This is a genomic window from Amycolatopsis speibonae, from assembly GCF_042647925.1.
Classification (GTDB): domain Bacteria; phylum Actinomycetota; class Actinomycetes; order Mycobacteriales; family Pseudonocardiaceae; genus Amycolatopsis; species Amycolatopsis speibonae.
On sequence record NZ_JBHRWK010000025.1, the window covers coordinates 108,033 to 160,682 of the forward strand.

The 52,650-nt window shown below is 69.1% G+C and carries 60 protein-coding genes, 1 tRNA gene and 1 pseudogene (2 of these 62 running past the window's edge); 30 read left to right on the forward strand and 32 right to left on the reverse strand.

The annotated features are described in order from the left end of the window. Window positions 1–226 carry the 5' end (the start) of an FAD-dependent monooxygenase gene (locus tag ACFOSH_RS19180; RefSeq protein WP_378240328.1) on the reverse strand. It extends 1,256 nt beyond the left edge of the window, so the window shows 226 of its 1,482 coding nt (coding positions 1–226); its start codon is at window positions 224–226; its stop codon lies beyond the left edge, outside the window. A gap of 76 nt (window positions 227–302) precedes the next feature. Here ACFOSH_RS19180 and ACFOSH_RS19185 point away from each other — a divergent pair, with 76 nt between their 5' ends. Then, window positions 303–926: a TetR family transcriptional regulator gene (locus ACFOSH_RS19185; RefSeq protein WP_378240329.1), complete on the forward strand. Its 624-nt coding sequence runs from the start codon at window positions 303–305 to the stop codon at window positions 924–926. Between the two features lie 62 nt (window positions 927–988). Here ACFOSH_RS19185 and ACFOSH_RS19190 read toward each other — a convergent pair whose 3' ends face one another. Next, complete coding sequence (locus tag ACFOSH_RS19190; protein ID WP_378240330.1) at window positions 989–2,071, reverse strand: epoxide hydrolase family protein; 1,083 nt, start codon at window positions 2,069–2,071, stop codon at window positions 989–991. Window positions 2,072–2,172: 101 nt separating this feature from the next. Between ACFOSH_RS19190 and ACFOSH_RS19195 the strand changes: the two genes are divergently transcribed. Together ACFOSH_RS19195 and ACFOSH_RS19200 are read left to right on the forward strand one after the other, a co-directional pair. Then, on the forward strand, window positions 2,173–2,640 hold the full coding sequence (locus ACFOSH_RS19195; RefSeq protein ID WP_378240331.1) for a MarR family winged helix-turn-helix transcriptional regulator: 468 nt from the start codon (window positions 2,173–2,175) through the stop codon (window positions 2,638–2,640). Window positions 2,641–3,024: 384 nt separating this feature from the next. Beyond that, on the forward strand, window positions 3,025–4,260 hold the full coding sequence (locus tag ACFOSH_RS19200) for a hypothetical protein (protein ID WP_378240332.1): 1,236 nt from the start codon (window positions 3,025–3,027) through the stop codon (window positions 4,258–4,260). Here ACFOSH_RS19200 and ACFOSH_RS19205 read toward each other — a convergent pair. After that, a complete protein-coding gene (locus tag ACFOSH_RS19205) occupies window positions 4,257–4,769 on the reverse strand; it encodes a CGNR zinc finger domain-containing protein (protein WP_378240333.1) in 513 nt (170 codons plus the stop codon). The two genes, ACFOSH_RS19200 and ACFOSH_RS19205, sit on opposite strands and share 4 nt — an antisense overlap. Before the next feature lie 26 nt (window positions 4,770–4,795). Between ACFOSH_RS19205 and ACFOSH_RS19210 the strand changes: the two genes are divergently transcribed. Next, window positions 4,796–4,984, forward strand: coding sequence for a hypothetical protein (locus ACFOSH_RS19210; protein ID WP_378240334.1), 189 nt, complete (start codon window positions 4,796–4,798; stop codon window positions 4,982–4,984). On the opposite strand, the gene ACFOSH_RS19215 is transcribed toward ACFOSH_RS19210, so the two are convergent. The 3 genes from ACFOSH_RS19215 to ACFOSH_RS19225 all read right to left on the reverse strand — a co-directional run bounded on the left by ACFOSH_RS19215 (window position 4,975) and on the right by ACFOSH_RS19225 (window position 7,500). Beyond that, window positions 4,975–6,102, reverse strand: a complete 1,128-nt coding sequence (locus tag ACFOSH_RS19215; protein WP_378240335.1) for a tyrosine-type recombinase/integrase — start codon at window positions 6,100–6,102, stop codon at window positions 4,975–4,977. The genes ACFOSH_RS19210 and ACFOSH_RS19215 overlap by 10 nt on opposite strands. A gap of 106 nt (window positions 6,103–6,208) precedes the next feature. Then, a complete protein-coding gene (locus tag ACFOSH_RS19220) occupies window positions 6,209–6,634 on the reverse strand; it encodes a nucleoside deaminase (protein WP_378240336.1) in 426 nt (141 codons plus the stop codon). 2 nt (window positions 6,635–6,636) lie between these two features. Continuing rightward, window positions 6,637–7,500: an LLM class flavin-dependent oxidoreductase gene (locus tag ACFOSH_RS19225; protein WP_378240337.1), complete on the reverse strand. Its 864-nt coding sequence runs from the start codon at window positions 7,498–7,500 to the stop codon at window positions 6,637–6,639. A 92-nt stretch (window positions 7,501–7,592) separates the two neighbouring features. Here ACFOSH_RS19225 and ACFOSH_RS19230 point away from each other — a divergent pair, with 92 nt between their 5' ends. Then, the gene (locus ACFOSH_RS19230; RefSeq protein WP_378240338.1) at window positions 7,593–8,039 is read left to right on the forward strand and encodes an Lrp/AsnC family transcriptional regulator; all 447 of its coding nucleotides are present in this window, start codon (window positions 7,593–7,595) and stop codon (window positions 8,037–8,039) included. Between the two features lie 26 nt (window positions 8,040–8,065). On the opposite strand, the gene ACFOSH_RS19235 is transcribed toward ACFOSH_RS19230, so the two are convergent. Both ACFOSH_RS19235 and rox read right to left on the reverse strand, forming a co-directional pair. Next, window positions 8,066–8,455, reverse strand: a complete 390-nt coding sequence (locus ACFOSH_RS19235) for a VOC family protein (protein WP_378240339.1) — start codon at window positions 8,453–8,455, stop codon at window positions 8,066–8,068. Window positions 8,456–8,523: 68 nt separating this feature from the next. Next, entirely contained in the window at window positions 8,524–9,951 is a 1,428-nt protein-coding gene (gene rox, locus ACFOSH_RS19240) for a rifampin monooxygenase (RefSeq protein WP_378240445.1), read from the reverse strand. Between the two features lie 250 nt (window positions 9,952–10,201). Between rox and ACFOSH_RS19245 the strand changes: the two genes are divergently transcribed. Then, a complete protein-coding gene (locus tag ACFOSH_RS19245; RefSeq protein WP_378240340.1) occupies window positions 10,202–10,876 on the forward strand; it encodes a TetR/AcrR family transcriptional regulator in 675 nt (224 codons plus the stop codon). Continuing rightward, window positions 10,873–12,006, forward strand: coding sequence for an FAD-dependent oxidoreductase (locus ACFOSH_RS19250; RefSeq protein ID WP_378240341.1), 1,134 nt, complete (start codon window positions 10,873–10,875; stop codon window positions 12,004–12,006). The genes ACFOSH_RS19245 and ACFOSH_RS19250 overlap by 4 nt, the downstream gene beginning before the upstream one ends. On the opposite strand, the gene ACFOSH_RS19255 is transcribed toward ACFOSH_RS19250, so the two are convergent. Further along, window positions 11,997–12,635, reverse strand: a complete 639-nt coding sequence (locus ACFOSH_RS19255; protein WP_378240342.1) for a CGNR zinc finger domain-containing protein — start codon at window positions 12,633–12,635, stop codon at window positions 11,997–11,999. The genes ACFOSH_RS19250 and ACFOSH_RS19255 overlap by 10 nt on opposite strands. 90 nt (window positions 12,636–12,725) lie before the next feature. Between ACFOSH_RS19255 and ACFOSH_RS19260 the strand changes: the two genes are divergently transcribed. Continuing rightward, on the forward strand, window positions 12,726–13,493 hold the full coding sequence (locus ACFOSH_RS19260) for an MBL fold metallo-hydrolase (RefSeq protein WP_378240344.1): 768 nt from the start codon (window positions 12,726–12,728) through the stop codon (window positions 13,491–13,493). On the opposite strand, the gene ACFOSH_RS19265 is transcribed toward ACFOSH_RS19260, so the two are convergent. Next, window positions 13,490–14,101, reverse strand: a complete 612-nt coding sequence (locus ACFOSH_RS19265) for a TetR/AcrR family transcriptional regulator (protein WP_378240345.1) — start codon at window positions 14,099–14,101, stop codon at window positions 13,490–13,492. The two genes, ACFOSH_RS19260 and ACFOSH_RS19265, sit on opposite strands and share 4 nt — an antisense overlap. Before the next feature lie 81 nt (window positions 14,102–14,182). Between ACFOSH_RS19265 and ACFOSH_RS19270 the strand changes: the two genes are divergently transcribed. Then, window positions 14,183–15,118: an alpha/beta hydrolase gene (locus ACFOSH_RS19270; protein ID WP_378240346.1), complete on the forward strand. Its 936-nt coding sequence runs from the start codon at window positions 14,183–14,185 to the stop codon at window positions 15,116–15,118. Here the strand turns inward: ACFOSH_RS19270 and ACFOSH_RS19275 are convergent, their stop codons facing one another. After that, window positions 15,119–15,439 (reverse strand): hypothetical protein, encoded by a 321-nt coding sequence (locus tag ACFOSH_RS19275; protein ID WP_378240347.1) that lies wholly within the window; start codon window positions 15,437–15,439, stop codon window positions 15,119–15,121. Window positions 15,440–15,531: 92 nt separating this feature from the next. Here ACFOSH_RS19275 and ACFOSH_RS19280 point away from each other — a divergent pair, with 92 nt between their 5' ends. Continuing rightward, a complete protein-coding gene (locus ACFOSH_RS19280; RefSeq protein WP_378240348.1) occupies window positions 15,532–15,819 on the forward strand; it encodes a hypothetical protein in 288 nt (95 codons plus the stop codon). Window positions 15,820–15,828: 9 nt separating this feature from the next. On the opposite strand, the gene ACFOSH_RS19285 is transcribed toward ACFOSH_RS19280, so the two are convergent. Continuing rightward, on the reverse strand, window positions 15,829–16,068 hold the full coding sequence (locus ACFOSH_RS19285) for a hypothetical protein (RefSeq protein WP_378240349.1): 240 nt from the start codon (window positions 16,066–16,068) through the stop codon (window positions 15,829–15,831). Between the two features lie 490 nt (window positions 16,069–16,558). Continuing rightward, on the reverse strand, window positions 16,559–16,801 hold the full coding sequence (locus tag ACFOSH_RS19290; RefSeq protein ID WP_378240350.1) for a hypothetical protein: 243 nt from the start codon (window positions 16,799–16,801) through the stop codon (window positions 16,559–16,561). Window positions 16,802–17,286: 485 nt separating this feature from the next. Here ACFOSH_RS19290 and ACFOSH_RS19295 point away from each other — a divergent pair, with 485 nt between their 5' ends. Beyond that, a complete protein-coding gene (locus tag ACFOSH_RS19295) occupies window positions 17,287–18,405 on the forward strand; it encodes a helix-turn-helix domain-containing protein (RefSeq protein WP_378240351.1) in 1,119 nt (372 codons plus the stop codon). A gap of 13 nt (window positions 18,406–18,418) precedes the next feature. Continuing rightward, complete coding sequence (locus tag ACFOSH_RS19300; protein WP_378240352.1) at window positions 18,419–18,982, forward strand: HD domain-containing protein; 564 nt, start codon at window positions 18,419–18,421, stop codon at window positions 18,980–18,982. A 77-nt stretch (window positions 18,983–19,059) separates the two neighbouring features. On the opposite strand, the gene ACFOSH_RS19305 is transcribed toward ACFOSH_RS19300, so the two are convergent. Further along, window positions 19,060–19,410, reverse strand: a complete 351-nt coding sequence (locus tag ACFOSH_RS19305) for a hypothetical protein (protein ID WP_378240353.1) — start codon at window positions 19,408–19,410, stop codon at window positions 19,060–19,062. Between the two features lie 272 nt (window positions 19,411–19,682). On the opposite strand from ACFOSH_RS19305, the gene ACFOSH_RS19310 reads away from it, so the two are divergent. After that, the gene (locus ACFOSH_RS19310) at window positions 19,683–20,426 is read left to right on the forward strand and encodes a dienelactone hydrolase family protein (protein WP_378240446.1); all 744 of its coding nucleotides are present in this window, start codon (window positions 19,683–19,685) and stop codon (window positions 20,424–20,426) included. On the opposite strand, the gene ACFOSH_RS19315 is transcribed toward ACFOSH_RS19310, so the two are convergent. Then, window positions 20,333–21,016, reverse strand: coding sequence for a 3-keto-disaccharide hydrolase (locus ACFOSH_RS19315; RefSeq protein ID WP_378240354.1), 684 nt, complete (start codon window positions 21,014–21,016; stop codon window positions 20,333–20,335). The two genes, ACFOSH_RS19310 and ACFOSH_RS19315, sit on opposite strands and share 94 nt — an antisense overlap. Window positions 21,017–21,123: 107 nt before the next feature. On the opposite strand from ACFOSH_RS19315, the gene ACFOSH_RS19320 reads away from it, so the two are divergent. From ACFOSH_RS19320 to ACFOSH_RS19330, 3 genes are all read left to right on the forward strand, one after another. Beyond that, window positions 21,124–21,191 (forward strand) — tRNA-Gln (locus tag ACFOSH_RS19320). Between the two features lie 113 nt (window positions 21,192–21,304). Continuing rightward, window positions 21,305–21,862 carry a dihydrofolate reductase family protein gene (locus ACFOSH_RS19325; RefSeq protein ID WP_378240355.1) on the forward strand — a complete coding sequence of 186 codons (558 nt, stop codon included), beginning with the start codon at window positions 21,305–21,307 and terminating at the stop codon, window positions 21,860–21,862. Window positions 21,863–21,903: 41 nt separating this feature from the next. Continuing rightward, window positions 21,904–22,617, forward strand: a complete 714-nt coding sequence (locus ACFOSH_RS19330) for a class I SAM-dependent methyltransferase (RefSeq protein WP_378240357.1) — start codon at window positions 21,904–21,906, stop codon at window positions 22,615–22,617. Between the two features lie 56 nt (window positions 22,618–22,673). Here ACFOSH_RS19330 and ACFOSH_RS19335 read toward each other — a convergent pair whose 3' ends face one another. Then, window positions 22,674–23,405 carry an alpha/beta hydrolase gene (locus ACFOSH_RS19335; RefSeq protein WP_378240358.1) on the reverse strand — a complete coding sequence of 244 codons (732 nt, stop codon included), beginning with the start codon at window positions 23,403–23,405 and terminating at the stop codon, window positions 22,674–22,676. A 380-nt stretch (window positions 23,406–23,785) separates the two neighbouring features. Between ACFOSH_RS19335 and ACFOSH_RS19340 the strand changes: the two genes are divergently transcribed. Next, window positions 23,786–24,223 carry a hypothetical protein gene (locus ACFOSH_RS19340; protein WP_378240359.1) on the forward strand — a complete coding sequence of 146 codons (438 nt, stop codon included), beginning with the start codon at window positions 23,786–23,788 and terminating at the stop codon, window positions 24,221–24,223. 533 nt (window positions 24,224–24,756) lie between these two features. On the opposite strand, the gene ACFOSH_RS19345 is transcribed toward ACFOSH_RS19340, so the two are convergent. Further along, window positions 24,757–25,539 carry an MBL fold metallo-hydrolase gene (locus tag ACFOSH_RS19345; protein ID WP_378240360.1) on the reverse strand — a complete coding sequence of 261 codons (783 nt, stop codon included), beginning with the start codon at window positions 25,537–25,539 and terminating at the stop codon, window positions 24,757–24,759. Between the two features lie 92 nt (window positions 25,540–25,631). Here ACFOSH_RS19345 and ACFOSH_RS19350 point away from each other — a divergent pair, with 92 nt between their 5' ends. Beyond that, entirely contained in the window at window positions 25,632–26,234 is a 603-nt protein-coding gene (locus tag ACFOSH_RS19350; RefSeq protein WP_378240361.1) for a TetR/AcrR family transcriptional regulator, read from the forward strand. A 71-nt stretch (window positions 26,235–26,305) separates the two neighbouring features. On the opposite strand, the gene ACFOSH_RS19355 is transcribed toward ACFOSH_RS19350, so the two are convergent. Then, window positions 26,306–27,085, reverse strand: a complete 780-nt coding sequence (locus ACFOSH_RS19355; protein WP_378240362.1) for an SDR family NAD(P)-dependent oxidoreductase — start codon at window positions 27,083–27,085, stop codon at window positions 26,306–26,308. An 85-nt stretch (window positions 27,086–27,170) separates the two neighbouring features. Between ACFOSH_RS19355 and ACFOSH_RS19360 the strand changes: the two genes are divergently transcribed. Continuing rightward, complete coding sequence (locus tag ACFOSH_RS19360) at window positions 27,171–28,022, forward strand: helix-turn-helix transcriptional regulator (protein ID WP_378240363.1); 852 nt, start codon at window positions 27,171–27,173, stop codon at window positions 28,020–28,022. On the opposite strand, the gene ACFOSH_RS19365 is transcribed toward ACFOSH_RS19360, so the two are convergent. Continuing rightward, window positions 27,981–29,204 carry a helix-turn-helix domain-containing protein gene (locus tag ACFOSH_RS19365; RefSeq protein WP_378240364.1) on the reverse strand — a complete coding sequence of 408 codons (1,224 nt, stop codon included), beginning with the start codon at window positions 29,202–29,204 and terminating at the stop codon, window positions 27,981–27,983. The two genes, ACFOSH_RS19360 and ACFOSH_RS19365, sit on opposite strands and share 42 nt — an antisense overlap. 153 nt (window positions 29,205–29,357) lie before the next feature. Here ACFOSH_RS19365 and ACFOSH_RS19370 point away from each other — a divergent pair, with 153 nt between their 5' ends. Further along, window positions 29,358–30,188 carry an SGNH/GDSL hydrolase family protein gene (locus ACFOSH_RS19370; protein ID WP_378240365.1) on the forward strand — a complete coding sequence of 277 codons (831 nt, stop codon included), beginning with the start codon at window positions 29,358–29,360 and terminating at the stop codon, window positions 30,186–30,188. Between the two features lie 77 nt (window positions 30,189–30,265). Here ACFOSH_RS19370 and ACFOSH_RS19375 read toward each other — a convergent pair whose 3' ends face one another. Further along, on the reverse strand, window positions 30,266–31,447 hold the full coding sequence (locus ACFOSH_RS19375; protein WP_378240366.1) for a S8 family peptidase: 1,182 nt from the start codon (window positions 31,445–31,447) through the stop codon (window positions 30,266–30,268). 269 nt (window positions 31,448–31,716) lie between these two features. Between ACFOSH_RS19375 and ACFOSH_RS19380 the strand changes: the two genes are divergently transcribed. After that, window positions 31,717–32,520, forward strand: a complete 804-nt coding sequence (locus tag ACFOSH_RS19380; RefSeq protein ID WP_378240367.1) for a pentapeptide repeat-containing protein — start codon at window positions 31,717–31,719, stop codon at window positions 32,518–32,520. Window positions 32,521–32,601: 81 nt separating this feature from the next. Further along, window positions 32,602–33,555 carry a helix-turn-helix transcriptional regulator gene (locus ACFOSH_RS19385; protein ID WP_378240368.1) on the forward strand — a complete coding sequence of 318 codons (954 nt, stop codon included), beginning with the start codon at window positions 32,602–32,604 and terminating at the stop codon, window positions 33,553–33,555. Here the strand turns inward: ACFOSH_RS19385 and ACFOSH_RS19390 are convergent. Beyond that, on the reverse strand, window positions 33,534–34,472 hold the full coding sequence (locus ACFOSH_RS19390; protein ID WP_378240369.1) for an AraC family transcriptional regulator: 939 nt from the start codon (window positions 34,470–34,472) through the stop codon (window positions 33,534–33,536). The two genes, ACFOSH_RS19385 and ACFOSH_RS19390, sit on opposite strands and share 22 nt — an antisense overlap. A gap of 81 nt (window positions 34,473–34,553) precedes the next feature. Between ACFOSH_RS19390 and ACFOSH_RS19395 the strand changes: the two genes are divergently transcribed. After that, window positions 34,554–35,381 carry an NmrA family transcriptional regulator gene (locus ACFOSH_RS19395; protein ID WP_378240371.1) on the forward strand — a complete coding sequence of 276 codons (828 nt, stop codon included), beginning with the start codon at window positions 34,554–34,556 and terminating at the stop codon, window positions 35,379–35,381. A gap of 32 nt (window positions 35,382–35,413) precedes the next feature. Next, a complete protein-coding gene (locus ACFOSH_RS19400) occupies window positions 35,414–35,905 on the forward strand; it encodes an anthrone oxygenase family protein (RefSeq protein WP_378240372.1) in 492 nt (163 codons plus the stop codon). Window positions 35,906–35,990: 85 nt separating this feature from the next. On the opposite strand, the gene ACFOSH_RS19405 is transcribed toward ACFOSH_RS19400, so the two are convergent. The 3 genes from ACFOSH_RS19405 to ACFOSH_RS19415 form a co-directional block, all read right to left on the reverse strand. Beyond that, window positions 35,991–36,764 (reverse strand): alpha/beta fold hydrolase, encoded by a 774-nt coding sequence (locus ACFOSH_RS19405; RefSeq protein WP_378240373.1) that lies wholly within the window; start codon window positions 36,762–36,764, stop codon window positions 35,991–35,993. Between the two features lie 75 nt (window positions 36,765–36,839). Further along, complete coding sequence (locus tag ACFOSH_RS19410; protein ID WP_378240374.1) at window positions 36,840–38,072, reverse strand: RNA polymerase sigma factor; 1,233 nt, start codon at window positions 38,070–38,072, stop codon at window positions 36,840–36,842. After that, the gene (locus ACFOSH_RS19415) at window positions 38,069–39,202 is read right to left on the reverse strand and encodes a glycosyltransferase (protein ID WP_378240375.1); all 1,134 of its coding nucleotides are present in this window, start codon (window positions 39,200–39,202) and stop codon (window positions 38,069–38,071) included. The genes ACFOSH_RS19410 and ACFOSH_RS19415 overlap by 4 nt, the downstream gene beginning before the upstream one ends. Window positions 39,203–39,276: 74 nt before the next feature. Between ACFOSH_RS19415 and ACFOSH_RS19420 the strand changes: the two genes are divergently transcribed. After that, complete coding sequence (locus ACFOSH_RS19420; protein WP_378240376.1) at window positions 39,277–40,311, forward strand: hypothetical protein; 1,035 nt, start codon at window positions 39,277–39,279, stop codon at window positions 40,309–40,311. 83 nt (window positions 40,312–40,394) lie between these two features. On the opposite strand, the gene ACFOSH_RS19425 is transcribed toward ACFOSH_RS19420, so the two are convergent. Next, on the reverse strand, window positions 40,395–41,189 hold the full coding sequence (locus tag ACFOSH_RS19425; protein ID WP_378240377.1) for a TetR/AcrR family transcriptional regulator: 795 nt from the start codon (window positions 41,187–41,189) through the stop codon (window positions 40,395–40,397). A 68-nt stretch (window positions 41,190–41,257) separates the two neighbouring features. On the opposite strand from ACFOSH_RS19425, the gene ACFOSH_RS19430 reads away from it, so the two are divergent. Together ACFOSH_RS19430 and ACFOSH_RS19435 are read left to right on the forward strand one after the other, a co-directional pair. After that, window positions 41,258–43,975: a DEAD/DEAH box helicase gene (locus tag ACFOSH_RS19430; RefSeq protein ID WP_378240378.1), complete on the forward strand. Its 2,718-nt coding sequence runs from the start codon at window positions 41,258–41,260 to the stop codon at window positions 43,973–43,975. Further along, a complete protein-coding gene (locus ACFOSH_RS19435) occupies window positions 43,972–45,132 on the forward strand; it encodes an SWIM zinc finger family protein (protein WP_378240379.1) in 1,161 nt (386 codons plus the stop codon). The genes ACFOSH_RS19430 and ACFOSH_RS19435 overlap by 4 nt, the downstream gene beginning before the upstream one ends. Here ACFOSH_RS19435 and ACFOSH_RS19440 read toward each other — a convergent pair. Beyond that, complete coding sequence (locus tag ACFOSH_RS19440; RefSeq protein WP_378240380.1) at window positions 45,069–45,716, reverse strand: DUF4865 family protein; 648 nt, start codon at window positions 45,714–45,716, stop codon at window positions 45,069–45,071. The two genes, ACFOSH_RS19435 and ACFOSH_RS19440, sit on opposite strands and share 64 nt — an antisense overlap. Before the next feature lie 27 nt (window positions 45,717–45,743). After that, the gene (locus ACFOSH_RS19445; RefSeq protein ID WP_378240381.1) at window positions 45,744–46,502 is read right to left on the reverse strand and encodes an AraC family transcriptional regulator; all 759 of its coding nucleotides are present in this window, start codon (window positions 46,500–46,502) and stop codon (window positions 45,744–45,746) included. A 53-nt stretch (window positions 46,503–46,555) separates the two neighbouring features. On the opposite strand from ACFOSH_RS19445, the gene ACFOSH_RS19450 reads away from it, so the two are divergent. Continuing rightward, complete coding sequence (locus tag ACFOSH_RS19450; protein WP_378240383.1) at window positions 46,556–47,716, forward strand: 4-hydroxybenzoate 3-monooxygenase; 1,161 nt, start codon at window positions 46,556–46,558, stop codon at window positions 47,714–47,716. 4 nt (window positions 47,717–47,720) lie between these two features. Here the strand turns inward: ACFOSH_RS19450 and ACFOSH_RS19455 are convergent, their stop codons facing one another. The 5 genes and pseudogenes from ACFOSH_RS19455 to ACFOSH_RS19475 form a co-directional block, all read right to left on the reverse strand. After that, entirely contained in the window at window positions 47,721–48,152 is a 432-nt protein-coding gene (locus tag ACFOSH_RS19455; RefSeq protein WP_378240384.1) for a hypothetical protein, read from the reverse strand. Window positions 48,153–48,306: 154 nt separating this feature from the next. Continuing rightward, window positions 48,307–49,926, reverse strand: a complete 1,620-nt coding sequence (locus ACFOSH_RS19460) for an acyl-CoA dehydrogenase family protein (protein WP_378240385.1) — start codon at window positions 49,924–49,926, stop codon at window positions 48,307–48,309. After that, window positions 49,910–50,515, reverse strand: coding sequence for a TetR/AcrR family transcriptional regulator (locus ACFOSH_RS19465; RefSeq protein ID WP_378240386.1), 606 nt, complete (start codon window positions 50,513–50,515; stop codon window positions 49,910–49,912). Before ACFOSH_RS19465 ends, ACFOSH_RS19460 begins: the two co-directional genes overlap by 17 nt. 32 nt (window positions 50,516–50,547) lie before the next feature. Further along, on the reverse strand, window positions 50,548–50,817 hold the full coding sequence (locus ACFOSH_RS19470) for a hypothetical protein (protein ID WP_378240387.1): 270 nt from the start codon (window positions 50,815–50,817) through the stop codon (window positions 50,548–50,550). 68 nt (window positions 50,818–50,885) lie between these two features. Next, window positions 50,886–51,307 (reverse strand): annotated as a pseudogene (locus tag ACFOSH_RS19475) (RNA polymerase sigma factor); the annotation flags it as partial. A gap of 148 nt (window positions 51,308–51,455) precedes the next feature. On the opposite strand from ACFOSH_RS19475, the gene ACFOSH_RS19480 reads away from it, so the two are divergent. Next, window positions 51,456–51,983 carry a DinB family protein gene (locus ACFOSH_RS19480; RefSeq protein WP_378240389.1) on the forward strand — a complete coding sequence of 176 codons (528 nt, stop codon included), beginning with the start codon at window positions 51,456–51,458 and terminating at the stop codon, window positions 51,981–51,983. Between the two features lie 10 nt (window positions 51,984–51,993). Next, window positions 51,994–52,650 carry the 5' portion of an NAD(P)-binding domain-containing protein gene (locus tag ACFOSH_RS19485; RefSeq protein ID WP_378240390.1) on the forward strand. It continues 111 nt past the right edge of the window, so the window shows 657 of its 768 coding nt (coding positions 1–657); the start codon lies at window positions 51,994–51,996; its stop codon lies off the right edge, out of view.

The following is a 52,650-nucleotide window of genomic DNA, read 5'->3' on the forward strand; positions in this document are numbered from 1 at the left end:
GACCGCCCGCCCCGTGCCGCGCCGTCGCGCGGTCCAGCACGTTGTCGAGCAGGCCACGCTGGTCCAGCACCTCGGCGGTGCGCGGCTGCAGGCCGCCGGCCTTGGACTGGCCGCTGCGCTCGACAAGCTTCTCCACCACCACGGTCCGGACCCCGGCCAGGCCCAGCTCGGCGGCCAGCATCAACCCGGTCGGCCCACCGCCCACCACGATGACCTCGGTCTCCATCGCCCCTCCACTCCTTCGGTACACCCGGTAGATATGTATACCAGGTTTACTTACCGCCTTGGTATAGGATTTACCGGTGACCGGGTTGCGAGAGCGTAAGAAGCTGCAGACCAGGACCGCGATCTCCAAGGCCGCGATCGCGCTGTTCCTGCGGTCCGGCTTCGACCAGGTCTCGGTCGTGGAGGTGGCCGAGGCGGCGGAGGTCTCCAAGCGCACCCTGTTCAAGTACTTCCCGACCAAGGAAGACCTGGTGCTGCACCGCTTCGCCGATCATGAGACCGAGACCGCCCGGGTGGTCCTGGACCGTGCGGCGGGGGAGACGCCGTTGGCCGCGCTGCACCGGTTCTTCCTGGACCGACTCGCCGAGCGCGATCCGGCCTATGGCCTGTGCGACGACCCCGAGGTGCTCGCCTTCTATCGGATGGTCTCCATGACCGACAGCCTCAGGGCCCGCTTGAAGCAGTACGGAACCCGCGGCGACGCCGCGCTGACCGACGCGTTGGTTGCGGCCAACGCCGCTCAAACGACCGCGCACCTGGCCGCCCGCCAGATCAGCCGGACCCTCCAGGTCCTGGTCGAGCTGAACTGGCGGCAACTGGCCGAGGGGTGCCGCGCCGACGATCTTTACCCCGAGGCCGTGGCCAACGCCAACCACGCCTTCGACCTGCTTCGTGGCGGTCTTGGCGACCATTTCGGCTGACCCGGGCGATCGCCGAACATCGCGGGTGAGTTCGTTCTGCAGGTCCGATGTCTTCACAGGCCTTACCTGAGGAGAGCGAGGAAGAAGTCCCGGATGTCTTCGGCGAGCAGGTCCGGCACTTCCATCGCGGCGAAGTGGCCGCCGCGCTCGAACTCCGACCAGTGCCTGACGTCGTACAGCCGCTCGGCCAACGGTCGCACCGACTGCGTGATGTCGTACGGGAGTACCGCCACGCCGAGCGGCACGCGGCAAGGCGCGTTTCCTCTCAGGCCGTCATGGTGCAGCCGTGCGGACGAGGCCGCGGTGGCTGTCAGCCAGTACAGCGAGATGTCGGTGAGCATCCGGTCGTCGCCGATCGGAGAGCGAGGATCCGTCCACTGTGCGAAGCGCTCGGCGATCCAGGCCAACTGGCCGACCGGTGAATCGGTCAGCGCGTAGCCGATGGTCTGCGGGGTGGCGACCTGCAGAGCCTGGTAAGGCGGGCGATTCGCCATCAGGCTCCTGACCCTGTCCAGCCGGGCTTCGTCCTGTTCGGACAGTTCGACGCCGGCGTCCGGATCCGGCCGGGTCGGAAGGTAGTTCACGTGCACCCCGACGACCTGATCCGGAGCCACCGCGCCGAGCGCCGTCGAAATGCCCGAGCCGAAGTCGCCGCCCTGTGCTCCGTAGCGCTCGTACCCGAGGCGGCGCATCAGTTCGGCCCAGGCCCGGGCGATCCTGTCGATGCTCCAGCCGCGTTCGTGGGTCGGACCGGAGAAGCCGTAGCCCGGGATGGACGGGATCACCAGGTGGAAGTCGCGTGACAACGGCTCGATCACGTCGAGGAATTCCAGGAAGGAGCCGGGCCAGCCGTGAGTGAGGATCAGCGCGAGTGCGTCCGGGCGGGCGGACCGGACGTGGACGAAGTGGATGTTCTGACCTTCGATCCCGATGGTGAAATGCGGAAGCTCGTTGAGCTCGGCTTCGTGGGCGCGCCAGTCGTAGCCGGTGCGCCAGTGATCGGCCAGTTCTCTGAGCCGTGCCAGCGGGAATCCGTAGTCCCAGCCCGCGTCGGCGACCTCGTTGGGCCAGCGGGTGCGGGAAAGCCGGTCGTTGAGGTCGTCGAGGTCGGCTTGGGGGATGTCGATGCGGAAGGGCTTGATCATGGTCTCGGCTCCACGGCGTCTTATCGTTGGTCGACCAAACGTTTAGGTTCCCAACGATAGCGCAATCGTTCGGCCGCCCAACGATTCGTTAGACTCGTCACATGGAGAACCCCGAGGACGAGCCGTACGCCAGGTGGCGGGACCTGCCCAGCTGGCTGCTCACCCAGACGGCGAACCACGCTCATCGCCTGGTGACCGACGGGTTCTCCGCTGTCGACGCCCGTGGCTACCACTTCCGCGTGCTGGCGACGCTGGACGAATCCGGGCCCGCCAGCCAGGCGACGCTGGGCCGCCGCAGCGGCATCCACGTCAGCGAGATGGTCGCGACGATCAACGAGCTCGCCGAGCGTGAGCTGGTCGAGCGCGCCCCGGACCCGGCCGATCGGCGCCGCAACGTCATCTCGCTGACCGCAGCGGGTGAACGGCAGTTGCGACGGCTGGAAAAGCAGCTGGCCGAGCGTCAGGACGAACTCTTGGCACCGTTGTCGGCTGCCGAGCGGGAACGGTTCGCCGCGCTGCTCACGAAGCTGCTGGAGCACCACGACCGGCGGGCCGGTGAAGCCTCGTGAGCGGCTAGACGGCTCTAACCCGAATCGCCACTCACGACCAACCCGACCGACGTGTCACCGCCGCTTGGCCGCTTGGGAAGGGGTGAAGGTCGAGACCGTTCGCCCACGGCTCGGCGCGCCCGCATTGAGGTGACCAAACGCCATGGGTGTCGACCGCGATGGCGACCCGGGTCAGATCGTCTTGGACCGCGACAGACGAGGTTTTCGCGCCGCCCGCGATGATGGCCACCGTGTCATGGAGGTTCCGTTCGCTCATGCTCAGAACGCAGGAGCCGGGGCCTGGGAAACACAAGATCGAGGTGGGTCACAAGCCCGGTTTGTGGCGTTTCCCACGTGTTCGAGACCAGGAATCTTCGAGATCGAACGGCGAGATGACTTCGCATTGTGGACACTCTGAGCGTGCTTCGAGAAGTCGACGACCTTGATCAGCCCGCCGTTCCCGAGATGGCGCCCCGGCAAGGGCGTCCGGCGAGTGTGTTCGAGAGAGTTCTCGACAGGCTGGCGCGGTCGCCCTATCCGAGAGCGATCCTGCTCTACCTGGTGATCCGCACGGCGAGTGTCCAGTTGCTCGACCTGCTGGCCGCCCGGCGTGGTGCGGCGCTGACCGATCGGCTGACCGCGTGGGACGGGCAGTGGTACCTGCGGCTGGCGGTGCACGGGTACGCCGATCTGCCGGGGACGCTGGACGCGGCGAGGCAGCCGTATTCGGACGCGCCGATGGCGTTCTTCCCGCTCTATCCGAAGCTCGTCGGTGGGGCGATGTGGCTCGGGTTCGACGTCGTCACCGCGGCGCTGTTGGTGTCGGTGCTGGGCGGTCTGGTGCTGGCGTGCGGGTTGATCCGGATCGGGCGGGCGGTGTCGCCGGAACGGGGCGACCGGACCGGCTTGCTGCTGGTGGCGCTGTGGGCCGGTGCGCCGATGGCGATCGTGTTCTCGATGGCCTACACGGAGGCGGTGTTCTGCGCGTTCGCGGTGTGGGCGCTGGTGGGTGTGCTGGAGCGGCGCTGGTTGCTGGCCGGGTTGTGCGCGTTCGGTGCCGGGTTGTCGAGGTCGACGGCGGTGGTGCTGGTCGCGGTGGTGGTCGTCGCGGCGCTGATCGCGGTCTTCCGGCGTACCGAGAAGCGCCGGTGGGCGCTGGCGGGTGCGGTGATCGCGCCGCTGGGGGTCGCGGGGTACCTGGGATTCGTCGCGTACCGGACGGGCAGCTGGACCGGGTGGCAGGACATCGAACTGCGGGGTTGGAACACCGAGTTCGACTTCGGGGCGGAGACCGCGGATTCGGTGCTGTCGCGGCTGACCGGCGACGAGTCGGTGTTCAGCACGTTGACGGTGTTGTTCCTGCTGGGTGCGGTGGCACTGGCGGTGGTGGCGGTCGTGATCCGGTTGCCGTGGCCGTTGACGCTGTACGGCGTCGGCGTGCTGCTTCTGGCGATCGGCACGCGCGGGCTGCCGGACGCGAAGATCCGGTTCATCCTGCCTGCGTTCCCGGTGCTGATCCCGATCGCGATCGGGTTGTCGAAGCGGCGGACGGTCACGGCGGTGGCGGCCGCGGCGGCGTGGGTGGTCCTGGGTGCGTGGTTCTCGGCACATGCCCTGACGGCGTGGCGGTACGCGATCTAGCTCGCTTGCCGGTTCCGGTGGTCGGCGACGTGGACCCTGGTGGCGCAGCGGGTGGAGCAGAACCGGCGGCGTCCGTTGCGGGAGACGTCGACGTAGACGGTCTCGCAGCCTTCGCGTGAGCAGAGGCCGAAGCGGTCCGGGGCGTCGCAGACGAGGTGAGCGAGCCCTCCCGCGGTGTAGGCGCGGACCCGGGGAACAGTGCCGGCTTGCGCGTCGACGTAGTGCAGGTGGGGTGCTTTGCCGTCGTGGGTGGAGATGTAGGGCTTCGACGCGGAATCGTGGAGGAGCGCGTTGACGAGGTCGACGCGTGCGGGTGCGTCCGCTTCGAAGACGCGCCGGAGTCTGGTGGTCCACGCGATGATTTCGGTTGCTTCGTGGTCCTGGACGGCGGGGACGGTCATGCGGTCTTTGAAGATCGCGGTCAGGGTCGCGGGGTCTGCGGTGTCACCGAGGTTGATCAGCTCGGCGGCGATCTGCGCCGCGGCCCCGCCGTAAGGGTTGAAGTGCATTGACTCATTACACCACGATCGGGGGTATGGAAGCGAACATGTGCCCGCGGTGCGGGTGGCCGCTGGCTGAACTGCCTGGAAGCACGACGAAGTCCCAGCGGGTCTCGCAGGGGCGGCTCGACTACGTCCGTTGCCTGTGCGGGAGCTGGCTCACGCGGGTCGACGGTGTCGTGATCGGGGCGACGAAGTCCCAGCCGGGGCAGGCTCAGCTCTGACGGTGGCGCGCGTCGGCGAGCAATTGCGCCAGCGCGTGCACGGGAGAGGTCTCCAGCTTGTGCCGGTGGGCGTCGTAGCGGTCGCGGGTGGTGCGGATGTCGGCGTGGCCCAGCAGGTCCTGGACCTTCTGTACGGGAACGTCGTTGGCCAGCAGCAGGGTTCCGGTGGTCCGCCGCGCGGTGTGCGGGGAGATGGTGTTGGCTTCGGCGAGTCCGGCGGCGCGGGCCTGAGCCCGCAGGAGGAACCAGACGTCGCGTTGCGCCAACGGTTTCCCGCCGGATTTGGTGCTGTCGTAGCGGTGGGGCATGGTCGCGAGCAGCGGGCCGGTCAGTTCGCCGGGGAGGACGCCGGCGCGGGCGGCGCGCAGGTCGAGGTAGCGGCGCAGCGGGTGCTGGGCGGCGGGGACGAGCGGGACGAAGTCGCGGTGACCGCCTTTGGCCGTGTAGCGCAGGATCGTGTGCCCGGCGTCGGTGTCGAGGTCGCGCACGGTGGCGGTGGTCAGGCCGGAGACGCGCAAGCCGGTGTAGAACAGGATCGCGACGACGGCCGCGTCGCGCCAGGACGCCTCGGTGTCGTTGGCGCGGGCCCGGTTCTCCATGTGGTTCAGCAGTTTCGCCGTCGACTCGCCGCCGAGCGCGGGCAGCGGCGGGGTCTTGCCGGTCTTGGGCCGGTTGACCGCGGACACCGGGTTGCGATCGGCGATGTCGTTGGACTGCAGGTACCGGTACCAGCTGGAGATGCCGGCGAGGGTGCGGGCGACGGTGGAGTCGGCGGCCGGGCGGGGCAGACCGTCCTTGCCGGTGACGGTGAGGGTGTTCTTCCAGGCGTCGACGTCGGCGCGGCGTGCCGTGAGCGGGTCGAGTCCCGTGCGAGCACACCAGCCGAGCCAGGCGGAGAGGTCGGCGTAGTAGGCGCGGCGGGTGTGGTCGGTCTTGTCGGTCTCGAGCCAGAGTGTGGTGATGTGCCGGATCGCGTACCGATCGAGCGGGTCGGCAGGCGGGAGCGCGGGCAGCAGCGCGACGGCTTCGGCGAGAACCTGCCGCCGGTTCTCGGGCCTGGTCTCCGGAAGCCTGGTTTTCGACGCTTCCAGCGCGGCGGGCACGAGTTCGGCGGACATCGTGATCACCCTAACGCAACGCGGCCTCCACGATGGGTGAACTGGTGGCCGTCGAACCCGTCCTGTTCCACTGCCCGCGCAAAGGAGAATCCGGTTTCGCCGGCGCTCAGGTGTAGTACCCGGCCACCGGGACGCGGGCCTCGTCGAACAACGCCGGACCCTCCAGCTTGACGCCGGGTCCGGTCGCGGGCGGCTTGAGCGCGGTGACCTGCTCGCCGGAAAGGGCGAACACGACCCGCCCCAGGCCGGAGCGTTCGATGGCGCCCTGGCACATCCCGCACGGCTGGCAGCTGGTGTACATCGTCGTCCCCGCCGCGGCGGCGGGATCCAGTTCACGCGCGGCCCAGACGGCGAGTTTCAGTTCCGGGTGCAGGCTGATGTCCGAGTGCGACACCGTGGTGTTGTGGTCCTCGGCCAGCACCGTGCCGTCGGGGCCGACGAGCAGCGAGCCGAAGGGCGGGTCGCCGTCGGCCCGGGACTTCGCGGCGAGCTCGATGGCGCGGCGGAGGAACTTCTCGTCTTCTTCGGTCATGATCAGTCCTGTTCGGTTCGGTATCGGCCCAGTTCCCAGTGGGCGGCCACGGTCGCCAAAGCCTGCCATGCGGCTTCCGGGCGGAGGGTCTCTTCGGGATCACCGGAGAACGGGTCGAGCACGACGGTCTCGGCGCCGAGGTGGCGAAGCCGGTCGAGGTCGTCGATGATCTGCTCGATCGTGCCCTCCCCGGCGAGGCGGCCGGGTCCGGTGACCGGGCGGTCGGTGATGGTCAGCAGGATCCGCGGGGTGAACGCGGGAACGGGCCGGTCTTGGGCGTCGGCGATGGTCTTGACCCTGGTGAGTGCTTCGGTGAGCCAGGGGAGGGTGGCCCGCAGCGGATGCCAGGCGTCGCCGACCCGGACGGCGCGGCGGATCCCGGCGTCGCTGTTGCCGCCGACCCAGATCGGGATCTCGCCGGCACGGTAGTCGGCGTCGTCCGCCCAGGCCTTCCGGACGGCGTCGAGGTGGCCGTCGGTCAGCCGTCCGCGCTTCTCGAACGGGACGTCGAGCGCTTCGAACTCCTGACGGGCCCAGCCGGACGCGACACCGAGCACGAGCCGCCCGCCGCTGAGCTGGTTCAGGTTCGCGGCCATCCGGGCGATCAGCAGGGGATGCCGGTACGGGACGATGAGCACCGTGGTGCCCAGCCGGATGCGGCTCGTCACGCCGGCGAGCCAGGACAGGGTCGTGAACGGTTCGTAGAACGGCGCCGGGTACTGCTCGGCGACGTCGGGGGTGATCGCGACGTGATCGGACACCATGAGCAGGTCGTAGCCGAGGCCTTCGACCGTGGTGGCCCAGCCGCGGAGGATCCCGGGGTCGGTCCCCGGTCCGAAATTCGGGACGTTGACACCTATTCGCACAGGTCAAGGCTATCTGCGCGGCGGAAAACCGGGAAGAGATCTTTCCCTGCGCAACGGCGTGTCCGCCGTGGATCTGCCGGTAATCTGGCCGCATGACCGAGACTCTCGACGCGACGGACTGGGCGATCCTGGTCGAGCTTCAGAAAGACGGGCGGCTTCCGCTCACCGAGCTGGGGAAGCGGGTCAGCCTCAGCGCGTCGGCGACGACGGAGCGGGTCAAGCGCCTGGAGGCGGCCGGGGTGATCACCGGTTATCGCGCCGAAGTCGACCTGGAGAAGGCCGGATACGTGGTGCTCGCCGTGGTGCGGCTGAAGTATCCGGGCAGCAAGCACTCGCCGTTGCACAAGTTGCTGACGGAGCGGACCGAGATCCTCGAGTGCCTCCGGACGACCGGTGACGACTGCTATTCGCTGAAGATCGCGGCGCCGTCGATGGGACGGCTGGAGGAGATCGTCAACGAGCTCGCGCTGTTCGGGAGCACGAACACCAACATCGTCTACAACCAGACGCTGCCCTACCGGGGGCCGCAGGGCCCGTGACAGCACCGGTCACGGGCCCTGCGGTCTCAGCCCCGGCTCGCCGTCTCCCAGAGACCGATGACGTTGCCTTCCGGGTCCTTGAAGTAGGCGGAGAAACCCATGTCGCCGACAGCGGTCCGGCCGACGAGGGTCGAACCGCCCTGTTTCCCGATGACCGCGAGCGTGTCGTCGACGCTGTCGACGTCGACCACGATCACCGGACCGGACGCGGCGCTGAACTTCTTCGCCAGCATCCCGCCGTTGATGAACCCCGGTTCCGAGGGCATGCCGGTTCCGGCGGTCGGCCCCGACGAGACCATCGTGTAGTCCATCCCGGGCGGTGTGACGGTCTTCCAGCCGAAGACCTCCCGGTAGAAACCGCGTGCGCGCTCGCCGTCTTCGAAGGGGATCTCGAAGTGCACGACCCGTCCGGTCATGGTCATCAACTCCTGTCGTGGCAACGGGTTCGGAACGCCACCAGCCAATAGCCGGTGCCCCTGGCGTACTAGAGGACTTGGCCCTCACCGAACCACCGGCGCAACGCGACGAGCAGCTCCTCCTGGTCGTCGCCCGCCCAGGCCACGTGACCGTCAGGGCGCAGCAGGACCGCCGGTGCACCCAGCTCTTCGCTGACGCCGACGACGTGGTCGACGCGGTCCGCCCAGTCCCGCACCGAAAGGCTGCCGGTCTGGTCGAGCAGCAGGCCGCGGCCGCCGCGGGTCAGCCCGTAGAGATGCCCCTGCTCGAGTTCGAGGTCCCGCAGGCGGCGGCCGAGCAGTTCGTGCCCGTCGCCGAAGTCGTAGCGGATCCCGGTCGCGGTGATCTTCTCGGTCAGGAACCGGCTCACTTCCTCGAACTCCATCAGTTCCGCCAGCAGCCGCCGGACCGCCTGGGAGCCCGGGTCGAGCGACATCAGCTGCATCTGCGCGCGGGTGTTGTCCAGGACGGCGGCGGCGACCGGGTGCCGTTCGGTCTGATAGGTGTCGAGCAGGTCTTTCGGTGCCCAGCCGGTGATCGCGGCGGCCAGTTTCCAGCCGAGGTTGAAGGCGTCCTGGACACCGAGGTTGAGTCCCTGTCCGCCGACGGGCGGGTGGATGTGCGCCGCGTCGCCCGCCAGGAACGCGCGGCCGACGCGGTACCGCTCGGCCAGCCGGGTGGCGTCGCCGAAGCGGGAGAGCCAGCGCGGCGAGTGCACACCGAAGTCGCTGCCGGCGACGGCTTTGAGCTGCCGTTTGATCTCCTCGAACGCCGGCGGGACCCGGGGGTCTTCGGCCAGCCCTTCGGCGGGGACACCGACCCGGTACACCCCGTCGCCGATCGGGGAGAGACCGAACCGCAACTGGGTCTTGCGGACCTCGGTCATCACGGCGAGCACCGTTTCCCAGTCCTCGGTCAGCTCCATCTCGCCCAGCAGCGTCTCGGCCGTGGCGGGCTCGCCGGGGAAGCCGATCCCGAGGAGTTTGCGCACCGTGCTGCGTCCGCCGTCGCAGCCGACGAGGTAGCGCGATCGCAGCTTCGACCCGTCGGCCACTTCGACGTCCACGCCGTCGTCGTCCTGGCTCAGGCCGACCACTTCGCAGCCGCGCCGGATCTCGACGCCCACCTCGGTGGCGTGCTCGATCAGCAGGCGGTCGGTGATGGTCTGGGGGATGCCGAGGATGTAGGCGTGCGCGCTGTCCAAGGACGGCGCCGGTTTGACGATGCCCGCGAAAGAGCCGCCGACCGGATACTTCGTCCCGTGTTCCAGGAAGCGCTCCAGCAGGCCTCGCTGGTCCATCACCTCGATACTGCGCGCGTGCAGGCCCATGGAGCGGACGACCTTGGACTGTTCCGCATCCTTCTCCAGGACGACCACGCGGATGCCGTGCAGCCGTAGTTCGGCGCCCAGCATCATGCCGGTCGGACCGCCGCCGGCGATGATCACGTCGATCAAAGAGTTCCCCCGTGTGTCGTGCTCGTGGTTCACGGCGGGAGATTCTGCGGCACGACCGGGGTCTTGCCGCAAGCCCCCAGGTGCGCTATATGTTAGAAGTGGCAGAGAGAGTTGATCTCTCTGCCTTCGTCATTTCAGTCCGCAGTGGACGGACAAACCCCCGATGGAAGTAGTGCCACTCGATGTGACCTGTGTCGAACATGTTCGCTCCGAACTTGTTCGTCACGAACATGTTCGTTATGATTGACGTATGGCACCCGAGAAGAGCCGCCGGGAACGACCGGCCAAACCCGCGCTGACCCGTGACGGCATCGTCGCCGCCGCTGTCGGGATCCTGCGCGAGGAAGGCCTGCGGAAGGTCACGATGCGTCGGCTGGCGCAGGAACTCGACACCGGCGCGGCCTCGCTCTACGTGTACGTCCGCAACACCGCCGAGCTGCACGCGGCGATCCTGGACGAACTCCTCGGCACGATCCCCGTGCCACCGTCCGAGGGCGGCTGGCGTGACCGGCTCGAACGGCTGCTCACGGCCTACACCTCGATGCTGCTGGAGTATCCCGGGCTCGCCTTGTCCGCGCTGGTGGCCCGCCCGAGTGGCGAGAACTACCTGCGCCTGGTGGAAAACCTGCTCGTCCTCCTCGCCGAGGGCGACGTGCCACCCGAGCGGCGTGCGTGGGGGATCGACATCCTCCTGCAGCACGCGACGGCGACCGCGGCCGAGCACGCCGACCAGGAAACACCGGACGACTGGGACGCGCTGGCCCGCGCCGTGCGCGACGCCGACGAGACGACCCACCCGCAGATCGCGGCCCACGCGGCCGACCTGCTCACCGGACGACCGGCACAGCGGATGTCGTGGGGATTGCGGGTGCTCATCACCGGGATCACGGACACCGCCGTACCACCCGAAAGGAATCCGACATGACCACACATCACCCCATCGCGATCATCGGCGCCGGCCTCGGCGGACTCACCCTGGCCCGCGTCCTGCACGTCAACGGCGTCGAAGCCGCGGTCTTCGACCTCGACGCTTCACCTTCCGCCCGGACGCAGGGCGGAATGCTCGACATCCACGAGGACTCCGGCCAGGAAGCACTCCGGGCGGCCGGGCTCCACGACGAATTCCGCGCACTCGTGCACCCCGGCGGCGAGGCCATGCGCATCCTCGACCAGCACGGCGTCGTACACCTGGAGGAGGCCGACGACAGCGACGGCGATCGTCCCGAAGTCGCCCGTGGCGACCTGCGAGACCTGCTGCTGGGTTCGCTGCCCGAGGGCACCGTGCGCTGGGATGCCAAGGTCACCGGCACCCGCGCGCTCGGCGGGGGCCGGCACGAAGTCACCCTTGTCGACGGCACCGCGTTCACCACGGACCTGCTGATCGGCGCCGACGGCGCGTGGTCCAAGGTCCGGCCCCTGGTCTCCGGCGCTCGACCGGCCTACGAGGGAATCTCCTTCGTCGAGGTGCACCTTCACGACGCCGAGAACCGCCACCCCGAGAGCGCCGCGCTCGTCGGAGGCGGCATGTTCTTCGCCCTCGGCGCGGCCAAAGGCTTCCTGGCGCACCACGACAGCACCGGCAGCCTCCACGTCTACATCGCGTTGAAGACCGCCGAGGAATGGCTCTCCACGATCGACTTCAGCGACACCGTCGCCGCGAAAGCCGCCGTGCTCGACCGCTTCGACGGCTGGGACGCGGGACTGCGGGCACTGATCCTCGACGCGGACGGCGACCTGACACCCCGGCTGATCCACGCGCTGCCGATCGGTCACCGCTGGGACCGCGTCCCCGGCGTCACCCTGCTCGGCGACGCCGCCCACCTGATGTCGCCGTTCGCCGGCGAGGGTGCCAACCTCGCGATGTTCGACGGCTCCGAACTCGGCCTGGCGCTCGCCGCTCATCCCGGCGACGTCGACGCCGCTCTCGGCGCGTACGAGAAGGCTCTTTTCCCGCGTAGCGAGGCCTCGGCGGCCGAATCCGCCGAAAACCTTGTCCTCTGCTTCGCCGAAGACTCCCCGAAGCCGCTGCTGGACCGCTTCGCGTCCTACCGCTGAGCCGCCTCGGCCGGCTGGGAGCGCTTGGCATAGGCGCGTGCGGCGCGGGCCCGGTCACCACACCGCACGGAACACCACTGACGCCGTCCGTTGCGCAGGAAGAACCGGGTGCACGGGGCCGATCCGCAGGCGGCGATCCGCTCGGCGTCCGGCCCGGTGAGCAGATCCGCGGCGTTGGCGGCCAGCGTCGCCAACGCGTGCTCGACGATCTGGGTGATCGGATGCGACGCTGTGCGGTACAGCCCGCGGACCGGGTCCCAATGCAGCAGTTCCGCGGTGGGGGCCTTGCTCAGCGCGTCGTTCACGGCGTTGAGAGCGCTCTGCGGAGCCGGATCCGAGCAAGACCTCGAGGCGAGCAGCACCCGTACCTGCTCGCGCAGTGAACGGACCAGTCCCGCGCACATCTCCTGCAGACCGGCGTCGACCGGGGCGAGCCCGTGCGCGACGAGCCAGTCCGTCGCTGCGGCCGGGGTGCCGAGGAGATCGGTGAACTGGTTCCCGGGCAGCGCGATCGTGGTGTTGGCGAGCGCCAGCGCGGCGTACTGCCCATCGCCCGGCGCGGGCGGCAGGGCAGCGGCGTCAAGATCGGTGTCGTCCACGTTCTCATGGTAGGCGCCAGGTTCAACCATGAGAAAGACTCACGGAAGCTATTGCACTCTTCCGTGATAACTGGCTAACGTTGCTCACGGAAGAAGGACTACCTATCCGTGAGGTGAACGATGAACCAGATCAGTGACCAGCTCTCCGTCCAGGTTTTCGGCGGCCCGACCGCGCTGATCGAGTACGGCGGCCTGCGGTTCCTGACCGACCCGACCTTCGACGAGCCCGGCCACTACGGGCGGCCCGACGGGAGACCCGGCCTGACCAAGACGGCGCCGGCTTCGATCGATCCCGCGGACCTCGGCCGCGTCGACGCCGTCTTGCTGTCCCACGACGAACACCCCGACAACCTCGACAACTCCGGCCGGAAACTGCTGGCCGACGTGCCGCTGACCCTCACCACGCCCAGCGGCGCGGGGCGGCTGGGCGGTACCGCGAAAGGGCTGGAGACCTGGGAACGGGTCGAACTGACCCGGCCGGACGGGGGAGCGGTGACCGTGACCGCCGCGCCCGCGCTCCACGGGCCGGAAGGCGCGGAGAAGGTCACCGGAGACGTCGTCGGCTTCGTGCTCACCGGCAAGGACCTGCCGACCGTCTACGTCAGCGGCGACAACGCCTCGCTCGACGCCGTCCGGCAGGTCGCCGACCGGTTCGGCCCTGTCGACGCCGCCGTGCTCTTCGCCGGGGCCCCACGCCTGCAGCCGGTCTTCGACGGCGCGTTGCTCGTCCTCGACAGCGCACTGGCCGCGGAGGCGACGCGGATCCTCGGCGCCCGCACGGTCGTCCCTGTGCACTTCGACAGCTGGGAGCACTTCACCGAAGGCCGCGAAGACCTGGTCGCCGCGTTCACCGCCGCCGGCCTGGCCGATCGACTGCGACTCGGCTAACCGCGGCCGACCCCGTCGCGGAGCGCGATGAACAGCCTGTCGAGGCTCACGCGGTGATCCATCACCACGGCGTCGACCGCGTCGCCGTCGAGCAGGCGGCGCACGGTCTCGACCAGCACCGCGCCGTACCCGGCCACGAAGAACGCGGCGAGCAGCATCCCGTCGCCCTCGAAGGCCGGATCCCGATCCAGTTCCTCGGCCAGCGTCCGCCGAAGCTCGGACTCGATGGCCCTCGCACGCGCGACGAGCGCGGGCGACTCGGCGACCGTTCGGAAGAAGGGCAGCGAACTGTCGTTGACGCCGGACAGCGGGTGCCGGGAGTCGAAGACGCGGAGGCACATGTCCCGCAAGGACGCCAGCACCTCGACGCCCGGCGCGCGGTCGCGGACGGCCGAGCGCACCAGCTCGGCGGCGTCGGCAGCGCGGTCCAGGAAGAGGTCCTCCTTGCGCGGGAAGTGATTGAAGACCGTCACGCTCGAGAACCCCGCCTCACGCGCGATCTCGGCGACGGTGACGGCTTCGTACCCACGCTCGAAGAACATCCGGTTCGCGACTTCCAGGATCCGGGCACGCGTCCGGGGGCCACCGCGCTCACTGGTTCTGGGCATGAGCCCCATTTCCTTGTGCGACTTAATTTAGTTGGTTAACGTAGTGCTCGTCACGTGGTTTCGCAACAAGAGGGGCCAAGCATGAACGAGCGCACGTTCCCCGCTCCGTCCACGGTCAGCGAGCAGGCACAAGCCTGGCTCGCGGCCACACGCGGTGAACTGACTTACCCGGCCTTCGACGACACCGGCGCGTGGTTCGAGATGGTCGATGAGGCCAACCGGTCCACGGCCCGGCGGTTCCCGATCGCCGACTTGCCGGTCACCGTCGAAAACTTCGAGGTGGACGGCATCGCCCTGTACGCCGCCAGGCCCCACGGGCTGGAAGAAACGCCGGACGAGCCGGTCTTCCTCTGGATGCATCCCGGCGCGCTGCTGGTCGGCGGCGGGGACGCCTGCCGGGTGACCACCGGCAGGGCCGCGCTGTCCGCGGGAATGCTCACCTGGGGCGTGGACTACCGGCTGCCGCCGCTGCACCCGTACCCGGCCGCCCTCGACGACGCGATCGCCGTGTACCGGCGCGCGCTGCGGGACCGCGATCCGTCGCGGGTCTTCGTCGGCGGCGACTCCGCGGGAGGGAACATCGCCTCCGCTCTCCTGCTGCGCGCCAAGGACACCGGGCTGCCGATGCCTGCCGCTCTGGTGCTCAACACCCCACAGGTGGACCTCACCGAAGCGGGTGACACCTTCCAGACCCTCGCCGGAGTGGACAACGTCCTGCGCAGCCTTCGAGAGCCGAACGAGCTCTACGCGGGAGGCGCGGACCTGCGCGACCCGTACCTCTCCCCGGTCCTGGGCGACCTGACCGGCTTCCCGCCCACCTATCTCCGCAGCGGAACCCGCGATCTGTTTCTCTCCAACACCGTCCGCATGCACCGCGCCCTGCGCGCCGCCGGTGTGGAAGCCGAACTGCACGTGTTCGAGGCGATGACCCACGGAGGGTTCGGGGGCGACAGTCCGGAGGACCGGGAGGCCACCGCCGAACAGCGCCTGTTCCTCGCCCGGCACGGCGCGCGATAGCTACTGGCGCCGGATGGCGCGCACGACGACGTCCTCGAGAGGGATCTCCCGGCCACCTTGGACCCGCCGGCACTCCTCCGCGGTGACGACGTCCCAGACCTTCTCGTCCAGCCGGGCCGTGACGGCCGCGGCGGTGACCGACGCTTCGGCAGGCGAAGAGTGGCCGTGGCCGTGATGGGTGTGGAGGTGCCCGACGATCAGCAGCGTGCCGCCGGGCGCCACCCAGCCCGCGATCCGGTCGTAGAACTCCAGCTGCGGTATCGCCGGATGCGCGTAGTGGGTCGTGACCTGCCGTGCGCGTCCACACCGTGCACCAGTCACGGCCCAAGGAAATCCGTGCCGGTTCGTTGCTGGCGAAGTACCAGCGAGGCCGTGTCTTCCACGAGCGACGTCTGCACCAGCTCGAAGCGCAAATGATCAAGTTCCCGCTCGACTCCCATGACGACCTTGTGGACGCCGTGGGAACCGGGGTCGACACCTTTATATGGAGGCAGTCAGTGCAGCAGCGGATCGAGAGCTTCGTCAACGATGATCTAAACGACATGGCGCTGAGGATCGAGAGGTTCGAGAAGGGCCTGCGCGAGGAAGAAAGGAAACCGGCTTGGGTGTCCTCGATGACGTTGACCAACGTCTTCGTCCCTAGAGGGCACGAGGATGCCGGGTTGACCTACTCGGCGCTCGTCTGCTTCGACATCGGTTAGCCCATGTGACTAATCGGTCAGCTCGCGCCGACCGACATCGGTGAGTACGTAGTAGGGCGGGGTGCCGGGTGCGTTCTCGCCCCATCCGTGAGCGATCCAGCCACGGTCACGCAGAACTTCGAGCAGCGTGGCCAGCCGTTGATTGGTGATGTTCGCCTCGCGTCGGAGGTCCCCGCTGGAGAAGCGGGCTTGGGCATCTCCTGCAAGGAAAACGTCCGTCAGCCTGCGCATTTCTCGGGTCCTTCGCATGAGGCGATTCTAAACCTCGTCGTCCTGTTCGGGCAGGTCCGGCGGCCAACAGAACCGGGTCGAGCGGTAGCCGCCACCAGGTCGTGTCGGTCCGGTCGGCTGCTGTGGCGGACGACTGCCCGCTTCGCCGAAGACCTTGTTCCCTTCCTGACCTCCGGCGAGACAGCTACGTGGATCGCGCTGACGAGGCTTTCGGTTCTTGGGCACGGGCCTCTCCTAGCGTTCCGGACGTGGCGGCGGAGGAGGCACGTTCGGCGGGCGGGAGTTGGGATCTGTGGGGCTGGTGGGCCTGTCCTTGCCCGGCACCGACCGGGTCGGGCTCGGTCCTGCTGGGTTGCGTGGCATCGAGCTGTCCTCTCGTCACGTGGGCAGGTCGAATCCGGCTGCCGTGCTGGGACAGAGCACCAACGCGGTAACCGGGAGATCAAGGGATTGCGTGTGGGACTCGGCCGCCGCGCCGAGCGAGGGGCAAGACGCGGCGGCCGAGAACCTAGGGAGCGCTCGGCGGAGGGGCGCCGGACAGAAGTTCGGCGGGCTGCTCCTGGCCGTCCAACTCGCTCGCACGCCGAGCAAGCGCGGCGCCGGTCTTCACGAGGTCCCGGCCGAGCCTCCGCAGTCCGGCCGCGTAGTGCTCGTTCGACGGTTGCAGCGTGAGCAGTCGCAGCGTCACTTCGCCGATCTCGGTATTGACCTTCGCGAGGCCTGCGAGGAGTTCGCGGTCAGCCTTGTCCACCGCGCACCCTTTCGCCGCGTGCTACCGCGTTCGCGTCGAGCAGCAGGCCGCCGCATCGTGGGCAACGCACGGTTGCCGATGGGGCTGTAATCCGGTCCGCATTAATGGCCATTCGCTCATGCCCGAGTGGTTCCCGCTGGTCCTCTTCGCACCAGGCGAGCAGCATCGGGGGCCAGTAGAGATCCGGGGCCAGCAGGGCACGTCGGTACAAGTGCGCCTCGGTCTCGGCGAACAGCCGCCACTCGTATCCAGCCGCCGCCGACAACGACGCTTGCCGTGGCTGTGGCACGCACGACCGGCGAGCGCCGTGACGCTGTCGACTTCGCGGGACAGCTGTCCTCATCCTGGTCACTCCCGTCGTGTTCTGGCTGCTCAGAGCCATCCCGAAACCCCGTGGAGTGACGCTACGATCACCAGAGAGCAGGTAGAACGGACCGCGAGTACGGGTGTGGTTCGACCGGACTCGTCCAGATCTGGGAGCGACCGTGACCGGAGCACCGGCAACACTGACTGGGAGTCAGGGTTCCCGTTCAACGGGCATCGTGACGGGTTTTGTTCTCAAGCTCGCACGCCAATCCGCAGGCCTGACGCAAGAGCGCCTTGCGGAACGTCTCGCGGTCGACGGCAGCACAGTCCAAGGGTGGGAGTCAGGACGGCGTCCCTTGTCCGCGATGCCCGCTGGGGACTTCGTCAGGTTGTGTTCCCGGCTGTCCAGGCTCGGGGCTCCCTCGTCTACCGGTCGGCACCTGCGAGCGGCGGTCGAGGCCGATCTTGTCCTCTCGACCGGGATCGCCTCCGGTGACCAATGGGTCGATCCCGAGGTGCACCCACTCGCGGCAAGCGTGCATCGCAAGACGCTGACGAACCTGATCACGTGGCCGTTCACCGGGTATCTGCCGCAAGAGCTGGAGATCTTTGAGCCGAAGGTGCCACGCCGAGGGCCAGTCGCGTCCGGCCCTACGATGGGCGCCACCGAGCGGACCCGGTTCTTCGATCACCTGATGACCGTCGCGGAACGGGGAGTTCATGCCGAGGAAGCACTGCTCCGACGGCAGGCGGTCTACTTGCTCGGCTTCGACCAGCGTGACCAGGTGGCGGAGTGGCTGCGCGGTGAGTGGTCGAGTGCTGGTCGACGGCGCATCGCTGACGGTGATGTCACTAGCTTGCTGGAGGCGCGTTCCGCCTCTGTCGCGCTGGCCTCGATCGGAGATGGCTCCCACCTGCACGACTTCGTCATTCGCGCCAACGGGACGCGCGCCGACCTCGCGAACCTCAACTACTGGGCACACTGGATCGGCGAACTTCCCGACGATCAGACCGATGACACCTTCATGGCCGCTGACGACACCAAGGCGTGGTCCGGCGTGCGGCTGCTCCATCACCTGGTGAGCCGGCTGGATCCAGCCTCACCGCATCTGCCGCTCAACCTGCACACCGTGCATACCCTCGTGGCAAGCCGTCCGGCTCTCCTCACCACCAGCCCCGACGCCCGTGGCGCACTCGCCAGGGCTCTGGAGATGATCACTTCCGTCAACGTGCTCACTCAAGAGGGACGTGATCAGGTCGCTGGCCTTTACTACGCTCTGCGTCTCGCCGATCGATAGGAGAACAACCCCCATGCCAGAAGACGAGTCCACCTCGCTCGCTGCGTTCACCTACGAACTCGGCTTGCTCAAGCGCATGAGCCGCACCGGGTGGTGGCATGTCGGTGTTCGTGTTCCCGAGTCGGTCGCGGAACACAGCCTTCGTACGGCACAGATCGCGGCTCTCCTCGCGGTCGAAGAGGGCGCGAATCCCGAACGCGCGTCTTTCCTGGCCCTCTGGCACGACACTCAGGAGACGCGGACCGGGGACATCCCGCACACCGCGGCGAAGTACATGAGCAAGCCTGAGCCGCGAGAGATCACCGCCGACCAGACAGCCGCCCTGCCGTCTGCTTCGCGTGACCTGGTCCGATCGGCAGTGGACGAGTACGAGACCCGGCAGACCATCGAAGCGAAATGCGCGAAGGACGCGGACAAGCTCGAAATGCTGTTCCAAGCCGTCGAGTACCGGGAAAGCGGAGTCGAGCGAGTTGCCGGATGGATCGACTCCGGTCGTAAGGGACTTGTGACCGAGACCGCTCGACGTATCGCGGAAGCTGCTGTGACGCTGTCGCCGCTGGCTTGGCGAGACCGATGAGCGCATCCGGCCGTAGCCCGCTCATCGGTCCCCTTGTAACCATCCCGTAGGACTGGGATACCCGCTTCTTCGGAATGTCAGTCCAGGTCGTCCAAGGCGTCCTCGATCGCTTCCACGAGGGCATCGACGTCGGGCAGGATCTGCTTCGAGAACGCGAATCCGTTCGCCGGAGCCTTCGAGGACATCGCGGGCATCAGAGGAGGCAGTTCCGGCGGTTCTCCGGCCAGGCGGAAGGTGACCATTCCGGTCGGGTCCAGCTTGGCCGGGCGCTTGCTGTCGATGGCCTGGATCTTGCGCAGCCGGAACCGGTGGACCAGCTCGGACCGGGACACCCAGTTCCCGGTCACGATGGTGATCGTCACGGCCTTGCCGTCGAACTTGATGGACCGGTACTTGCCGGTGATCTCGTGGATCGTTGCATCCGTCACGTCGTTGCTCCTCGTCCTCAGACCTGGCCCTTCACTCGTCCGGGCCCGGTCAGCCGTTGCAGATCAGGGGTCTGACCTGCGGTTTCAAGGCCGAACGATGTGCTCCAAGGGCCGCTTGACCCGTTCGCTGGTGGGGCACGGGTTCACAACACATGTCTGCCGGACGTTGTGCGGGGCGAAGGGGCAAAACTTGGTGCCGACTGGCAAGTTGGAGGCACGGGACGCACGGCGAACCGCCGGGCCGCCGCCCGAGCAGAGAAAGGAAAAGCACCATTCCCACCACCACGCCGCAGATTCCCACCCCGGACGGTCAGGCCGACGCCTTCGCCGCCTTCCCCGACGACGGCGGCAGCCATCCCGGCGTCCTCCTCTACCCGGATGCCTTCGGACCACGCCCCGTCCTCTGGGAAATGGCCCGCGAACTGGCCGGACACGGGTACTACGTCCTCGTCCCCAACGTCTTCTACCGGCATCGCCCGGCACCGGTGTTCGACCTTCCCGAGCACATCACCGCCGAAAACCGGTCCGGGCTGTTCAGCGAGATCATGCCCCTCATCCAGGCACACACCACCGAAAACACCCTGCGCGACGCCGAGGCCTACCTCAGCTTCCTCACCGCGCGACCCGAGGTGCGATCAGGGCCGGTCGCCACGATCGGCTACTGCATGGGCGCCGTCCTCGCGTTGCGCACCGCGACCGCCCACCCGGACCAGGTGGCCGCCGTCGCCGGCTTCCACCCCGGAGCCCTGGTCACCGACGCGCCCGACAGCCCGCACCGTCAGATCCCGAGCCTCGCCGCGAAAGTCCACCTCGGCCTCGCCGAGGGTGACATGACACCCGAAGCCATCACCGAGATCAGCCAGGCGTTCGACGCCGCCGGTGTCAGCTACACCTGCGAGATCTACCCCGGCACCGTCCACGGTTACACCATGGCCGACACCGACGCCTTCGACGCCGCCGGATCGCAGCGCCACTGGGAGCGGCTGCTCGCCCTCCTCGATGACATTCGCTCGTGAGTGGCAGGGACGGTTCTAACGGACTGGTATTTGCCTACCCGCTGGGATCCGGTGTCTTCGTGCCGGGTGGAAGGTGTGACGGGGTGTCCCCGCGACGATGGAGGAATCGGGGCACTGAACGTCCCGATTCCTCCATCGTCGACCCGGCACTCTCCTGAAACGCCACCTTCGCGCGACTTGATCCGTTCCACCCACACGTTGCGGAACCTCGGGTTCTCCCCGGGGTCACCGTGATCCTGCAAGCGGATCGGGGCCGGTGACGGGTCCTCCGGACGGCCGGCCCCGGTCTTGCCGTCGATCGCCACGTCGTCGTGCACCAGTTTCCCGTTCCACCACAGGCTCACCCGTGCGCCGGCGATCTTGGTGCCGGTGCTGTCGTAGCGTGCCGCGCGGAACCTGATGTCGTAGGTCTGCCACGTGCCCGGCGCGGTGGCGGCGTTCACGTCCGGTGCCTTCTTCGTGTAGATCGCACCGGCATCGTTCGCCTTCGGCGGGGTGACCCCGAAGGACTCCAGCACCTGGATCTCGTAGCGCTCCTGGAGGTAGACCCCGCTTTCGCAGTCGCGTGTCCATCGGGTATCCAAGGGCATCTGTGCAGCTCGGGGCCCTCTTCATTGTCCGGACGACTTCCCTTCTTGCGTTAATTCTGAAAAAGAATTGATTTCCGGCGGCGAATTCTCTTGCGTCGATCCGGTCGATCCGGTTGGTGTAGCGGCAGCACGACGGACTTTGAATCCGTTCTCCCAGGTTCGAATCCTGGACCGGGAGCAGCGATTCGACACCGACAAATATTTTTGTCTTGACACTGCAGGTTGTCGGAGGAAGAGTGGTCCCAGGCCGGAGTGGTACCGGCGCGAGAACACACTGGGAGACAGCTGATGCGGAAACTGATTCTGGGCTTTTACGTCTCGCTCGACGGCAAGAGCGCCGACGGGGACAACGGGATCCGGGACGTCATGATGAGCATCGACGACCCCGAGCAGGAGGAGTACTTCGTCAGCCGGTTGTGGGACGCAGGGGCTTTCCTCATGGGCCGCAACACCTACGAGGCCATGGCCGGCTTCTGGCCCACCTCCGATCACCCGTCCGCCAAGGCGATGAACGAGATCCCCAAGGTCGTGTTCTCCCGCACCCTGAAATCCGCTGAGGACTGGCCCGAGACCACGATCGCCGCCGGTGACACGGCGGAGGAGGTAGCCAAGCTCAAGGCCGAACCCGGCAAGGACCTCGTCGCCGCCGGCGGTACCGAGTTCCTGCACTCCCTGATCAAGCTCGGTGTGGTCGACGAGTACCGGCTGTGGGTGCTTCCCGCCGCCACCGGCAAGGGCGCGCCGCTGTTCCCCGAGCTGGATCAGCCCTTAAACCTGAGCCTGGTGAAAAGCACGGCCTTCCCGTCCGGGGTCCTCGAGCTGGTGTACACGGTGGCCGGCGAGTAAACGCCGACATGGGGCGAGCCGGTCGTGCCATATTCGGCCATATGACTGCCACTCCCGAGGCCGCGGAAAACGACTACGACAGCTTCGCCGAGGCGTACGCGGTCGAGAACGAGACCAGCCTCAACAACGCCTACTACACCAAACCCGCGATCGTGAACCTGGCCGGTGATGTGTCCGGCAGGCGGATCCTGGACGCGGGCTGTGGGTCGGGCCCCCTGTTCGAGGCGCTGCGCGACCGAGGCGCCATCGTGACCGGTTTCGACTCCAGCGCCAAGATGGTGGAGCTGGCACGGAAGCGCCTCGGCGCCGACGCGGCTCTGCAAGTCGCCGACATGGGCAGTCCGCTGCCGTTTCCCGACGGCGCGTTCGACGACGTCATCTCGGCCCTGGTGCTGCACTACCTGGAGGACTGGGCGGCGCCGCTCGCCGAGATCCGGCGTGTGCTGAAACCCGGCGGACGGCTGATCATGGCCGTCAACCACCCGATCATCTACAAGCTGCTCTACCCCGAGGCCGACTACTTCAAGACGATCAAGTGGTCCGACGAATGCACCTTCGCCGGCCATAAGGCCGTGCTGACGTACTGGCACCGGCCGCTGCACGCGATGACCGACGCCTTCACCGCGGCCGGCTTCCGGACCGCCGTCGTCAGCGAGCCCCCTCCCGCACCGGCCGCCTACGAACGGTTCCCCGACGAGCTCGCGGGCAAGACGGCCTTCCTGAGCTTCCTGTTCTTCGTCCTCGAAGCCGTCTGACCAGGGCTCGTGAGTGGTAGGGACGGTTAGAACCGTCCCTACCACTCACGAGGGGACTACTTCAGGTGCCGGGCGAAGAACCGGTTTCCGGCTTCCCCTTCGAATCGCGGGATGCCGGTGTGCCCGCCCATGTTGGCGTGCAGCGTCTTCTCCTCGGAGCCGAAGGCGTCGAACAGATCCAGGGCCAGCTGCCGGTCGTTTCCTTCGTCGTCCCACTGCAGCAGGACATGCAGCGGAATGGTGATCTTCCGGGCCTCGGCGAACATGCTGCGAGGCACGTAGCTCCCGGCGAACAGAAGCGCGGCAGCGATACGCGGCTCGACCACCGCCATCCGGACGCCGATGGCGGTCACCCCGCCCGCGATCCCGACCGGGCCGCCGATCTCCGGCAATGACTGAAGAGCGTCCACGGTGGCCCGCCATTCCGGGACCGCCTGTTCCACCAGCGGGAGCACGAGGCGGTCGACGATCTCGTCGCTGACCGGCTCGCCCGCCTTCGCCGCCCGCTGCAGATCGGCGCGGGCCTCGTCGACGCCGGCCAAACGCGGCCTGTCTCCGGCTCCGGGGAGCTCGATGGCCGCGGCGGCATAGCCCTCCGCCACAGTGCCGAGAGCCCGTGCCACCAGCCGGGGATGCATCTTGCCCAGTCCGCCGGGGTGCCCGAGCAGGATCAGCGGGACCGGCGCGGTGGCGGATCCGGACATCCACAGGGCGCCGGGGATCTCGCCGAGGAGGAACTCGCGCTCGAGGACATCGTCGTCGAGGCGCTGTTCGGATGTGAAGTGCATGGTCGTGCCTTTCGGGAGTGCTCACAGACGGCGCTCCCGGACGACCTATCGCCCGACCGTGACCCCAGAGGGGAGCACCCATGTCATCGTCAGGTTCACGGGTACCACCTCCTCGGTCTGTCTCACGGTCCCCGGAAAGCTAGCAGCGGCCACCACGGTCCGCCAACAGGTTTTCCAAGGGGTGCCTGACCAGTCAAGACGCTCTCAGGTCGCCCCTGAGCCCCGAAGGCGAGGGCAGGGACGACAGGGCGAGCTGGTGCACCGACCGAGCCCGTCCGCGACCCCAACGGGACGGAGGCCGGGAACGGCCGCGCCGTACAATCGCGGTGAGGGCGAGCGCCAGGCCGAGATTCCGGCACCGGTGTGCGGGAGGGGCCAGGATGTTCGGTTCGAAGAAGAAGATCGACGATCTGATGGCGCAGCTCAGGCCCGACTTGAGTCGGGAATCGCTCGGCGTCGGGCCCGCCTTCCCGGGCGTCGCCCCGAACCCGATCCTGAGCAGTGAAGCACGCAAGCGCAATGCGGAACTGCGTACGGGGGCGCTTGCGCTCGGCGTTCTCGTCGACTGGCGGGAGGTCAACAGCAATCCACGCGTGGTCCTGATGTTCGACGTGGAGACCGCCGGCGGCATCTCGTTCCGCGGTGTCGCAGACGAAGACCTCACGATCACCGAGCTCACCCGGCTCGCTCCAGGACAGACGTTGCCCGTGCGCTTCCGGCCGGCCGTCATGGACCATTACGTCGCCCTCGCCCGGGACGCGGACCCCGCCCACGTGCAGAGGCTCTCCGACGAGATCGCGAGTCGCAAGCGGACCTGACCCGAAGATCCCAAGGGGGCGTCCGGCAAAGGTTGCGCGTTCTGGCCCACAGGGGATGGGCGACCTGCACGAGTCCACCCCGCGAGCCGCCTGATCACGGGATCGGCCGCCCACGATCACAAGAACCGCAACGTGATCGAACGCCGGTTCTGCCACACCGAGCAATGGCTCGGCCTCGCCACCCGAGACGCCACACACGCGATCGTCTACCGATCTGCCGTCCTCATCGACGCCGCGATCGCCTGGATCTGCGCTTTGGCAGACACACCCTGGTCTCCTGACCAGGCAAAACGCTCTCAGATCGCCGCTGAGCGCCGAAACCGGTCCTCCTGGAGTGATCGCCCCACCCCCGTCGCGCTTCCGGTGCGCGTTTTCGCGGCCCGAGATGGCCGGCTCCGGCCTTCCTGATCCTTTCGTCGAGCGACACTCAGTCATAAGGGGCATTATCACCGTGCATACTTACGCCATACGTTACGCGTTTGCGTGTCGCGCAACTAGTTACACGACACGCGTAAGCGATAAAGAAGGGCTTCTTACCTGATTAGATCCAGCCATTCCCCGATGGGCAGCACGTGCGCGCGGGGTCCGGCGTGGGCGCGGAACTCGGCCTCCGGGTCGAGGACCTCGACGTAGCCGGCGACCTTGTCCGGCTGCTCCGCCTCGTAGTGCATGGGCACCGCGTACCGGGTGCCGAGGATCGCCGCGGCTGCGGCCGCCTGCCTCGGATCCATCGCGGCGGGTAGTGGGCTCGGTGGCTGCAGGTGCGGCGCGTCGACCACTGCGCCGTTGGCGGGCAGGAACGCCGCGTCGAACGGGCCGAACCGACGCGCGATGAGCCACCAGCAGCCGTGGAACATCGTGTCGCCGCCGTGGAAGACCCGTTGCCCGTCGGCCTGTACCACCCAGTTCAGCTGCGGGTCGCCCAGTCCGTCGACGGCGGGAACCGCGGTGACTTGGAACGACCCGACGTCGCGGGTGGACCAGGCGTCCACGGCCTCGGTGGCCAGCCGGTGCAGGGTCAGTTCGCGCTCGGCGGGCAGTGTCGTCACGTTGTCCACGTCGTCGCCGCGACCGGGTGCCGGTCGCAGTACCGGCGCGCCGGGTGTGAGCACATCCGCGAGCGCGGCAGCGTCCGTGTGGTCCCGGTGCAGGTGGGTGACCAGCGCGGCCGTGACATTCCCGCTCGGCGTCGCCAGTCCTTCGCCAGGCTTCCAGCCTGTGAACAGGGACGACAGGTCCTGCACGTAGTCGATCACCAGCCGCTCGCCGGCCGCTTCGATCTCCAGTCCGGCCCAGCCCAGTCGTCGTACTCGCATGTCGCACTCCTTCGTCTCGGTGAGTGCCGCGAAAGTTAGCGTACGGACGTTCGCTAAATCAATAGCGAACGTCCGTACGCTATTCTGGTCACATGTCACCCCGACGCTCAGCGGCCGAAGCGCAGGCCACCAAGGGCCGGATCCTCGGCCGCGCCGCCGAGATCGCTTCCGAGGAAGGGCTGGACGGCATCACCATCGGCCGGCTCGCTGAGGAGCTGGAGATGAGCAAGTCCGGGGTCCACAAGCACTTCGGGACGAAGGAGACACTGCAGATCTCCACGCTGGACAAGGCGTTCGTGGACTTCTGGCACCGAGTGGTCGAGCCGGCGCTGGCCGAGCCGCCGGGGCTGCGACGGCTGCGCGCGGTGTGCGCCAACTCCGTGGACTACCTGGAAGCGCCGCTGCTGCCCGGCGGCTGCCTGATGACCGCCGCGCTCACCGAGTACGACGGTCGTCCGGGCAGGGTCCGCGACGCGGTGGCCGAAGTGTGGTCACGCTGGCGCGGACAACTGCGGGCGGATCTGGCCACTGCGGTGGAGAACGGTGAGCTTCCCACCGGGTTCGACATCGACCAGGCGCTGTTCGAGATCGTCGCCGCCGGGCTGGCGTTGAACGCGGCCATGCAGCTCCAGCACGATCTGTCGGCCGCGGGCCGGGCCCGCCGCGCGATCGAACGGGCCCTGGACCAGCCGTGACCGGGGCCACGCCGGATTCTTGCGGTGGCCACACGACGTCACCGATCACGGGGATCGGCGACGGGGCTCGCTCAGGACAGCATGCCGCCGTCCACCCGCAGGACCGTGCCGGTCACGTAGGAAGCGCGGTCGCTCAGCAGCCACGCGGCGGCCTGAGCGACCTCTTCGGGTTCAGCCACGCGCCCCAGCGGGGTCCGGGCGTTGAGCTGTTCGAGGATGCCCGGCGAGCTCTCCATCCACTCGCTGAACATCTCGGTCATCGTCGTGCCGGGGGCGACACCGTTGATCCGGATCCCTTCCGGCCCGTAAGTGACGGCCGCCGAGGCGGTGAGGCTGTTGACGCCTCGTTTCATCGCGCCGTACGCGGGGAGGTCCGGGTTGGCCATCAAGCTGCCGACGCTGGTGTTGTTGACGATGGCCCCGGTCCCCGCGGTGGCCCGGATCGCCTCGATCTCGGCGAGCATCGACAGCCACGGGCCCTTGAGGTTCACCGCGTAGATGCGGTCGAAATCGGCCTCGGTCACCTGGTCCATCGGGCCGGGCGGCACGTTCGTCGCACCGTTGTTGAACGCGACGTCGAGCTTGCCGTGCAGCTCCACGGCCCGGCCGACGGCTTCGCGGATGCTCGCAGCGTCGCCGAGGTCGCACACCACGTGGTCCGCGATGCCGCCCTCGGCGCGGATCTCCTCGGCCACGGTCTTCAGCTGGGATTCGGTGCGGGCGGCGAGTACGACGCGGGCGCCTTCCCTGGCGAACAGCCGTGCGGCGGCGGCTCCGATACCGCGGCCGGCACCGGTGACGAAAGCGACCTTGCCGTCCAGCAGGCCCGAAACAGTCGTTGTGTTGGTCATGGCACCGAGGCTTCACCCGCCCTCGGCGCCTATCCAGGCACCGGCGGTACCTGGCTGGCGTCCCGGCATCGTCCACACTGGAGTGGTGGACAGACGACAACTGGCGGACTTCCTGCGCAGCAGACGCGAGCGCATCACCCCCGCCGACGTCGGCCTTCCCGCCGGGCCGCGGCGCCGTACCCCGGGGTTGCGTCGCGAGGAGGTGGCGCAGCTGGCGTTCATCTCGACCGAGTACTACACGCGGCTGGAGCAGGCTCGCGGTCCCCGGCCCTCTCGTGAGGTGCTGGCCGGGCTGAGCAGGGCGCTGCGGCTGTCCGATGTGGAACGCGATCACCTGCACCACCTCGCCGGTGCTCCGCCGGGACCGCCGCCCGGGCCGTCGCGGGAGGTCCGGCCGAGCATTCTCGCGCTGGTGCGGCGTCTGCCGCAGGCGGCGGCGATCGTGCTGTCCGCGACCTACGAGGTGCTCGCCTGGAACGACCTCGCCGCCGCTCTGATGGAGGACTTCTCCGCGCTGCCACGGCGTGACCGCAACCTCGTCCGCCGTGCGTTCCTCGGGCCGCGGCCGGAGGGCAGGCGGCTGTACGGGGTGTCCGACGTCGAGGAGTTCTCCGCGAGCGCGGTCCGGAATCTCCGCGCCACCGCCGGCCGCTATCCCGACGATCCCGAGGTCACCGGGTTGATCCGTGAACTCCTCGACGGCAGTGAGGAATTCGCCCGGCTGTGGGCCGCGCACGACGTCTGCGCCGCGCCGACGCTGTGCAAGACGTTCCGGCATCCGATGGTCGGCCCGGTCAGCGTGAACTGCGACGTCCTCGACATCAGCGACCGCGACCAGCAGGTCGTGATCTACACCGCCGACCCCGGCACCGCCTCGGAGAACGCGCTGCGGTTGCTATCGGTCGTCGGGACGCAGCGGATGGACGCTCCGCTCTGAGCGCTTTGTAGGTTCCCTCGATACCAGTGGATCGATCCGCAGGGCGATCGCCAGAGCGAAGCGGCCCGCCGGATCGTCGATCGTGCCGCCGAAGAGCGTTCGCAGCTGCCGGATCCGGTAGCGGACGGTCTGGACGTGGACGTGGAGTTCGTCGCCGATCGCCTGTGGCTGGTCGGGCCGCGCGAGCCACGCCGTGAGGGTCGCGGTGAGCCGTTGTCTCGCCGGTTCCGGCAGCTCGGCCAGTGGCGCGAGGATGTCCGACGAGAACTCGGAGGCGAGTTCGGGATCGGCGGTCAGCAACAGGTCGATGCGGTGGTCGGTGGTGTGGACGAGGGCGTCGCCGCCGAGGGCGCCGGTGCGGGTCAGCCGCCACAGCGCGCTCGCGCGGCGGGCGCTGAGCGCGGCCGAGCGAAGCGGCACCACCGGACCGATGCCGGCTTGTTCGTCGTCGAGCAGGTCGCGTAGCCGGCCGAGGTACCAGTCGAGCCTGTCTGCGGGCATGACCACGGCCGTGAGGTCGTGGTGGCGGCCGACCAGCACCCGTCCCGGCATCCGGTCCAGCAACCGCGGCGTGACGTCGGCGCTGGTGACGGCGATGACGAGGCGGTCCGGCAGCGCCCACGTGGCCTGGCTCGCGGCGTCGTCGAGCACGTCCGGGGCGGCCGCCGGTTCGGCGAGCAGGAGGCCGAGGAGCCGGTCCCGTCGTGCTTGCCCGGCCCGCGCCGCCTGTGACCGCGCCTCGGCGTATCCGTCGGCGGCCGCGGCCGAGAGTTCCGCGATGAAGGCGAACAGGGCCTCGCCGAGTTCGACGATGGCCTGGGTCGGCAGGTCCACGGTCGGCGCCGCCGAGGTGAGCTGCCGCCAGACCCCCAGGGCCGCCGACTGGTAGAAGCCGAGCATCTCCTCCAGACTGCGGCCCGCGGTGTGCTGGGCCCGGCCCTGTGCCCGGTAGACCTCGCAGTCGGTGGTGATGTCGGGCTGGCCGATCTCGGTGAAGAAGGCGTCCAGTGCGACGTCGAGGGTGGTTTGGACGTTCGCGACGGTCCGGTCGTCCAGCGGGGTCCGCAGCCCGGCGCGGACCTGGTCCATCGCGGCGGACGCGATCGCGGCGGTGTCGGGCTCCAGCCGGGTCAGCATCGAGGCGTCCAGCCGGCGCCACGGCTGTGCCGACGCCTTCGTCATAGAGGCAACCTACAAAACTCTGATCAGGAACGCGCGCCTCCGTTCTAGTGGTTCACCCGCTCCCGGCGGACCCTGACCGGCAGCATTCGACGACGCATGCTGGAGGCGGCTGTGACACGTTCTCGTTGGAGAAGACTCGCTCGGATCGCCGCGGTGGCGGGCACCGCACTGACCCTCGTCGGAATCGGGACACCGGCTCTCGCCGCGGCCGAGAGACAGGTGTACGTCGCGATGGGTGACTCGTTCTCGGCGGGCTCCGTGGTCCTGCCGCAGTCCGATCTGTTCACCTGCGCCCGGTCCGCGATCAACTACGCGGCCCTGCTGGCGAAGGAGATCAAGGTCGACGAACTGCGCGATGTCACCTGCGGCGGCGCGACCACGTCCGATTTCACCAATCCGCAGAAGGGCATCATCTCCGGCACCAATCCGCCGCAGTACGGCGCGCTCTCGGCCGATACGACCTTGGTGACCGTGGGCATCGGCGGGAACGACATCGGGCTGGTCGGGCTCGCGACGTCGTGTGTGAACCTGCTTCCGGTGGGCGCCTCGTGCAAGGCGGCCAACACCGCGGGCGGGGTGGACAAGTACGCGACGAAGATCGACGCCTTCGCCGCGACCTACGGCACGGTGATCGAGCAGATCCGTCAGCGTGCGCCGCGGGCGGAGATCGTCATGGTCGGCTACCCGACCGGGATCAAACCCCGCGGCTGCTGGCCGCTCGTGCCGGTGCTGCCGCAGGACGCCGACTACATCCAGGCCAACATGGACCGGCTCAACGCGCGGATGGCCGAACAGTCCGCCGCGCACGGTGCGAAGTACGTCGACATCCGGACGCCCAGTATCGGTCACGACGCGTGTCAGCCGATCGGTGTCAAGTGGATCGAGGGGCTCATCCCGTCGGTGGTGAACAACAGTTTCGCGCCGTTGCACCCGAACGCCGCCGGACTCGCGGCCGTGGTGCCGAGCATCCGCAAGGTGCTGTAGCGCAAAGTGTCATGAAAGGGGCGTTCCTGACGAATTTCGTCAGGAACGCCCCTTTCATGACATCCGGGTGGCCGCGATCAGGCCGTCGGCGCCCAGTACAGGAGCCGGGTCGGGGACCCGGAACCCGGGTTGGTCACCTTGCCGTTGGTGGCCGCGTTGATCAGTGCGGTGGCCACCTGTGCGGGCGTGGCGGTCTTGTTGTTCTGCAGGAAGCGGGCCGCGACACCGACCACGTGCGGGGTCGCCATCGAGGTGCCGCTGATGGTGTTCGTCGCGGTGTCATTGGTGTTCCACGACGACGTGATGCTGGTGCCCGGCGCGAAGATGTCGACCAGGTTCCCGTAGTTGGAGAAGCTGGACCGCGCGTCGGTGTTGGTGGTCGAGCCGACGGTGATCGCCTGGGTCACGCGGGCGGGGGAGAAGCCCGACGCGTTCGCGTTGGAATTGCCGGCGGCCACGCCGTAGGTGACGCCCGCGGCGATCGACCGGCGGACGGCGTCGTCCAGCGTGGTGGAGGCACCGCCGCCGAGGCTCATGTTGGCCGCGGCAGGCTTGACGTGGTTCTTGGTGACCCAGTCGATGCCCGCGATGACACCGGCGGTGGTGCCGCTGCCGGAGTTGTTGAGCACGCGCACGCCGTAGACCGTGGCGCCCTTGGCGATGCCGTACTGCGAACCGGCGATGGTGCCGGCGACGTGGGTGCCGTGCCCGTTGCCGTCCTGGGCGACGGCGTCGTTGTCGACGAAGTCGTAGCCGTTGCGGGCCCGGCCGCCGAAGGTCTGGTGGCTGATCCGCACGCCGGTGTCGATGACGTAGACGTTCACGCCCGCGCCGGTGGTGGTGTAGCTGTACTTGTTGTCGAGCGGGAGGTTGCGCTGGTCGACGCGGTCGAGTCCCCAGGACGGCGGGTTGGTCTGGGTCGCGTCCGCGTGGACGACCTGGTTCTGCTCGACCGACGCCACCGACGGGTCGGCGGCGAGCCGCTTGGCCTGCCTTTCCGACAGTGTCGCGGAGAAGCCCTTGAGCGAGGTGCTGTAGACCTGCTCCACCTTCGCGCCGAAGCGGCTCGCCAGCGTGCCCACGACGCCGGTGTCCTTCAGCGTGACGATGTAGCTGTTCGGGATCGCTTCGGCGGATCCCGCGGCGAGGATCTGTCCTTCGGCGGCTTGCGCGGGGGCGGCGGTCACGCTGATCGCCACGGCGATCGCGCTCGCCAAGCCGGCACGGCACAGCCAACGCGCTTGTCTCGTCTCTCGCATGTGTTCGTCCTGTCGTTCGCAGGGGGACCGGCCGGTCAAGACCACAGCGGCGGAAAGCGGCCCAGCTCGACCGCGTGGGACGGCAGCTGCCGAATCCCACGAAGATCGAGGTTATTGAGCGTTTGACATGTCCGATATCGACCGAATGGGGCAGGACCGACCTTCGTCTGGCGGCCATTGGCGGCGGGTGCCCGGCACGGAAAGTGCACCTCGGCCCCTCCGTACCCTGTGGGTGGAACACCTGCCGAGAATCTGGAGTCCGAACCACCGTGCCAGCCCTTTCCAGCCTGCGAGCCGACTGCGAGAACTGCTTCGGTCTGTGCTGTGTCGTCCCGGCCTTCGCGGCGTCGGCCGATTTCGCGATCACCAAACCGGCGGGCCAGGCGTGCCCGAACCTGCTCGCGGACTCCCGGTGCGGCATCCACGACAAGCTCCGCACAACGGGTTTCACCGGCTGCACGGTCTATGACTGCTTCGGCGCGGGCCAGAAGGTCTCCCAGGTCACCTTCGACGGCGAGGACTGGCGGAAGGCGCCGAAGACGGCGAAGTCGATGTTCGCGGTCTTCCCGGTCATGCGGGATCTGCAGGAACTGCTCTATTACCTGACCGAGGCGGCCGCGCTGCCGACGTCCGCGGCGATCCGCGCCGACCTGGCCGGGATGATCGACCGTACCGAGCGGATGACGCTGGAAACGCCCGGTGTGCTGCGGAAGCTGGACGTCCACGCGCATCGGGGCGAGGTGAACGGGCTGCTGCTGCGCGCGAGCGAACTCGCCCGCGCCGTTGTTCCGGGCAAGAAGAGGGACCGGCGCGGCGCGGACCTGATCGGCGCGAAGCTCAAGGGTGCGAACCTGCGCGGCGCGCTTCTTCGCGGGGCGTACCTGATCGGCGCGGACCTGCGGGGGGCCGATCTCCGGCAGGCCGACGTCATCGGGGCGGATCTGCGTGACGCCGATATCCGTGGCGCGGACTTCCGCGACGCGCTGTTCCTGATCCAGTCTCAGCTGGACTCGGCCAAGGGTGACGCGACCACGAAACTTCCGGAGTCGCTCTCCCTTCCCGCGCGCTGGTAGCCGCGTTTCGTCCTCTGAATGCGGGAGGGGGCGGGCGCAAAGTGCGCATCGGGTGAGCGGTTTGGCTGCGAGACTGGGCGCATGCGTGCCGATCGCCTCGTAGCCACCCTCCTGCTGATGCAGGCCCGTGGCCGCGTCACGGCTTCCGAACTGGCGGACGAGCTCGAGATCTCGGTCGCCACCGCCCGCCGCGACCTCGAGGCGCTGTCCGCGGCGGGAGTTCCGGTGTACCCGCAGCCTGGCCGCGGCGGTGGATGGTCGCTGATCGGCGGCGCGCGGACCGACCTCAGTGGACTGTCGGCGTCGGAGGCGCAGGCGCTGTTCCTGCTCGCGGGTCCTGCGGCGTCGATCTCGCCCGAGGTCAAATCGGCGCTGCGGAAGCTGGTCCGGGCCTTGCCGGACACCTTCCGGGCCGATGCGCAGGCCGCCGCGGACGCGGTCGTCGTCGATCCTTCGCGGTGGGGTGAGCGGGAGAAGGGCCGGCCCGAATCGCTCGCCGTGCTGCAGGCCGGGATCGTCCGCCGCCGCAAAGTCCGCTTCGGCTACGCGAAGAAGGGCGCGGAACCTGTCGAGCGGGTGGTGGATCCGTGGGGGCTCGTGGACAAGGACGACGTCTGGTACCTCATCGCGGGCACCGAGCAGGGCCGTCGGACCTTCCGGGTCGATCGCATGTCCGGCGCCGAGGTGAGCGACCTGCCCGCCGGCCGGCCGGACGACTTCGAGTTGTCGCGGGAGTGGGAGCAGGTGGTCGACCGGGTCGAGCAACGGCGTTCGGGCCTGGACGCGACCGTGCTCATCGCCGAGCGGCATCTGCCGATCCTCCAGGACCACTTCGGACGGCAGTCGCACGTCGAGGAGACGCTGGACGACGGGCGTGTGCGGGTGACGGTGTCGGCGCCGGTGGCGTGGATGATCGCCCAGCAGCTCGCGGGATGGGGCTCGATGATCGAGGTACTGGGCCCGCCGTCGGTTCAGGAGGAGCTCGCGCGGATCGGCGCGGAACTGGTCGAGCGCTACGCGACGCCGGTGCGGTAACCCTGCGGGCTGACGCCGTGCTCGCGTTTGAACGCGGTGCTCAGCGCGAACGAACTGCCGTAGCCGACCTGCCGCGCGACCGAGCCGATCGTGACGTCGGGGTGCTGGCGCAGGAGATCCGCGGCCAGTGCGATGCGCCAGCTCGCGAGGTAGGACATCGGCGGTTCGCCCACCGCGGCGGTGAACCGCCGGGCGAACGCGGCCCGGGAGACCCCGGTGTCGGCCGCGAGGCTCGCCACGGTCCACGGCTCGGAAGGCTTGTGCTGTAACAGTTTCAGCGCCCGCCCGACGACGGGGTCGCCGTGCGCGCGGTACCACGCGGGTGCCTCGGCGCCGGGCCGGTCGAACCAGGTCCGCAGCGCGGCGACCAGGAGCAGATCCAGCACCCGGTCCAGGACGGCTTCCTGTCCGGGCGAGTCTTTGACGATCTCCCCGGCGAGCAGCGGCACGAGCGGGTTCTCCCACTCCTCGTCCCGCACGACCAGCAGCGACGGCAGCGCGTTGAGGAGCCGTTTGCTGATCTCGCCTTCCAGCGGGTACGTGCCGGTGAGCAGCACGACGGGGCCGTCCGGGTCGCTGCCCCAGGTGCGGACGCCGAGATCGGACAGCTCGGTGAGGTGCTGCCCGTCCGGGGTCAGGCATTCCTGTCCTGGCAGGATCATCGCCTGCGGCGGCGTGGCCGGGTCATCCGCGACGAGATACGGGTCCGGGCCGCGGGCGATGGCGATGTCGCCGGTGCCGAGCCGGACGGCGTCCCCGCGATCGGGAACGACCCAGGAGTCACCGCGGACCTGCGCCATCACCGTCAGCGGCGCCTCGTCCTCGACGCGCAGGGACCACGGCGGGGTCATGACCGACTTCAGCAGGAACGCGCCGCGGGCGCGAGGTCCGTCGAGCAGACCGGCGAGAGGATCCATACCGAGAAGTGTAGACGATGAAACATGGAACAGAGCCTTTGAACTATGTTCCGTCTCATTCTGAGGCGCTTGACTAGTGCCATGACAAACACGAAGAACAACGAGACGGTCCTGGTCCTCGGCGCGACGGGCAAGACCGGGCGCCGGGTGGCGCAGCGGCTGACCGACCAGGGGGTCGACGTCCGCAAGGGCTCGCGGCCCGCGTTCGACTGGGACGACCGCTCGACCTGGACCGCCGCGGTCACCGGCGTCAGCGCGGCCTACCTCACCTACTACCCCGACCTCGCCTTCCCCGGTGCGGCCGAGGCGATCCGCGACTTCTCGAAACTGGCCGTGGAACACGGTGTCCGGCGACTGGTCCTGCTGTCCGGCCGCGGCGAGGAAGAAGCCGTCGTCAGCGAACAGGGCGTGCGGGATTCCGGTGCCGAGTGGACGGTCGTGCGGGCCAGCTGGTTCGCGCAGAACTTCAGCGAACACTTCCTGCTGGAACCGGTGCTCGCCGGCGAGATCGTGCTGCCCGCCGGGCAGGTGACCGAACCGTTCATCGACGTCGAGGACATCGTCGATGTCGTGGTGACCGCGCTGACCACCGACGGGCACCACGGCGAGGTCTATGAGCTGACCGGCCCCCGGTTGCTGGGTTTCGCGGACGCGGCGGCCGAAATCGGCAAGGCTGCGGGGCGGGATGTCCGGTACGTTCCGGTTTCCGCGGCGGAGTTCGCCGCGGGAGCGGCCGAACAGGGCGTTCCGGAGGAGGAGATCGAAGGACTGACCGACCTGTTCTCGCGAGTCCTCGACGGCCGGAACGAATCGCTCACCGATGACGTCGAGAAGGTGCTGGGCAGGCCCGCGAGGGACTTCTCCGATTACGCCGTGAAGGCCGCGGCCACTGGGGTCTGGAATCGATGAAGCAAGCTGGAATGAGAAGGGAGACGACCGGAATGTCGACGCTGAGCGAGGTCGTCCTGATCGCGGCCGTCATCGCGGCGGGATTGATCGCGGGCCTGTTCTACGCCTACACGTGCTCGGTCATGCCGGGGCTGGCGCGGGCCGACGCCCGGACATATGTCACGGGGATGCGGGAGATCAACATCGCGATCCTCAACGGCTGGTTCGCCCTCAGCTTCGGCGGCGCGCCGCTGCTCGCCGCGGCGGCCGCGGCCCTGCACTTCCGGTCGGAACTGCGGTCGGCGCTGCCGTGGATCATCGCGGGATTCGTCCTGCTGCTGGTGATGCTGATCGTGACCATGGCGATCAACGTGCCGCTGAACAACGCGCTGGAAGCCGGTTTCGACGGCGACAACACCGACTTCGAGGCGCTGCGGGCGAAGTTCGAGGGTGTCTGGGAACGGTGGAACCTGGTGCGCACGCTGGCCGCTGTCGGCGGCTTCGGGGCGCTGGTCGGTGGGCTGGTCGTGCACGCCCGATCCTGATCCGCACTCGCCGGGTGTGTGTCATGAAAGGGTCGTTCAGGACGGAAAACGTCTTGAACGACCCTTTCATGACATCCGGAGGCGGTCAGGCGTCGAGAACCTCCCGCAGCCGCGAAGCGAAAGCAGTGGCTTCGAAGGCGAACCCGATGTGGTCACCGGGGAAGCGGGTCGGCTCGATCCCGAGACGACCCGCCGCGGCCACGGCCGCCTCGTGCGCGGGCTGGCCGACCGAGTCCTTGCCGGCGCCGAGGACGATCCGCGTGCCGGACGCCTTCAGCGCCTCGTAGTCCGGTGTGAAGTCCACGATCGCTTTCATCAGGTGGACGATGAAGAACTCGAAGTTCTTGAGCATCTCCGGCGGGATACCGCCTTCGCCTCCTTCGAATCCGGCACCGGCCATGAACTTGCCGACCGCCGCCTCGATGCCGTGCTCACGGTGGATGTGCAGCAGCTCGTCGGGCGAGATGCCGGGGTTCCCGTCCAGCAGGGCCATCAGCGGCGGCTCGTGCGCGACGAGCGTCCGCACCCGTCCGGGGTGGCGGACGACGAGGTCGAAAGCCTGCATGCACCCACCGCTCGACGCGAGGACGATCGCGGGTTCGCTGCTCACGCTGTCGAGCAGGCGCAGCGCGTCGTCGGCGTGGACCTCGATCCGTTGCTCCTGGCCGGGATCGTCGAGGGTGCTGCGGGAGATCCCGCGCGGGTCGTAGGTGATCACCGTGTGGTGCCGCGCGAACAGCCCCGCCAGCGGGGCGAACATGCCGGAATCCGAGGCCCCGCCGGGGATGCACAGCAGCACCGGACCGCTGCCGGTGACGGTGTGGTGGAGCCGGGCGCCGGGGACGTCGAGCGTGGCCATGAGCTGACCCTTTCCTTATTCTCGGTACCTGTCGCCCACCGACGAACGGCGTCCCCGCGGACAGACACCCCACCGTCAGGAGATTTCGGCGAGTTTTCCCGACAGATAGGCGCGCTCGGCGTCGGTCCCGGCGAGCGCGAGTGCCTCGCGGTAGGCGTCGGCGGCCTCCCCGGACCGGTCGAGACGCCGGAGCAGATCCGCGCGGGTCGCGGGAAGCAAGTGATAGCCGGGGAGGCTGCCGTCCGCGGTGAGCTTGTCGACCAGCTCCAGTCCAGCCTCGGGTCCTTCGGCCATCGCGACCGCGACAGCGCGGTTCAACTCGACGACCGGAGAGGGCACGAAACGCAGGAGTTCTCCGTAGAGGGCGGCGATCTGGGCCCAGTCGGTGTCGGAAGCACGGGCCGCCGTCGCGTGACACGCGGCGATGGCGGCCTGGATCTGGTACTGCCCCGGGACTCCGCGGTGGAGCGCGGTCTCCAGCAGTTCGGTGCCCTCGGCGATCCCGGCGGTGTTCCAGCCGCCGCGGTCCTGGTCTTCGAGCGAGACGAGAGTGCCGTCCTCGTCGATCCGCGTGGCCCGGCGGGCGTCGTGCAGGAGAAGCAGGGCCAGCAGGCCGAGGACCTCGGGTTCGGCGGACATCAGTCCGGCGAGGATCCGGGCGAGCCGGATGGCCTCGGCGGAGAGGTCGGTCCGCAGCAGATCGGTGCCCGCGCTGGCCGAATAGCCCTCGTTGAACAGCAGGTACAGCATCCCGAGCACGGCGGCCGTGCGTTCGGGCAGCAGTTCCGCCGGCGGGACGCGATACGGGATGCCCGCGGTGCGGATTTTCCGTTTCACCCGGACCAGGCGCTGCGACATCGTCGCTTCGGAGACGAGGAAGGCGCGGGCGATCTCGGCGGTGGTGAGCCCGGCCAGGGTCCGCAGCGCGAGCGCGACCTGGCCCTCCATCGGCAACGCGGGATGGCAACAGGTGAAGATCAGCCGGAGCCGGTCGTCGTGGACGCCGCTCTCGTCCCACTCCGGCTCGGCGGACGCGGTCAGCTCACCGGCTTCCCGCAGTTTCTCGGCGCCGACGGCATCTCGCCGGATCCGGTCGGTGGCGCGGTTGCGCGCGGTCGTGGTCAGCCAGGCACCGGGTTTCGCCGGGACACCGTCGCGCGGCCAGGTGCGCAGCGCGAGCGCGAACGCCTCCTGGAGGCATTCCTCGGCCAGGTCCCAGTCGCCGGTGACCCGGATCAGGGTCGCGATGACCTGCCCCGATTCCTCGCGGAACGCCCGGGTGATCGCGGTGTCGAGTTCGGTGGTCACCGCACCAGCCCTTCCAGCAGCGGAACGATCTTCTCCGGCGGCGGGTATGCGGTGACCTCGTCCCGCATCCGCCCGGCGGCCTCCCGGTAGGACGGTTCCTTCAGCACGGAGGACACGGCGTCGCGGATGTCCTCCGGTGTCGCTTCGATGACGTCGAGGACCGTGCCGAGCCCGAGTTCGGTGACGCGGTCGCCGTTGTGGGGCTGGTCGGCGCCCATCGGCAGCGCCACCATCGGCAGTCCGTGCGCGATCGCGCCCAGCAGGCTGCCCGAACCGCCATGGGTGATGACCGCGTCGCAGTACGGGAGGACGTCGTCCTGTGGCAGGTATTTCGCGAGGTGGATGTGCCCGGGCTGTGGGCCGAACTCCGCGGGATCGATGAGGTTCCCGACGGTCACCACACAGGTCGCGTCGACCTCGTGCAGACCCGCCAGCACCCGGGCGAAGAGGTCGCCGGATTCGGTGTTGAAGATCGTGCCGAGGGTGAAGTAGAGCGTCGAACGGCCCTCGACGTACCAGTCCGGCACCCGGCCGCGACCGGGAACGGGGAGGTGGAAGGACTGCGCGGTCGGCGGCAGCGGGAACCGGGGATCGCGGAAGCTCGCGGGGAACGGGGACAGCACGAGATGGCGGTACGCCGCGTCGAGGTTCCGTTGCGGGGCGAGGCCGTGGGCGGCGCGGACCTCGTTGAGCGCGTCGTCCACGAGGTCGGGACGGACGAGCGCGCCGGCGGCCATGACGAGGACGGTCACGTGGGGGAGCCCGAGCTTTTCGGCGGCGATCATCGGGCCGTGATCGGCCTCGTCGCAGACGAGGAGGTCCGGCGCCCAGTGTTCGCAGAGCGCCAGGACGTCCTCCGCGCGCAGGGGCGCGGTGCGGCGGACGAAACCGTCGCGGAAGTCGGCGTCCTCACGGTCCCGGTCGACCATGAGCAGCGGCCGGCGCTTGCCGTCGCCACCGAGGTTCGGACCCGACGGGAACGCGGTGAAACCGGCCGCCTCGACGATCGGGACCATGGACGGCTCACCGGTGAACGCGATCGTGTGCCCCGCGTCGGCGAGGGCGCGGGCGAGCGGGACGAGCGGCCGGAAGTGACCGTTGCCGCCGGCGAAAGTGAACAAGACGCGCATGCGGTCGACCCTATCGGCGGCTCCTCCCGGCGTTGCCTCGCTTCCCACCCGCCGGGCAGCGCTACCCTGCTGTGGTGATCGATACGGACGCCGACGAGCTCCGGCTGTGCGCGCTGGAAGGCTGCGAAAACCCCTTGCCCCCGCCCGCGGTGGACGCCGAGGGGAAACGCAAGGGCGGGCGGCCGTCGGCCTACTGCAGTAAGACGCACGCAGACTCGGCGTCGCGGGCCCGGCGCGCGGCCGCGGTGGCGAGCGTGGCGGACCCGCTGCTCGAGGTCCGCCGGATCGCCGACGAGTTCACCCCGAAGGCGGCGTCGCTCGTGGAGTTGCTGGGCGCGATGCACTCGCGGTTCGACGACGCCGCCGAGGCGGCGCTGGGCCGGGTCACCGAAGCCGAGACAGAGGCCGCGACGGCGCGGCGCGAGGCCGAAGACGCTCAGCAGGCCGCGGCTAAGGCAGACACGGCGCGAGCGACCGCGCTGGCCGCGTCGCGGGACGACAAGATGGCCAAGGCCAAGGCGGAACGCACCGCCGAACAGGCTTTGAAGGACGCCGAGGAAACCCGCCAGCGCGCCTGGACCGAGATCGCCGCCCACGAACGCGCCCGTGGCGCCGCGGAAGCCGCGACCGTGGCCGCCGAACGCTCCCGCGACACGCTGACCTCCGATCTCCGGACACTGCGCGAGGACTTCGCGGCCGTCCGGGACGAGAAGACGCGGCTGACAGCGGATCTGGGCGAGCGGGACACGGCACTGGCACGGGCGGTGGCCGAACTCGAAGCTCTGCTGGACCGGCTCGACGAGGCGAAGGCGCGAGTGACGGTGTCCGAAAAGGACTGTGCCGCCGCGCGGGAGGAATCCGCCGGACTGCGGGGAGAACTGGACCGGGTCCGGGCCGATCTGGCGCGGGAGCACACCACCCGTAGCCTGGCCGAGGCGCGGGTGACGGCGCTGGGCGAGGAACTGGAACGCGGGCAGGCCCGTGCGGTCGCGGATCAGGCGCGGTACGACGATGTCGTCCGGCAGCTGGCCGAACTCGCCCGCCCTCCCGCGGCCGAACAAGCCGTTTATGTTGAGGGGCCGCCGGTGGTGGACGGCGAACTCGGCTAGAGGACCGTCGGGGACTGTGGTATCTGAAGTTGTCGGTCCAACACGACCAAAGCAACTGCCGAGGCAGGCGCTACCCGAATCCCTCACGAAGGCAGTTCGGCTCCCGAGGCGTCGGAGTCACCGTTGACCAGTTGCTCGACCCCGTCCAGGATCCGCGCCAGGCCGAACCGGAAGGTGTGAAGTGGCGCGCTCGCCGCGCCGTGTGCCTCGCCTGCCGCCTGCCCGATCCGCGCCGCCAGCGGGAACAGTCCCGCGTCGGCTTCGGGGATCTCCGCGAGGACCGGGGCGCTCGCCGTCCACCACTCCATGTCCGTCAGCCCAGACCGCCGCACGAGGCTCGCCGATTCGACCGACCCGCGCGCGATGCCCTGGACGAATCCGTTGACCATGGCCACCACCGCATCCATCTCCAGATCGGTGAGCCCGATCGCGTCGACGGCGGCCAGTTCGCGTTCGTGTTTGGCGAAGGTGTGCGGGCCGAGAGGGAGACGACCGGTGGTGAGCTGCAGCATCCACGGATGCCGGTGGTACATCTCCCAGGCGTCCTCGGCGAGGATCGTCATCGTGACCCGCCAGTCGTGACTCTCCGGCGGATCGGTCAGCTCGCCGTGGACGCGGTCCATCATCAGGTCGAGCAGTTCGGCCCGGCTGGGGATGTAGGTGTAGATCGTCATGGGGGAGACGCCGAGCTTCTCCGCGCCCCGGCGCACCGACAGCGCGGTGATCCCCTCGGTGTCGGCGAGTGCGATCGCGGCGGTGATGATCTCCTCGACGGTGAGCTTGGGCTTGGGGCCGCGACGGGGTTTCTCCCGTACGCCCCAGAGCAGTTCGATGGTTCGCCGTGGATCGCCCGTGCCGGTGTGGTCCGCGTCCGTCATCTCATTCTCTCTACGGTGTACAGAGTTGTGTTATCCTGAAATGTACACCGTACAGAGATTGGGGCTGAGTGACGTCTCACGACGGTTTCGGCAGTGTCGTGTTCGAACCGAAGAATCCCTCTCGGACCAGTGGATTCGTCTTCTGGAACGCCGAGGGGAGCACGCCGGGGGCCGGGGAGGTGACAGTCGCTCTCCCCGAGCTCGCCACCGTGCCCTGCGTGCGGCTCCCGATGGCCGAGGCGCTTCCCGCGCTGCTGCGGCTTCGTGAGAGCGAGGACTCCTCCGCACGCTTCTGGAGCACGGCGGCCACCGCGGCGTTGAAGCTCGCCGAGGCGGGCCGGTTGCTTCCCGGGGTCACGGAGTCCGATGTGGACGCCTGGCGCGCGGGTCCCTTGGAGCCGTCCGACGCCGCCTGGCTGCGCGAGCTGTCCGAGGCGATGCCTGCCCGGGCACGGGCGATCCCCGGGGACGGGAACCTGTTGCCCGCGCGGTATCCGTTGCTGCGCGCGTTCCTCGACGCCGTGGCCGACACCCTTCCCCGCACTCCCGCGGCCGCGCAGGCGGCCGGGGTCAAGGCCTTCGCCGCTCCGCCCGCGCACCGCGTCCCGCAGCTGGGGGACTGGGCGGCCGAGGTCGCGGCCGGGCTGGACTCCGGGGTCCGGGTCTCGGTCCGGATCGAGGCGCCCGAGGACGGCTTCACGATCGGCCGCTTCAGCGGGGTCGTCCAGGTGCACAGCCTCACCGATCCCGGTGTCCTGATCGACGCCGCCGCGCTCTGGTCGGGCGATGACCGGTTCGGCCCGCGGGCCAGGATCGACGTGATGCTCGCCCTGCGCCGCGCCGCCCAGCTGTGGCCACCGCTGGAACCCCTGCTCGGGGCCGCGGTCCCCGACGAGGTGCGGCTCAGTGACACCGACATCACCGAACTGCTCACCACCGCCGCGACCCTGCTGGCCACAGCGGGTATCGACGTCCACTGGCCCGCCGGTCTCGTCCGCGACCTGAGCGCGAGAGCCGTCGTCGGCGGGGGTGCCGCGCCACCGGACGACCTCCCGTCCTTCTTCGCGGGCGGCACGCTGCTGCAGTTCGACTGGCAGCTGGCCCTCGGCGGCGCTCCGCTCACCGCGGCCGAGATGGACGCGCTGGCCGAGGCACACCGTCCCGTCGTGCGGTTGCGCGATCAGTGGGTGCTCGTCGACCCGGCGCTGGCGGCGAAGGCGCGGGATCGCGCCTTGAAACCGCTGACACCGATCGACGCGCTCGGCGCCGCCTTGAGCGGGACGGCCGAGATCGAGGGTGAACGCGTCGACGTCTTCACCGACGGCTGGCTCGCCGCGCTGCGGGAAAGGCTGCTCGCACCGCCCGAACCGCAGTCCCCGCCGCGGGGTCTGGCCGCGACCCTGCGCGACTACCAGCTGCGCGGCCTGCAATGGCTGACGGCGATGACGTCGATCGGGCTCGGCGGCTGTCTCGCCGACGACATGGGCCTCGGCAAGACGGTCACGCTGATCTCGCTCCACCTGCATCGCGCGGACGGCCCGACCCTGGTCGTCTGCCCCGCGTCACTGCTGGGCAACTGGGAACGCGAGATCACCCGGTTCGCCCCCGGCGTCCCGGTGCGGCGGTTCCACGGCACCGAGCGCTCGCTCGACGAACTCGGCGACGGTTTCGTGCTCACGACCTACGGCACGCTGCGCGTCGACCCGGCACCGCTGAAAGGAGTCCACTGGGGACTGCTGGTCGCCGACGAGGCCCAGCACGTCAAGAATCACCGTTCCGGCACGGCGAAGGCGTTGCGGACGCTGACGTCGTCGGCGCGGGTGGCGTTGACGGGCACCCCGGTGGAGAACAATCTCAGCGAACTGTGGGCGATCCTGGACTGGACGACACCGGGACTGCTCGGCACCATGGCCGACTTCCGCCGTGTGTGGGCGAAACCGGTCGAGTCCGGAAAGGACCCAGACGCGGCGGAGCGCCTGTCCCGGCTCGTCCGGCCGTTCCTGTTGCGCCGTCGGAAATCCGATCCGGGGATCGCGCCGGAACTGCCCGCCAAGACCGAGACGGACAGGCCGGTGACGCTCACCGCCGAGCAGGCGGCTTTGTACGAGGCGACGGTGCGCGAGCTGATGGCCGAGATCTCGGGCAGTGAGGGCATCGCGCGCCGGGGCCGGATCGTCAAACTGCTCACCGGGCTCAAGCAGATCTGCAACCACCCGGCGCAGTACCTCAAGGAACCGGCGGAGGCGGTGCTGGACGGCCGGTCGGGCAAGCTCGAACTGCTCGACGAGCTCCTGGGCACGATCCTCGCCGAGGACGGCGCGGTGCTGGTGTTCACGCAGTACGTCGCCATGGCACGGCTGCTGGAACGGCATCTCGCGCAGCGCGGCATCGCCACGCAACTGCTGCACGGCGGCACACCCGTGCCCAAGCGCGAGGAACTCGTGCGCCGGTTCCAGGCCGGTGAGGTGCCGGTGTTCCTGTTGTCGCTCAAGGCGGCGGGGACCGGGCTGAACCTCACCCACGCCGATCACGTCGTGCACTACGACCGGTGGTGGAACCCCGCGGTCGAGGATCAGGCGACCGACCGCGCGTATCGGATCGGGCAGACCAGGCCGGTGCAGGTGCACCGGCTCATCGCCGAGGGCACGGTCGAGGACCGGATCGCGGCGATGCTGCGGGAGAAACGCGCGCTCGCCGACGCGGTGCTCGCCGGTGGCGAGGCCGCCCTGACCGAACTGACCGACGCGGAGCTGGCCGATCTGGTCGAGTTGAGGAGTCGCCGATGAGTACGCCAGACGATCGCGTCCGCGGCTTCCCCGCTTTCGGGCCTCAGGGCGGGCACGGCCAGTTCGCCCGCTCGTGGTGGGGCCGTGCGTGGATCAACGCGATGGAGGACACCGCACTGGACCTGCGGCAGCTCAAACAGGGCCGCAAGTACGCCGCGGCGGGCCGGGTCGGCACGATCACGGTCAGCCCCGGACGGATCGCGGCCGTGGTCGACGACCAGGAAGGCCAGTACCGCACCGAGGTCCGGCTCGCGGAACTGACCGGTGACGAGTGGGACCGTTTCCTGGACCGGGTCGCCTCCCGTGCCGGGCATCTCGCGGCGCTGCTGGACCGGGACATGCCACACGACCTCGTCGAGGCCGCCGACGACGCCGGTGTGCATCTGCTGCCCGGCATCGGTGACCTAGACCCGGACTGTGACTGTCCCGGCTGGGAACTGCCGTGCCGCCACGCCGCGGCGCTGTCGTTCCAGGCCTCGTGGCTGCTCGACGCGGATCCCTTCGTGCTGCTGCTGATGCGCGGCAAGGGGGAGCGGGAACTCCTCGACGAGTTGCAGCGGCGCAACGCGCCTCGGTTCGTGCGCACCGGGGACGACGACACCCCGCCCGAGCGGGCCTACGCCGACGAGCCGGGCCCGTTGCCGGATCTCGCCGCGTTCGCGCCCGCCGGCGGACCGACCGTGCCGGAAGCACCAGGCATCCCGGCGGAGACCTTCGCCCTGCTGGCCGCCAACGCGAGTCAGGCGGCCACCGCGCTGCTGAATTCGCGGCCGAAGCTCACCCGCAAGCAGGACGCCGTCCGCCTCGCCGCCACCCGGCCGGAGACAGCCGACAGGTTGCGCCCGGCCGAGAACGGCGAGGACTTCGACCGCGCGGTGCTCGCCTGGCGCCACGGTGGCCGGGCCGGTCTCGAGGTCCTGGAGACCGCGTGGACCCCGCCGTCGCAGGCGATGGGCCGGGCCCGTGCCGCGTTCACCGAGGTGGTGGACGATCCCGGCGAGGGCCTGGACGTCGAACGCAACCGTTGCGCCGTCCGCGGGACAGGCGTGGAGGTGCGGCTGGGCAAGGACGGGCTCTGGTACCCGTTCCGGGATCAGTGGCCGGCCGGTCCGCCCGAAGCCGACCCCGGTGTGCTGTTCGCCGCACTGCTCGGCTGATCCCACTGCCGTCCTCGCCGCAGCTCGTCCAGATGCGGCGAGGACAGGTGGAGGATCCGGTACCGGACCTCGTCCGACTCCGGTACCCCGCCGGTCCACAGGCTGTAGCGCACCGCCTGCCAGGTGCGCGGGTCGACGGCGAGCGCGCCCGAATGCGCCCCGTCTTGGCGCAGGTGCACGCGAAGCCCGTCGAGAGCCTCGCCCAGGAAGGCGACGGGGTCGGTCTCGGCGGGGATCGGGACGACGTGCTTTCCCGCCGCGACCGGCGGGGTGCCGAAAGCGGGTCCTTCCTCGAACCCGAGCACGGTCCAGTGCTGCACGGCGGGACGCCCGAACGAGTCGACGATGCCGCTGAACGGGCCGCCGAACAGGAAGGCGTTCATCCCGGCCTCGTCGTGCCACAGGTAGAAGGGCGAGTACTGGTTCAGCGTCGAGCCGTCGACGCCGCGCTCACGGATCCCGTACACCTTCAGCCCCAGGCCGCCGAAGTCGTCGAGCAGATGCCCGCGCGTGGCGACACGTTCGCGGATGATGCCCATGTCGTAGTCGGCGGGGAGGGTGATCTCGTACTGCATCGCATGCATGCCGTACATACTAGTAGGTACAGAAAGCTACGGTCGCCGTAAACCAGCCTGGTACCGGCCGGGGGTTTCCCCGACGACGGCGACGAACGCCTCGATGAAGCTGGTGGGATTCGCCCAGCCCAGCCGGGACGACACGGTGGTCACCGCATGGCCGTCCCCTAGCAGGACGAGCGCGTGCTGGACGCGGAGCATGCTCCTCCACTGCCGGAAGCTCACGCCGAGTTCGTCCTGGAACAGCCTGCTGAGCACACGCTCGCTGGCGCCGGCCGCCCGGCCGAGTTCGCGCAACGTCGCGGAACTGGACGGGTCGGCGTGCAGCAGCGCGGTCACCGCTCGCAGCCTGTCGTCGGCGGGCTCGGGCAGGTACAGCTCCTGCGGCTCGGCGTCGGTGAGCTCGTCGATGATCAGCCCGCGGAGCCGATGGCGGGGTCCCTGAGCGCGAGGACGCCCGTCGCTGACCGCCAGGAGCACCTCGCGCAACAGTGGCGTCACGGCGAAGACCGACGGCAAGGCGGGAAGGAAACGGCCCAGCCGGACAGGCAAGTCGATCCGCCGGACCTCGGTCTCGCCGTACGCACGATGGGAATGCTCGAATCCCGGCGGCGTCCAGGTGATCCGATTCGCCGGCGCGACCCAGGTGCCCCGCTCGGTGGTGGTCGCGAGCACGCCGGTGGACGGGTAGAGCAGCTGACCTCGGACATGGGAATGCGGGCCGACCAGCTGCCCGTGAGCCAACGATCCCCGGCCGGTGTCACCCGGTGGCCGGCCTAGGCGGAATTCCAGCATAGAGCGTCAGGATACCGGTAGTAGGACGCCGCGACCTCGGTGAAACTCGAACCATGTCCACAGCGAAAGAGAACAAGCCCGTCGTGATCGTGGGAGCCGGAGTGTCCGGTCTCGCGCTCGGCAACTTCCTCCTGCGCGAGGGAATCGACTGCGTCGTCCTCGAACGGCGCGACCGCGAATACGTCGAGCGACGGCAACGCGCCGGAGTCATCGACACCCGCGCCACCCGCGCGTTCCGCAAACGGGGCCTCGAAGACCGGGTCGTCGGCGGGGCTCCCGTCCAAACCGGTCTCGGTTTCCGTGTCGACGGCGAGGACCGGTGGCTGGAACTCGCCGTCGAGGAACACCGTGAGGGCCGGTTCTGTCCCCAGCAGGTTCTCGTCCGGAACCTCATCACCGTGTTCGAACAGGACGGAGGCGACCTGCGGTTCGGTACCGAAGTGGCCGTGGAGGACGGCGAACGTCCCCGTGTCCGGCTCGGCGACGGGTCGGTCATCGAAGGCGACTTCCTCGCCGGATGCGACGGCAGCCACGGCGCGACCCGGGCCGCCATCCCCGAGGACCGGATCACCCGCCACTCCCACGAGTACGGCTACGCGTGGCTGGTCGTCCTGGCCGACGCGCCCGCCGACCGCCCGACGTTGATGGCGATCCACCGGCGCGGCTTCGCGGCCCAGTTCGGTCGCGGGCCGCAGGCGAGCCGGTTCTACCTGCAGTGCCCGCTCGAGGACACCCCCGAGGAGTGGCCGGACGAGCGGATCTGGAGCGAACTCGAAACGAGGTTCGGCGAACCGATCCCCACGAAGGGCACGATCGTCGAGAAGCAGGTAGTGCCGCTTCGGGGGGAGGTCCACAGCCCGATGAGTCACGGCAGGATCCACCTGCTCGGCGACGCCGCGCACATCGTCCCGCCGATGAGCGCCAAGGGCATGAACCTCGCCCTGCACGACGCCGACGTCTTCGCCGACGCCCTGGTCCACTACTACAAGAACGACGACCAGAGCCTGCTCGACGCCTACTCCGACACCCGCCTGCGCGACGTGTGGAACTACCAGGCTTTCGCGACGTGGTTCACCGACACCATGCACGACGCCGGGGACCCGGGCAGTCGAGGGGAATTCCGTCATCGGGTGGCACGCGCGGACTTCGAGCGCCTGTTCACTTCGGACACGGCGAACCGGCTGCTCAGTGAGTTCATGGCCGGCCTGAACTGAACCGCTACTTCTTGCTGAGCCGGACGATCCCTTCGCCGCCCTGCACCGCGACGACGACGATCACCTGCCGGTTGATCTGATGGACCATCCCCGGCGGACCGGACACCGCCTCACCCATCCCGCCGGAAGACGGGGCGAGACCGACCTTCCCGGCCTGGATCGCGACCGAAAGCGGCCCGGCTCCGCCGTCGTTGGGAATCTGGTCGCCGGTCCGGACCAGGACCTCGCACTCCCCGTCGGCGCAGGCCCGCAGGTCCCGCCCGTCCGCCGCGGCGAACGGGGTGCCGGACGGGGCCGCCGCCTCCATCATCGGCACGTTCTCCGTGGACGGTCTCGAACTCGCCGCCGCGAAGAGCGGTGTCGGGTCGGTTCTCGCGCAACCGGAGGCGAGCAACGCCAGCGGAATCAGGACCAGGCATCTTCGGCGATCGACCATGACCGAGGAACGTAGCCGACACGCGGGCCCGTGGATGCACCCGAATTCCGCAATCCTGCGGCTGTTCGCAGTGCTCGGCGCCGGTCCGGCCGGGGTAATCGGCCGGACCGGCGCACCACGTGGTCAGGCGCGTACAGAGCGTCTACTCGACAGGTCAGACCTCGGCGCGGGCGATGATCGCCCGGGTGTCCACACCGGAGGGAAGCGTCCCGAACGCGACACCCCAGTCGCCGCCCAGCCGCGACGCGCAGAACGCGTCGGCCACCGCCGGTGTCCCGTGCCGCACCAGCAACGAACCCTGCAGCACCAGTGCCATCGATTCGACCAGCCGCCGCGCCCGGTACTCGATGTCCGACAGATCGGACAGTTCCTTGCGCAGCCTCCCCGCCGCGTCGTCGAGCCGCGTGTCGGCGCCGGCCGCCTGCTCGACCTCCGCGAAGTACGCCGCCACCGACTCCGGCTGCTTCGCCATCGCCCGCAACGCGTCCAGCGCCGCGACGTTGCCCGAACCCTCCCAGATCGACATCAGCGGAGCCTCACGGTAGAGCCGCGGCATCCCCGACTCCTCGACGTACCCGTTGCCACCCAGGCATTCCAGCGCCTCGACCGCATGCGACGGGCCGCGCTTGCACACCCAGTACTTCGTCACCGCCAGCCCCAGCCGCCGGAACGCCTGCTCCTGCTCGTCACCCGGCCGGTCGGTGGCCGCCGCCAGCCGCATCCCGACCGTCGTCGCCGCCTCGGACTCGACGACGAGGTCGGCCAGCACGTTGCCCATCAGGGGCTGATCCGCCAGGTTCGCCCCGAACACACGACGATGCCGCGCGTGATGGACGGCCCGCACGGCGCCGTACCGCATTCCCGACGCGCTCCCGACCGCGCAGTCCAGCCGGGTGTTGTTCACCATCTCGATGATGGTGCGCACCCCGCGGCCCTCCTCGCCGACCAGCCAGCCGATCGCGTCGTCGTACTCGATCTCCGACGACGCGTTGGACCGGTTGCCCAGCTTGTCCTTCAGCCGCTGCAGCCGGATCCCGTTGCGCGAGCCGTCCGGCAGGACCCGGGGGAGAAGGAAGCACGACAATCCACCCGGTGCCTGGGCCAGCGTCAGGAACATGTCCGACATCGGCGCCGAGGTGAACCACTTGTGCCCGACGATGACGTAGCTGCCGTCACCGAGTGGGCGCGCGGTGGTCGTGTTCGTCCGGACGTCGGAACCGCCCTGCTTCTCCGTCATCGACATCCCGGCGATCAGGCCGCGCTTCGAACTCGGCTCGCGCAGTCCGAAGTCGTACTCCGTCGCGGCCAGCAACGGCTCGTACCGTTCGGACAGCTCGGGGTTGAAGCGCAACGCCGGAATCGCGGCGTACGTCATCGAAATCGGGCACGTGTGCCCCGCGTCGACCTGGCCCCAGACGTACATCTTCGCCGCCCGCGCCGCGTGCGCGCCGGGCCGCGGATCCCGCCACGGCGTCGCGTGCAGTCCGTGGGACACCGCGACGTCCATCAACTCGTGCCAGTACGGGTGGAACTCGACCTCGTCGATCCGGTTCCCGACCCGGTCGTGCGTCCGCAGCACCGGCTCGTTCTCGTTGACCAGCCTGCCCCACTCCTGGGCCTGCTCGCTCCCGGCCAGCCTGCCGAGCGCGTGCACCTCCGCCGCCGCCCAGCCGGCGTCCGCCCGTTCCAGCCCCTCCAGCAGAGCCGGATCGGCGGCGACGTCGTACTCCGTCAGCGGCTGGACCTGGTTGGTGACCTCATGAGTGACCGGCATCGGAACCTCCCAAAGAACGCAGGACGAAAGTGCGCAGCCCGGACACCTCGTCCGCACTGCCGGTGGTCAACGGGCCGATCAGCACCTCGGCCGCCGCGCCGACGAGCGCCGCCGCGGTGACCTCGGCGTCCTGGGCGGGGAGCACCCCGGACTGGACGCCGTCGGCCACGTGCTGCGCCACGACGTCGCGGAACGCGCGCCGGAACACCAGCCGTTCGGCCTCGATCGGCGCGTCGACGGGCTCGGCCAGCAGCGCGTACGCCATTCGCGGGGTCTTCAACGCCCGGGTAGCGAAGGTGTCGAAGACCGCCACGACCCGCTCGGCCGGCGTGCCGGGCCGCTCCGACACCGCACGCACGGCCTCGACCTCACGCGTGACGACCTTCCGGAACAGCTCCACGACCAGGGCGGCCTTGGTGGGGAAGTGGCGGTACACGCTCCCGACGGCCACCCCGGCCCGCTCCGCGACCGCCGATACCGAGCATCCCGCGTATCCGCGTTCGGCCAGCTGCTCCATGGCAGCGGCGAGGACGGCGTCGCGCTGGGCGTCGAGGCGCTCTTGGACCTTCGGTGTACGGCGATACGGCACCCAAGAAGTGAAGCACCGATTCATACCTTCAGTCAATGCGCGCGGACCAGCTCCTCCACGGCCCTCGCGATCCCCTTCTTGTCATAAGCGCTGGCCGGCATGGTCGCCGCATGCGCGTGGCGGACCACCCCGTCCCGGTCGATCAGCACACTGCCGGACTGCTGCAGCACCTTCCTCACCAGCCCGAAGGCCTCATGCGGGGTGCCGCGCTCCCCGGTGACCACCCGAAGCGACAACCCACGCTTGGCCCGCCACGCCGCCGCCTCGGCACGGCCCTCGGGAACGGCGACCAGCACCCGCACCCCGGCGGCGTCCGGGCTCCTCGGTCCGCCCGGCGGTGTCCTCCAGAGCGACGTCAGGGACTCTGGATCCGATCCGGATGGCCCTGGATGTCCCGCATGATCAAGACGCGACGCTGATCAGCCGGTAGCTCGGCGATCGCCGCGGCCACCCGCCGTGCCTCCAGCCGCTCCAAGGCGTCGTCCTCTGCCGAGACCATCGCACCGGAACTCGCCAGATCGTCACCGCGCAACGCCCGCCGAGCCCGGCGAAGACATTCGTTGCGCACGATCCGGAACATCCACGAGGCCAGCGCACCGGTCGCCCGCAAGGTGCCGATCTTGCGGTACAGGATGATCAACGCCTCCTGCGCGGAATCCTCCGGCGAAGCGCACAACGAACGCGCGAAACGCTGCACATGCGGATGAGAACCCGAGACCAGGCGGCGATAGCGGCCGCGTCCCCGCCCTGCGCGGCCGCGATCAAGGACTCCCTCGGCCACTCGGCCTCCACGACACCCTCCTTCCGCACCGGGCTTGTCCCGGCCCTTACAAGAGCCGGGACCCCCGCAAAAGGATTCAGTCCCCAGCCGACAGCCTCACGTGACCCCGCTCACGCCCTGTTCCCTCGACTCACCACAAACCCCGCGTCACCCGATGGCATGATCGCCGCTATGACATGGACCGCCCCCGAGGTGACCCGTCCGTCCGGCGACACCGCCGCCGACGAACGCGTTCTCCTGCCCTCCCTGCTGGCCTGGCACCGCAGCACCTTCCTCCACAAACTCGCCGGCCTCACCGGAGAACAGCTCGCCCAGGCGTCGGTCCCGCCCTCGAACCTCACCCTGCTCGGCCTCATCCGGCACCTGGCCAAGGTCGAACGCATCTGGTTCCGCCTGCACTACACCGCACAGGACATCGGCCCCCTCTACGACCCCGCCCTCGGCAAGGACCACGACTTCGAAGCCCTCGACGCCGACAAAGCCGAAGAGGCCTACAACGTCCTACTCGAAGAGATCCGCCTCGCCGACGAAGCCGCCGCCGAAGGGTCCCTCGACGACACCTTCGACCTCGGCGGCAAACCGTTCTCGCTCCGCATGCTGTACGTCCACATGATCGGCGAGTACGCCCGTCACAACGGCCACGCCGACCTCATCCGCGAACGCGTCGACGGCAACACCGGAGCCTAGGAGCCTGACCATGGAATACGGATTCATCGGCGCGGGTGAGATCACCGCCGCCATCGTCGAAGGCCTCAGCAAGGACATCGCCGACCCGCCCTCGATCTTCCTCTCGCCCCGCAGCCGCAGCGTCGGACAGGAACTCTCGGCCCGCTTCCCCAACGTCGAAGTCCGCGACAACAACCAAGCCGTCGTCGACAGCGCCACGACCGTCATCCTCGCCGTCCGCGCGCCGATCGCCCGGGAAGTCCTCCAGGACCTCACCTTCCGGCCCGAGCACGTCCTGATCAGCGCCCTCGCGGGCGTCCCCATCGACCAGCTGCGCGACTGGGCCGCCCCCGCAGGCGAAGTCGTCCGGAGCATCCCGCTGCCCCCGGCCGCCCGCCGCCAAAGCCTCACCGCCATGTACCCCGACAACGCCGAAGCCCGAGCCCTCTTCGACAGCATCGGCGGCAGCATCGTCCCCGCCGCGGAGAAAGACCTCGACATCTTCAGCGGCGCCACGGCCACCTTCGCCGCCCACCTCGACTACCTCGGCACCATCGCGGCGTGGATGACCGACCAGGGCATCGAGGACACCACGGCGACCACCTTCACCAGCCACATCTTCGGCCAGCTCGGCCAATCCCTGCTGGAGCAGAGCGGCTCACTCGAAACCCTCACCGGCAAGCACATG

Bases quoted from the DNA above. Each gene is read 5' to 3' on its own strand.
- ACFOSH_RS19405 (WP_378240373.1), bottom strand. From the start codon at position 36,764: ATGGCCACGCTCGACGTCCCCGGCGCCCGGCTCCACCACACCGTCACC.
- ACFOSH_RS19270 (WP_378240346.1), top strand. From the start codon at position 14,183: ATGAACGAGCGCACGTTCCCCGCTCCGTCCACGGTCAGCGAGCAGGCA.
- ACFOSH_RS19400 (WP_378240372.1), top strand. From the start codon at position 35,414: ATGTCGACGCTGAGCGAGGTCGTCCTGATCGCGGCCGTCATCGCGGCG.
- ACFOSH_RS19480 (WP_378240389.1), top strand. From the start codon at position 51,456: ATGATCGCCGCTATGACATGGACCGCCCCCGAGGTGACCCGTCCGTCC.
- ACFOSH_RS19285 (WP_378240349.1), bottom strand. From the start codon at position 16,068: ATGCGAAGGACCCGAGAAATGCGCAGGCTGACGGACGTTTTCCTTGCA.
- ACFOSH_RS19450 (WP_378240383.1), top strand. From the start codon at position 46,556: ATGTCCACAGCGAAAGAGAACAAGCCCGTCGTGATCGTGGGAGCCGGA.
- ACFOSH_RS19435 (WP_378240379.1), top strand. From the start codon at position 43,972: ATGAGTACGCCAGACGATCGCGTCCGCGGCTTCCCCGCTTTCGGGCCT.
- ACFOSH_RS19300 (WP_378240352.1), top strand. From the start codon at position 18,419: ATGCCAGAAGACGAGTCCACCTCGCTCGCTGCGTTCACCTACGAACTC.
- ACFOSH_RS19340 (WP_378240359.1), top strand. From the start codon at position 23,786: ATGTTCGGTTCGAAGAAGAAGATCGACGATCTGATGGCGCAGCTCAGG.
- ACFOSH_RS19350 (WP_378240361.1), top strand. From the start codon at position 25,632: ATGTCACCCCGACGCTCAGCGGCCGAAGCGCAGGCCACCAAGGGCCGG.
- ACFOSH_RS19215 (WP_378240335.1), bottom strand. From the start codon at position 6,102: ATGTCCGCCGAACTCGTGCCCGCCGCGCTGGAAGCGTCGAAAACCAGG.
- ACFOSH_RS19390 (WP_378240369.1), bottom strand. From the start codon at position 34,472: ATGGATCCTCTCGCCGGTCTGCTCGACGGACCTCGCGCCCGCGGCGCG.
- ACFOSH_RS19255 (WP_378240342.1), bottom strand. From the start codon at position 12,635: ATGGTTGAACCTGGCGCCTACCATGAGAACGTGGACGACACCGATCTT.
- ACFOSH_RS19365 (WP_378240364.1), bottom strand. From the start codon at position 29,204: ATGACGAAGGCGTCGGCACAGCCGTGGCGCCGGCTGGACGCCTCGATG.
- ACFOSH_RS19220 (WP_378240336.1), bottom strand. From the start codon at position 6,634: ATGACCGAAGAAGACGAGAAGTTCCTCCGCCGCGCCATCGAGCTCGCC.
- ACFOSH_RS19260 (WP_378240344.1), top strand. From the start codon at position 12,726: ATGAACCAGATCAGTGACCAGCTCTCCGTCCAGGTTTTCGGCGGCCCG.
- ACFOSH_RS19440 (WP_378240380.1), bottom strand. From the start codon at position 45,716: ATGCATGCGATGCAGTACGAGATCACCCTCCCCGCCGACTACGACATG.
- ACFOSH_RS19375 (WP_378240366.1), bottom strand. From the start codon at position 31,447: ATGCGAGAGACGAGACAAGCGCGTTGGCTGTGCCGTGCCGGCTTGGCG.
- ACFOSH_RS19250 (WP_378240341.1), top strand. From the start codon at position 10,873: ATGACCACACATCACCCCATCGCGATCATCGGCGCCGGCCTCGGCGGA.
- ACFOSH_RS19210 (WP_378240334.1), top strand. From the start codon at position 4,796: ATGGAAGCGAACATGTGCCCGCGGTGCGGGTGGCCGCTGGCTGAACTG.
- ACFOSH_RS19280 (WP_378240348.1), top strand. From the start codon at position 15,532: ATGATCAAGTTCCCGCTCGACTCCCATGACGACCTTGTGGACGCCGTG.
- ACFOSH_RS19245 (WP_378240340.1), top strand. From the start codon at position 10,202: ATGGCACCCGAGAAGAGCCGCCGGGAACGACCGGCCAAACCCGCGCTG.
- ACFOSH_RS19445 (WP_378240381.1), bottom strand. From the start codon at position 46,502: ATGCTGGAATTCCGCCTAGGCCGGCCACCGGGTGACACCGGCCGGGGA.
- ACFOSH_RS19415 (WP_378240375.1), bottom strand. From the start codon at position 39,202: ATGCGCGTCTTGTTCACTTTCGCCGGCGGCAACGGTCACTTCCGGCCG.
- ACFOSH_RS19235 (WP_378240339.1), bottom strand. From the start codon at position 8,455: ATGACCGGACGGGTCGTGCACTTCGAGATCCCCTTCGAAGACGGCGAG.
- ACFOSH_RS19315 (WP_378240354.1), bottom strand. From the start codon at position 21,016: ATGCCCTTGGATACCCGATGGACACGCGACTGCGAAAGCGGGGTCTAC.
- ACFOSH_RS19325 (WP_378240355.1), top strand. From the start codon at position 21,305: ATGCGGAAACTGATTCTGGGCTTTTACGTCTCGCTCGACGGCAAGAGC.
- ACFOSH_RS19335 (WP_378240358.1), bottom strand. From the start codon at position 23,405: ATGCACTTCACATCCGAACAGCGCCTCGACGACGATGTCCTCGAGCGC.
- ACFOSH_RS19385 (WP_378240368.1), top strand. From the start codon at position 32,602: ATGCGTGCCGATCGCCTCGTAGCCACCCTCCTGCTGATGCAGGCCCGT.
- ACFOSH_RS19190 (WP_378240330.1), bottom strand. From the start codon at position 2,071: ATGATCAAGCCCTTCCGCATCGACATCCCCCAAGCCGACCTCGACGAC.
- ACFOSH_RS19455 (WP_378240384.1), bottom strand. From the start codon at position 48,152: ATGGTCGATCGCCGAAGATGCCTGGTCCTGATTCCGCTGGCGTTGCTC.
- ACFOSH_RS19195 (WP_378240331.1), top strand. From the start codon at position 2,173: ATGGAGAACCCCGAGGACGAGCCGTACGCCAGGTGGCGGGACCTGCCC.
- ACFOSH_RS19205 (WP_378240333.1), bottom strand. From the start codon at position 4,769: ATGCACTTCAACCCTTACGGCGGGGCCGCGGCGCAGATCGCCGCCGAG.
- ACFOSH_RS19345 (WP_378240360.1), bottom strand. From the start codon at position 25,539: ATGCGAGTACGACGACTGGGCTGGGCCGGACTGGAGATCGAAGCGGCC.
- ACFOSH_RS19265 (WP_378240345.1), bottom strand. From the start codon at position 14,101: ATGCCCAGAACCAGTGAGCGCGGTGGCCCCCGGACGCGTGCCCGGATC.
- ACFOSH_RS19355 (WP_378240362.1), bottom strand. From the start codon at position 27,085: ATGACCAACACAACGACTGTTTCGGGCCTGCTGGACGGCAAGGTCGCT.
- ACFOSH_RS19395 (WP_378240371.1), top strand. From the start codon at position 34,554: ATGACAAACACGAAGAACAACGAGACGGTCCTGGTCCTCGGCGCGACG.
- ACFOSH_RS19230 (WP_378240338.1), top strand. From the start codon at position 7,593: ATGACCGAGACTCTCGACGCGACGGACTGGGCGATCCTGGTCGAGCTT.
- ACFOSH_RS19425 (WP_378240377.1), bottom strand. From the start codon at position 41,189: ATGACGGACGCGGACCACACCGGCACGGGCGATCCACGGCGAACCATC.
- ACFOSH_RS19330 (WP_378240357.1), top strand. From the start codon at position 21,904: ATGACTGCCACTCCCGAGGCCGCGGAAAACGACTACGACAGCTTCGCC.
- ACFOSH_RS19460 (WP_378240385.1), bottom strand. From the start codon at position 49,926: ATGCCGGTCACTCATGAGGTCACCAACCAGGTCCAGCCGCTGACGGAG.